At 45.6% G+C, this 57,671-nt stretch carries 42 protein-coding genes, 22 tRNA genes, 3 rRNA genes and 3 riboswitches (2 of these 70 only partly in view); of the genes, 14 read left to right on the top strand and 53 right to left on the bottom strand.

Annotated features, from left to right (window positions below; translation table 11 throughout):
- The 30 genes from MHB63_13300 to MHB63_13155 form a co-directional block, all read right to left on the bottom strand.
- A protein-coding gene (locus MHB63_13300) for a glucose-1-phosphate adenylyltransferase (GenBank protein MEK3807490.1) crosses the window boundary here: on the bottom strand, window positions 1–1,086 show its 5' portion. The gene continues 60 nt to the left of window position 1, outside the view; 1,086 of the gene's 1,146 nt are visible here — the first part of the coding sequence; its start codon is at window positions 1,084–1,086; its stop codon lies beyond the left edge, outside the window.
- A complete protein-coding gene (gene glgB, locus MHB63_13295) occupies window positions 1,040–2,971 on the bottom strand; it encodes a 1,4-alpha-glucan branching enzyme (GenBank protein MEK3807489.1) in 1,932 nt (643 codons plus the stop codon). The genes MHB63_13300 and glgB overlap by 47 nt, the downstream gene beginning before the upstream one ends.
- A 666-nt stretch (window positions 2,972–3,637) precedes the next feature.
- Window positions 3,638–3,709: transfer RNA gene (locus tag MHB63_13290), tRNA-Glu, on the bottom strand.
- A 13-nt stretch (window positions 3,710–3,722) separates the two neighbouring features.
- Window positions 3,723–3,813, bottom strand: a tRNA-Ser gene (locus tag MHB63_13285).
- An 8-nt stretch (window positions 3,814–3,821) separates the two neighbouring features.
- Window positions 3,822–3,896 (bottom strand) — tRNA-Asn (locus MHB63_13280).
- 27 nt (window positions 3,897–3,923) lie between these two features.
- A tRNA-Ile gene (locus MHB63_13275) sits at window positions 3,924–4,000 on the bottom strand.
- A 5-nt stretch (window positions 4,001–4,005) separates the two neighbouring features.
- Window positions 4,006–4,079, bottom strand: a tRNA-Gly gene (locus tag MHB63_13270).
- Between the two features lie 17 nt (window positions 4,080–4,096).
- A tRNA-His gene (locus MHB63_13265) sits at window positions 4,097–4,172 on the bottom strand.
- A 44-nt stretch (window positions 4,173–4,216) separates the two neighbouring features.
- Window positions 4,217–4,292 (bottom strand) — tRNA-Phe (locus MHB63_13260).
- A 10-nt stretch (window positions 4,293–4,302) separates the two neighbouring features.
- Window positions 4,303–4,378: transfer RNA gene (locus MHB63_13255), tRNA-Asp, on the bottom strand.
- Between the two features lie 3 nt (window positions 4,379–4,381).
- Window positions 4,382–4,458, bottom strand: a tRNA-Met gene (locus tag MHB63_13250).
- A gap of 45 nt (window positions 4,459–4,503) precedes the next feature.
- Window positions 4,504–4,596 (bottom strand) — tRNA-Ser (locus MHB63_13245).
- 14 nt (window positions 4,597–4,610) lie between these two features.
- A tRNA-Ile gene (locus tag MHB63_13240) sits at window positions 4,611–4,687 on the bottom strand.
- A gap of 5 nt (window positions 4,688–4,692) precedes the next feature.
- Window positions 4,693–4,769: transfer RNA gene (locus tag MHB63_13235), tRNA-Met, on the bottom strand.
- Between the two features lie 31 nt (window positions 4,770–4,800).
- Window positions 4,801–4,876, bottom strand: a tRNA-Ala gene (locus MHB63_13230).
- A gap of 11 nt (window positions 4,877–4,887) precedes the next feature.
- Window positions 4,888–4,964 (bottom strand) — tRNA-Pro (locus MHB63_13225).
- A gap of 5 nt (window positions 4,965–4,969) precedes the next feature.
- Window positions 4,970–5,046, bottom strand: a tRNA-Arg gene (locus MHB63_13220).
- A 15-nt stretch (window positions 5,047–5,061) separates the two neighbouring features.
- Window positions 5,062–5,150 (bottom strand) — tRNA-Leu (locus MHB63_13215).
- Between the two features lie 10 nt (window positions 5,151–5,160).
- Window positions 5,161–5,232: transfer RNA gene (locus MHB63_13210), tRNA-Gly, on the bottom strand.
- A gap of 7 nt (window positions 5,233–5,239) precedes the next feature.
- A tRNA-Leu gene (locus MHB63_13205) sits at window positions 5,240–5,320 on the bottom strand.
- 14 nt (window positions 5,321–5,334) lie between these two features.
- Window positions 5,335–5,410 (bottom strand) — tRNA-Lys (locus tag MHB63_13200).
- Window positions 5,411–5,427: 17 nt separating this feature from the next.
- Window positions 5,428–5,503, bottom strand: a tRNA-Thr gene (locus MHB63_13195).
- Window positions 5,504–5,532: 29 nt separating this feature from the next.
- Window positions 5,533–5,608: transfer RNA gene (locus tag MHB63_13190), tRNA-Val, on the bottom strand.
- A gap of 20 nt (window positions 5,609–5,628) precedes the next feature.
- Window positions 5,629–5,744: ribosomal RNA gene (gene rrf, locus MHB63_13185) — 5S ribosomal RNA — on the bottom strand.
- A 127-nt stretch (window positions 5,745–5,871) separates the two neighbouring features.
- Window positions 5,872–8,802 (bottom strand): 23S ribosomal RNA (locus MHB63_13180).
- A gap of 203 nt (window positions 8,803–9,005) precedes the next feature.
- Window positions 9,006–10,543, bottom strand: a 16S ribosomal RNA gene (locus MHB63_13175).
- The 16S, 23S and 5S rRNA genes sit together here with 21 tRNA genes alongside, the layout of an rRNA operon.
- 288 nt (window positions 10,544–10,831) lie before the next feature.
- The gene (locus MHB63_13170; protein MEK3807488.1) at window positions 10,832–11,590 is read right to left on the bottom strand and encodes an ABC transporter ATP-binding protein; all 759 of its coding nucleotides are present in this window, start codon (window positions 11,588–11,590) and stop codon (window positions 10,832–10,834) included.
- 1 nt (window position 11,591) lies between these two features.
- The gene (locus MHB63_13165) at window positions 11,592–12,593 is read right to left on the bottom strand and encodes an ABC transporter substrate-binding protein (protein MEK3807487.1); all 1,002 of its coding nucleotides are present in this window, start codon (window positions 12,591–12,593) and stop codon (window positions 11,592–11,594) included.
- 14 nt (window positions 12,594–12,607) lie between these two features.
- Entirely contained in the window at window positions 12,608–13,393 is a 786-nt protein-coding gene (locus MHB63_13160) for an ABC transporter permease (GenBank protein MEK3807486.1), read from the bottom strand.
- Window positions 13,368–13,661, bottom strand: coding sequence for a thiamine-binding protein (locus MHB63_13155; GenBank protein ID MEK3807485.1), 294 nt, complete (start codon window positions 13,659–13,661; stop codon window positions 13,368–13,370). Before MHB63_13155 ends, MHB63_13160 begins: the two co-directional genes overlap by 26 nt.
- Window positions 13,662–13,753: 92 nt before the next feature.
- A riboswitch (TPP riboswitch) is annotated at window positions 13,754–13,865 on the bottom strand.
- Between the two features lie 141 nt (window positions 13,866–14,006).
- Window positions 14,007–14,107, top strand: a riboswitch (TPP riboswitch).
- 105 nt (window positions 14,108–14,212) lie between these two features.
- Here MHB63_13155 and thiT point away from each other — a divergent pair.
- Window positions 14,213–14,785: an energy-coupled thiamine transporter ThiT gene (gene thiT, locus MHB63_13150; GenBank protein MEK3807484.1), complete on the top strand. Its 573-nt coding sequence runs from the start codon at window positions 14,213–14,215 to the stop codon at window positions 14,783–14,785.
- 92 nt (window positions 14,786–14,877) lie between these two features.
- Complete coding sequence (locus MHB63_13145; GenBank protein MEK3807483.1) at window positions 14,878–15,066, top strand: hypothetical protein; 189 nt, start codon at window positions 14,878–14,880, stop codon at window positions 15,064–15,066.
- Window positions 15,067–15,335: 269 nt separating this feature from the next.
- Here MHB63_13145 and MHB63_13140 read toward each other — a convergent pair whose 3' ends face one another.
- Window positions 15,336–16,214: an NAD-dependent epimerase/dehydratase family protein gene (locus MHB63_13140; GenBank protein ID MEK3807482.1), complete on the bottom strand. Its 879-nt coding sequence runs from the start codon at window positions 16,212–16,214 to the stop codon at window positions 15,336–15,338.
- Between the two features lie 17 nt (window positions 16,215–16,231).
- Window positions 16,232–16,753 carry a GNAT family N-acetyltransferase gene (locus tag MHB63_13135; protein MEK3807481.1) on the bottom strand — a complete coding sequence of 174 codons (522 nt, stop codon included), beginning with the start codon at window positions 16,751–16,753 and terminating at the stop codon, window positions 16,232–16,234.
- A 118-nt stretch (window positions 16,754–16,871) separates the two neighbouring features.
- Between MHB63_13135 and MHB63_13130 the strand changes: the two genes are divergently transcribed.
- Window positions 16,872–17,936, top strand: a complete 1,065-nt coding sequence (locus MHB63_13130; protein ID MEK3807480.1) for a hypothetical protein — start codon at window positions 16,872–16,874, stop codon at window positions 17,934–17,936.
- A gap of 45 nt (window positions 17,937–17,981) precedes the next feature.
- Here MHB63_13130 and MHB63_13125 read toward each other — a convergent pair whose 3' ends face one another.
- Window positions 17,982–18,884 carry a DMT family transporter gene (locus MHB63_13125; GenBank protein MEK3807479.1) on the bottom strand — a complete coding sequence of 301 codons (903 nt, stop codon included), beginning with the start codon at window positions 18,882–18,884 and terminating at the stop codon, window positions 17,982–17,984.
- A 136-nt stretch (window positions 18,885–19,020) separates the two neighbouring features.
- Here MHB63_13125 and MHB63_13120 point away from each other — a divergent pair, with 136 nt between their 5' ends.
- Together MHB63_13120 and MHB63_13115 are read left to right on the top strand one after the other, a co-directional pair.
- Entirely contained in the window at window positions 19,021–20,670 is a 1,650-nt protein-coding gene (locus MHB63_13120; protein ID MEK3807478.1) for an AMP-binding protein, read from the top strand.
- Window positions 20,671–20,725: 55 nt separating this feature from the next.
- A complete protein-coding gene (locus MHB63_13115; protein ID MEK3807477.1) occupies window positions 20,726–21,214 on the top strand; it encodes a DinB family protein in 489 nt (162 codons plus the stop codon).
- Between the two features lie 82 nt (window positions 21,215–21,296).
- Here MHB63_13115 and MHB63_13110 read toward each other — a convergent pair whose 3' ends face one another.
- On the bottom strand, window positions 21,297–21,650 hold the full coding sequence (locus MHB63_13110; GenBank protein MEK3807476.1) for a hypothetical protein: 354 nt from the start codon (window positions 21,648–21,650) through the stop codon (window positions 21,297–21,299).
- Window positions 21,651–21,843: 193 nt separating this feature from the next.
- Here MHB63_13110 and MHB63_13105 point away from each other — a divergent pair, with 193 nt between their 5' ends.
- From MHB63_13105 to MHB63_13090, 4 genes are all read left to right on the top strand, one after another.
- Window positions 21,844–22,344 carry a hypothetical protein gene (locus MHB63_13105; protein ID MEK3807475.1) on the top strand — a complete coding sequence of 167 codons (501 nt, stop codon included), beginning with the start codon at window positions 21,844–21,846 and terminating at the stop codon, window positions 22,342–22,344.
- Between the two features lie 108 nt (window positions 22,345–22,452).
- Window positions 22,453–22,525 (top strand) — tRNA-Ala (locus MHB63_13100).
- 174 nt (window positions 22,526–22,699) lie between these two features.
- Window positions 22,700–23,905 carry an MFS transporter gene (locus tag MHB63_13095; GenBank protein ID MEK3807474.1) on the top strand — a complete coding sequence of 402 codons (1,206 nt, stop codon included), beginning with the start codon at window positions 22,700–22,702 and terminating at the stop codon, window positions 23,903–23,905.
- A 19-nt stretch (window positions 23,906–23,924) separates the two neighbouring features.
- The gene (locus MHB63_13090) at window positions 23,925–24,359 is read left to right on the top strand and encodes a MarR family transcriptional regulator (protein MEK3807473.1); all 435 of its coding nucleotides are present in this window, start codon (window positions 23,925–23,927) and stop codon (window positions 24,357–24,359) included.
- An 89-nt stretch (window positions 24,360–24,448) separates the two neighbouring features.
- On the opposite strand, the gene MHB63_13085 is transcribed toward MHB63_13090, so the two are convergent.
- From MHB63_13085 to MHB63_13030, 12 genes are all read right to left on the bottom strand, one after another.
- Window positions 24,449–26,152, bottom strand: a complete 1,704-nt coding sequence (locus MHB63_13085) for a methyl-accepting chemotaxis protein (protein ID MEK3807472.1) — start codon at window positions 26,150–26,152, stop codon at window positions 24,449–24,451.
- A 63-nt stretch (window positions 26,153–26,215) separates the two neighbouring features.
- Window positions 26,216–26,300, bottom strand: a riboswitch (cyclic di-GMP riboswitch).
- A gap of 95 nt (window positions 26,301–26,395) precedes the next feature.
- Window positions 26,396–27,469, bottom strand: coding sequence for a peptidyl-alpha-hydroxyglycine alpha-amidating lyase family protein (locus MHB63_13080; protein ID MEK3807471.1), 1,074 nt, complete (start codon window positions 27,467–27,469; stop codon window positions 26,396–26,398).
- A 150-nt stretch (window positions 27,470–27,619) separates the two neighbouring features.
- Complete coding sequence (locus MHB63_13075; GenBank protein ID MEK3807470.1) at window positions 27,620–31,294, bottom strand: GH32 C-terminal domain-containing protein; 3,675 nt, start codon at window positions 31,292–31,294, stop codon at window positions 27,620–27,622.
- 64 nt (window positions 31,295–31,358) lie between these two features.
- Complete coding sequence (locus tag MHB63_13070) at window positions 31,359–32,342, bottom strand: carbohydrate kinase (GenBank protein MEK3807469.1); 984 nt, start codon at window positions 32,340–32,342, stop codon at window positions 31,359–31,361.
- On the bottom strand, window positions 32,342–33,805 hold the full coding sequence (locus MHB63_13065) for a glycoside hydrolase family 32 protein (protein ID MEK3807468.1): 1,464 nt from the start codon (window positions 33,803–33,805) through the stop codon (window positions 32,342–32,344). The genes MHB63_13070 and MHB63_13065 overlap by 1 nt, the downstream gene beginning before the upstream one ends.
- A 63-nt stretch (window positions 33,806–33,868) precedes the next feature.
- Window positions 33,869–35,473, bottom strand: a complete 1,605-nt coding sequence (locus tag MHB63_13060; protein MEK3807467.1) for an ABC transporter substrate-binding protein — start codon at window positions 35,471–35,473, stop codon at window positions 33,869–33,871.
- Between the two features lie 21 nt (window positions 35,474–35,494).
- Window positions 35,495–36,373, bottom strand: coding sequence for a carbohydrate ABC transporter permease (locus MHB63_13055; protein ID MEK3807466.1), 879 nt, complete (start codon window positions 36,371–36,373; stop codon window positions 35,495–35,497).
- Between the two features lie 18 nt (window positions 36,374–36,391).
- On the bottom strand, window positions 36,392–37,357 hold the full coding sequence (locus MHB63_13050; protein MEK3807465.1) for an ABC transporter permease subunit: 966 nt from the start codon (window positions 37,355–37,357) through the stop codon (window positions 36,392–36,394).
- Between the two features lie 309 nt (window positions 37,358–37,666).
- Window positions 37,667–39,010, bottom strand: a complete 1,344-nt coding sequence (locus tag MHB63_13045; GenBank protein MEK3807464.1) for a sugar ABC transporter substrate-binding protein — start codon at window positions 39,008–39,010, stop codon at window positions 37,667–37,669.
- Entirely contained in the window at window positions 39,007–40,602 is a 1,596-nt protein-coding gene (locus MHB63_13040) for a response regulator (protein ID MEK3807463.1), read from the bottom strand. The genes MHB63_13045 and MHB63_13040 overlap by 4 nt, the downstream gene beginning before the upstream one ends.
- Window positions 40,574–42,376 carry a histidine kinase gene (locus MHB63_13035; GenBank protein MEK3807462.1) on the bottom strand — a complete coding sequence of 601 codons (1,803 nt, stop codon included), beginning with the start codon at window positions 42,374–42,376 and terminating at the stop codon, window positions 40,574–40,576. Before MHB63_13035 ends, MHB63_13040 begins: the two co-directional genes overlap by 29 nt.
- A 235-nt stretch (window positions 42,377–42,611) precedes the next feature.
- Window positions 42,612–45,035, bottom strand: coding sequence for an immune inhibitor A domain-containing protein (locus MHB63_13030; GenBank protein MEK3807461.1), 2,424 nt, complete (start codon window positions 45,033–45,035; stop codon window positions 42,612–42,614).
- 253 nt (window positions 45,036–45,288) lie between these two features.
- Here MHB63_13030 and MHB63_13025 point away from each other — a divergent pair, with 253 nt between their 5' ends.
- Window positions 45,289–45,606: a hypothetical protein gene (locus MHB63_13025; protein MEK3807460.1), complete on the top strand. Its 318-nt coding sequence runs from the start codon at window positions 45,289–45,291 to the stop codon at window positions 45,604–45,606.
- Window positions 45,607–45,667: 61 nt separating this feature from the next.
- Here the strand turns inward: MHB63_13025 and MHB63_13020 are convergent, their stop codons facing one another.
- Complete coding sequence (locus MHB63_13020) at window positions 45,668–46,507, bottom strand: MBL fold metallo-hydrolase (protein ID MEK3807459.1); 840 nt, start codon at window positions 46,505–46,507, stop codon at window positions 45,668–45,670.
- A gap of 56 nt (window positions 46,508–46,563) precedes the next feature.
- Window positions 46,564–47,517, bottom strand: a complete 954-nt coding sequence (locus tag MHB63_13015) for an RNA methyltransferase (protein MEK3807458.1) — start codon at window positions 47,515–47,517, stop codon at window positions 46,564–46,566.
- A gap of 135 nt (window positions 47,518–47,652) precedes the next feature.
- Between MHB63_13015 and MHB63_13010 the strand changes: the two genes are divergently transcribed.
- Window positions 47,653–47,850 (top strand): hypothetical protein, encoded by a 198-nt coding sequence (locus MHB63_13010; GenBank protein MEK3807457.1) that lies wholly within the window; start codon window positions 47,653–47,655, stop codon window positions 47,848–47,850.
- A 168-nt stretch (window positions 47,851–48,018) separates the two neighbouring features.
- Here the strand turns inward: MHB63_13010 and MHB63_13005 are convergent, their stop codons facing one another.
- The 3 genes from MHB63_13005 to MHB63_12995 all read right to left on the bottom strand — a co-directional run bounded on the left by MHB63_13005 (window position 48,019) and on the right by MHB63_12995 (window position 51,744).
- Window positions 48,019–49,461, bottom strand: a complete 1,443-nt coding sequence (locus MHB63_13005; protein MEK3807456.1) for a DEAD/DEAH box helicase — start codon at window positions 49,459–49,461, stop codon at window positions 48,019–48,021.
- A 144-nt stretch (window positions 49,462–49,605) separates the two neighbouring features.
- Window positions 49,606–50,376 (bottom strand): LysM peptidoglycan-binding domain-containing protein, encoded by a 771-nt coding sequence (locus MHB63_13000; protein MEK3807455.1) that lies wholly within the window; start codon window positions 50,374–50,376, stop codon window positions 49,606–49,608.
- Between the two features lie 486 nt (window positions 50,377–50,862).
- Window positions 50,863–51,744: a sulfite exporter TauE/SafE family protein gene (locus MHB63_12995; protein ID MEK3807454.1), complete on the bottom strand. Its 882-nt coding sequence runs from the start codon at window positions 51,742–51,744 to the stop codon at window positions 50,863–50,865.
- Between the two features lie 239 nt (window positions 51,745–51,983).
- Here MHB63_12995 and MHB63_12990 point away from each other — a divergent pair, with 239 nt between their 5' ends.
- A complete protein-coding gene (locus MHB63_12990; GenBank protein ID MEK3807453.1) occupies window positions 51,984–53,015 on the top strand; it encodes an aromatic acid exporter family protein in 1,032 nt (343 codons plus the stop codon).
- Between the two features lie 203 nt (window positions 53,016–53,218).
- On the opposite strand, the gene MHB63_12985 is transcribed toward MHB63_12990, so the two are convergent.
- The gene (locus MHB63_12985) at window positions 53,219–54,337 is read right to left on the bottom strand and encodes an acyltransferase (GenBank protein ID MEK3807452.1); all 1,119 of its coding nucleotides are present in this window, start codon (window positions 54,335–54,337) and stop codon (window positions 53,219–53,221) included.
- Window positions 54,338–54,679: 342 nt separating this feature from the next.
- Here MHB63_12985 and MHB63_12980 point away from each other — a divergent pair, with 342 nt between their 5' ends.
- Both MHB63_12980 and MHB63_12975 read left to right on the top strand, forming a co-directional pair.
- On the top strand, window positions 54,680–55,588 hold the full coding sequence (locus MHB63_12980; GenBank protein MEK3807451.1) for an NAD(P)/FAD-dependent oxidoreductase: 909 nt from the start codon (window positions 54,680–54,682) through the stop codon (window positions 55,586–55,588).
- A 178-nt stretch (window positions 55,589–55,766) separates the two neighbouring features.
- Entirely contained in the window at window positions 55,767–57,179 is a 1,413-nt protein-coding gene (locus tag MHB63_12975; GenBank protein MEK3807450.1) for a TerD family protein, read from the top strand.
- 307 nt (window positions 57,180–57,486) lie between these two features.
- On the opposite strand, the gene MHB63_12970 is transcribed toward MHB63_12975, so the two are convergent.
- Window positions 57,487–57,671: the 3' portion of a hypothetical protein gene (locus MHB63_12970; GenBank protein ID MEK3807449.1), read on the bottom strand. Its footprint extends 34 nt past the window's final position; the window shows 185 of its 219 coding nt (coding positions 35–219); its start codon lies beyond the right edge, outside the window; its stop codon occupies window positions 57,487–57,489.

Here is a 57,671-nt window from a genome sequence, read left to right as displayed (position 1 = left end):
TTTATCCGAACGAATGACCATGCCATCCGGCACAACAAGTCCCGACGGAACAATCGCATTCTCAATATAAACATTATTGCCAATGACAGCATCCGGCATGACGACCGTATTTTTAAGGAAGGAGTGCTGTCCTACTGTTACACCCTGGAAAAGGACGGATTTATGAATGGTGCCGTATACGACACAGCCTTCGTTTACTAAAGATTCCGTCACTTCTGCGCCTTCTGACAGATACTGCGGCGGCTGATTCGGGTTGACAGAATAAATTCTCCAGTTATTGTCGAAAAGATCAAGCTCAGGATCGGCTTTTAGAAGATCCATATTTGCTTCCCACAGACTTTTCACTGTGCCGACATCCTTCCAGTAGCCTTTAAATGGATACGCAACAAGCTTTTTCTTTTCGTCAAGAAGCAGCGGAAGAACATCTTTTCCAAAGTCGTGGCTTGAATATGGATTGCGCTCATCCATTTCCAAAAATTCCTTAAGAATGGACCATTTGAAAATATAGATCCCCATGGAAGCAAGATTGTTTTTCGGGTTTTGCGGTTTTTCATCAAACTCTATAACTTCAAGATTAGCGTCAGTATTTAAGATACCGAACCGGCTCGCTTCATCCCACGGGACTTCTTTTACCGAAATAGAGACGTCGGCGTCTTTTTCGATATGATAGTCAAGCATGTCGGAATAATCCATTTTGTAAATATGATCACCTGACAAAATGAGTACATATTCAGGATCATACTGTTTTAAATAATTCATATTCTGATAGATGGCACTCGCTGTTCCTTTGTACCATTTCACTTCTGAAGATTCAGCATATGGAGGAAGAACCGTTACTCCTCCGTTTTTACGGTCAAGATCCCATGCACTGCCGATTCCGATGTAGGAATTCAGGACTAGCGGCTGATACTGCGTCAGCACACCAACAGTATCAATACCGGAGTTGCAGCAGTTGCTCAGTGTAAAATCAATGATTCTGTATTTTCCTCCAAATGGAACAGCCGGTTTCGCCAGATTTTGTGTCAGTGAACTTAATCTGCTACCCTTTCCTCCTGCCAATAACATTGCGACGCACTTTTTTTTCACCATGGTTGATTGTCTCCTCTCGTTTTTTAACTGCGCGTAATATGGATATTCCATATGGCGGAATGGTCATTGATATATGGTAAGGCTGATTATGCATCTTGCCTTCCTGTGCTTTCAGTTCTTTCCTGTTGATCTGGCCCGAGCCTCCAAATACGGCATCATCGCTGTTCAGCGTTTCAACATATCTGGTGTCAATCGGCACTCCGACTTTATAGTCATGGTACGTTTCAGGAGTGAAGTTACAAACGACAACAAGCTGTTCGTTCGGCTTAATCCCTTTACGGATAAAAGAAAAAATACTCTGGTCCGAATTATTGACGTCAATCCATTCAAAGCCTTCCTGCGAATGGTCAAGCTCATAAAGCGGACGCTGCCGTTTATACAGGGCAAGCAGTTCTTTCACATATACTCTGGATTTTTGATGCATCTCAAAGTCATCAAGCACCCAGTCAAGCTCCTCAAGGTCTTTCCATTCGTCAAACTGGGCAAATTCTCCGCCCATAAAAAGCAGCTTTTTGCCTGGATGTGCAAGCATATAGCCGAGCAAAAGTCTGTACTGTGCAAACTTCTGCCAGTAGTCACCCGGCATTTTATTCAGCAGTGAACGTTTTCCATGGACCACTTCATCATGTGAAAGCGGAAGGATAAAATTCTCTGTGAAAGCGTAAATCAGGGAAAAAGAAACTTTGTGATGAAGATCTTTCCGCTGTTCAGGAGGGGCTTCCATGTATTTGAGGATATCGTTCATCCAGCCCATATTCCATTTATAATTAAATCCCAGTCCTCCATCAGAGACAGGAGATGTAACAAGAGGAAAATCCGTAGAATCTTCGGCAATCATCAGTACGGAAGGATCGTACTCAAATACTTTCTCATTCAGTTTTCTTAAAAACTGAACAGCGAACGCATTCTCGTGAGGTTCATCCGTATTCTGCCAGTAAATCATATTTGCAACAGCATCAACCCTGAAACCGTCGATGTGGAACATTTCAAGCCAGAAGAGAGCATTTGAAATCAGAAAACTCTGCACTTCCGGTTTTCCAAGATCAAAGTTCGCCGTACCCCAGACAATATTCTCCCTGTCTTCAAATTTCTCATATTCAAAAACCGGTTCCCCGTCAAAGAAATAAAGTCCGTGTGCATCTTTGCAGAAATGGCCTGGAACCCAGTCCATAATGACTCCCAGGTTATTCTGGTGGCAAAGATCTATAAATGTCATCAAGTCGTGCGGGGTGCCGTAACGGCTTGTAGCCGAATAATAGCCTGTGCCCTGATATCCCCATGAACGGTCATATGGGTGCTCAATGATCGGCAAAAGTTCGATATGTGTAAACCCATGCTCAAGAACATACGGAATCAAGACATCCGCAAGCTCTAAATATGTATAAAGGCTGCCGTCTTCTTTCTTTTTCCAAGAGCAGATATTCAGTTCATAAATGTACATAGGGCGCTGATAAATTTCCTTCTGGCGCTTTTTTCTCTGCCAGTTTTTATCATTCCAATTATACCCTCCAAGATTGTAAACAACAGAAGCTGTATTTGGCTTCAGCTCAGAATAAAAGGCAAATGGATCAGCCTTCAGGATCTTTTCCTGCTTTTTTGTGATAATCTCATATTTATAGAGATCACCCTCTTCGATGCCGGCAATAAAAGCAGACCAGATTCCCTGTTCATTCAGCTTCTCAAGCTTGTGTCCTGTGCCGTCCCAGTGATTAAAATCACCTGCAACCCGCACCTCAAGCGCATGAGGAGCCCAAACTGTGAATACTGTTCCGCTTACACCGTTTCGCACGCTGCTGCGGGCACCAAACAATTCATGAGCTCTGAACAAATTTCCTTCATGGAAAAGATGCACCTCAAAATCAGTTGGCGTAGCAAGATTCATTCCCATCACCCTTTCTATAAAGTAATCTTAATTCTTATTTCAATCAGAAGGAAGAATTACCTTTTTTGTAAGCGCTTCTACTTATTGACACGATATGTCATGAACAGTCATTCATTTTTCAAAACATTATTCTTTTAAAATGATGTCGAATAAAGAAAGGAAGGAAGGATAGAGTGTTGGTGAAATGAACATCAGTCTTATTTACTAAATAGAAACATATTCGATGAGAAAATCCGGGCATATTAACCAAAAAATACAATTTCAGCAAATTCCGTATGCTATATCACGAAAACAGTTATTTCGACAAATCCTCTTATATTTGTCGAAATTTTCACGACCTTTTAATCACGGTTTCTTTATTACCATTACATATACCTCTAATGGAAAACATTCAAACCTTTTTGAATAACAGAAATATATATTATTTGTTGAAAACATATTTTAAGGAAAAAAAAGATTTTTTGAAGTCTTATTTTAACGGGGAGAAGGTTTCATTCGTTCCTTGGAGACGGTCTAAGCTGCTTTGCGGGAGTTAATTTCGAGATCATGATTCACGGACGCATGATTTAGGATAAATACGTTCTATGCCGTTTTTCATACCTGCTTTTTATTTTCTTTTTTAACGACAAAAAAAGCGCTGCACATTGTGCAGCGCTTTTCAAATGATGACCCGTACGGGATTCGAACCCGTGTTACCGCCGTGAAAGGGCGGTGTCTTAACCGCTTGACCAACGGGCCGGAGCATGCCTTCTGGCGGAGAAGGAGGGATTTGAACCCTCGCGCCGCTTACGCGACCTACACCCTTAGCAGGGGCGCCTCTTCAGCCACTTGAGTACTTCCCCAGAATAAATGGCTCCGCAGGTAGGACTCGAACCTACGACCGATCGGTTAACAGCCGATAGCTCTACCACTGAGCTACTGCGGAAAATCATATATGCTCCTATAATAGGAATGGTGGGCCTAAATGGACTCGAACCATCGACCTCACGCTTATCAGGCGTGCGCTCTAACCAGCTGAGCTATAGGCCCATTATTGGAGCGGGTGATGGGAATCGAACCCACGACATCAGCTTGGAAGGCTGAGGTTTTACCATTAAACTACACCCGCAGTAAATAAAGATAAAATGGGGCGACTGATGGGAATCGAACCCACGAATGCCAGAGCCACAATCTGGTGCGTTAACCACTTCGCCACAACCGCCACTATCTGTAAAATTTTAAAGCTGCAAGATTTGCAAAAGCAAATGGTGGCTTGGGACGGAATCGAACCGCCGACACAAGGATTTTCAGTCCTTTGCTCTACCGACTGAGCTACCAAGCCTTTATAAAAATGGCGGTCCCGACCGGGATCGAACCGGCGATCTCCTGCGTGACAGGCAGGCATGTTAACCGCTACACCACGGGACCATTTGGTTGCGGGGACAGGATTTGAACCTGCGACCTTCGGGTTATGAGCCCGACGAGCTACCAGACTGCTCCACCCCGCGATAGTAATAAATAATGCTAATTTGTTTTGCTGAAGATAAAAGAAATGGAGGAGGTAGAGGGATTCGAACCCCCGCGGGGTTTGACCCCCCTGTCGGTTTTCAAGACCGATCCCTTCAGCCGGACTTGGGTATACCTCCGTATGAAAATAGAATGGTGGACCTTGTAGGACTCGAACCTACGACCGGACGGTTATGAGCCGTCTGCTCTAACCAACTGAGCTAAAGGTCCTTTTTTGGTAGCGGCGGAGGGAGTCGAACCCACGACCTCACGGGTATGAACCGTACGCTCTAGCCAGCTGAGCTACACCGCCCCAGGAACAAAGTCAATTACTTCTATTAAAATGGTGGAGCCTAGCGGGATCGAACCGCTGACCTCCTGCGTGCAAGGCAGGCGCTCTCCCAGCTGAGCTAAGGCCCCTAAAAATCCAATGGTCGGGAAGACAGGATTCGAACCTGCGACCCCTTGGTCCCAAACCAAGTGCTCTACCAAGCTGAGCTACTTCCCGTAATATGGCGCGCCCGATAGGAGTCGAACCCATAACCTTTTGATCCGTAGTCAAACGCTCTATCCAATTGAGCTACGGGCGCGTATAAAAATGTGTGTGGTGCCGAGGACCGGAATCGAACCGGTACGGTAGTCACCTACCGCAGGATTTTAAGTCCTGTGCGTCTGCCAGTTCCGCCACCCCGGCTTATTCAAAGAGCGGAAGACGGGATTCGAACCCGCGACCCCCACCTTGGCAAGGTGGTGTTCTACCACTGAACTACTTCCGCAATATCATGCGGGTGAAGGGACTCGAACCCCCACGTCAAAGACACTAGATCCTAAGTCTAGCGCGTCTGCCAATTCCGCCACACCCGCATATTAAGGAAAAATGGTGTGCCATGAAGGACTCGAACCTTCGACCCTCTGATTAAAAGTCAGATGCTCTACCGACTGAGCTAATGGCACATATATAAGAAACCTAGTGGTGCCGGCGAGAGGACTTGAACCCCCAACCTACTGATTACAAGTCAGTTGCTCTACCAATTGAGCTACACCGGCATTTATAAAAAGCATGTCCAGAAATCATATGGTGGAGGATGACGGGCTCGAACCGCCGACCCTCTGCTTGTAAGGCAGATGCTCTCCCAGCTGAGCTAATCCTCCGGGTTTAATTTTTGTCAGCAGCCTGGCAACGTCCTACTCTCACAGGGGGAAACCCCCAACTACCATCGGCGCTAAAGAGCTTAACTTCCGTGTTCGGCATGGGAACGGGTGTGACCTCTTTGCCATCATCACCAGACATAGTGACAAAAATTATTATACTATGAAATCCGAAGATTTCAAGCTTTTTTTGAAAGAAGTTATTCTTTCAAAACTGAATAACGTTTGATAACAAGATTCACGTGCAATTTACGCTTAGTTAGACTGTGGTTAAGTCCTCGAACGATTAGTATCTGTCAGCTCCACACGTCACCGCGCTTCCACCTCAGACCTATCAACCTGATCATCTTTCAGGGTTCTTACTCACAAATGTGATGGGAAATCTCATCTTGAGGGGGGCTTCATGCTTAGATGCTTTCAGCACTTATCCCTTCCGCACATAGCTACCCAGCGATGCCTTTGGCAAGACAACTGGTACACCAGCGGTGCGTCCATCCCGGTCCTCTCGTACTAAGGACAGCTCCTCTCAAATTTCCTGCGCCCACGACGGATAGGGACCGAACTGTCTCACGACGTTCTGAACCCAGCTCGCGTACCGCTTTAATGGGCGAACAGCCCAACCCTTGGGACCGACTACAGCCCCAGGATGCGATGAGCCGACATCGAGGTGCCAAACCTCCCCGTCGATGTGGACTCTTGGGGGAGATAAGCCTGTTATCCCCGGGGTAGCTTTTATCCGTTGAGCGATGGCCCTTCCATGCGGAACCACCGGATCACTAAGCCCGACTTTCGTCCCTGCTCGACTTGTAGGTCTCGCAGTCAAGCTCCCTTGTGCCTTTACACTCTGCGAATGATTTCCAACCATTCTGAGGGAACCTTTGGGCGCCTCCGTTACATTTTAGGAGGCGACCGCCCCAGTCAAACTGCCCGCCTGACACTGTCTCCCAGCCCGGTAAGGGCTGCGGGTTAGAATTTCAATACAGCAAGGGTAGTATCCCACCAATGCCTCCACCGAAGCTGGCGCTCCGGTTTCCAAGGCTCCTACCTATCCTGTACAAGCTGTACCAAAATTCAATATCAGGCTGCAGTAAAGCTCCACGGGGTCTTTCCGTCCTGTCGCGGGTAACCTGCATCTTCACAGGTACTATAATTTCACCGAGTCTCTCGTTGAGACAGTGCCCAGATCGTTACGCCTTTCGTGCGGGTCGGAACTTACCCGACAAGGAATTTCGCTACCTTAGGACCGTTATAGTTACGGCCGCCGTTTACTGGGGCTTCGGTTCAAAGCTTCGCTTGCGCTAACCTCTCCCCTTAACCTTCCAGCACCGGGCAGGCGTCAGCCCCTATACTTCGCCTTGCGGCTTCGCAGAGACCTGTGTTTTTGCTAAACAGTCGCCTGGGCCTATTCACTGCGGCTTTTCAGGGCTATTCACCCTAAAAAGCACCCCTTCTCCCGAAGTTACGGGGTCATTTTGCCGAGTTCCTTAACGAGAGTTCTCTCGCTCACCTTAGGATTCTCTCCTCGCCTACCTGTGTCGGTTTGCGGTACGGGCACCTCTCACCTCGCTAGAGGCTTTTCTTGGCAGTGTGGAATCAGGAACTTCGGTACTAAATTTCCCTCGCCATCACAGCTCAGCCTTATATGGGAAGCGGATTTGCCTACTTCCCGGCCTAACTGCTTGGACGCGCATATCCAACAGCGCGCTTGCCCTATCCTCCTGCGTCCCCCCATTGCTCAAATGGTGAGGAGGTGGTACAGGAATATCAACCTGTTGTCCATCGCCTACGCCTTTCGGCCTCGGCTTAGGTCCCGACTAACCCTGAGCGGACGAGCCTTCCTCAGGAAACCTTAGGCATTCGGTGGAGGGGATTCTCACCCCTCTTTCGCTACTCATACCGGCATTCTCACTTCTAAGCGCTCCACCAGTCCTTCCGGTCTGGCTTCGACGCCCTTAGAACGCTCTCCTACCACTGTTCGTAAGAACAGTCCGCAGCTTCGGTGATACGTTTAGCCCCGGTACATTTTCGGCGCAGAGTCACTCGACCAGTGAGCTATTACGCACTCTTTAAATGGTGGCTGCTTCTAAGCCAACATCCTGGTTGTCTAAGCAACTCCACATCCTTTTCCACTTAACGTATACTTTGGGACCTTAGCTGGCGGTCTGGGCTGTTTCCCTCTTGACTACGGATCTTATCACTCGCAGTCTGACTCCCGAGGAGCAAGTCTTTGGCATTCGGAGTTTGACTGAATTCGGTAACCCGATGAGGGCCCCTAGTCCAATCAGTGCTCTACCTCCAAGACTCTCATACTCGAGGCTAGCCCTAAAGCTATTTCGGAGAGAACCAGCTATCTCCAAGTTCGATTGGAATTTCTCCGCTACCCACACCTCATCCCCGCACTTTTCAACGTGCGTGGGTTCGGGCCTCCATTCAGTGTTACCTGAACTTCACCCTGGACATGGGTAGATCACCTGGTTTCGGGTCTACGACCACGTACTAATTCGCCCTATTCAGACTCGCTTTCGCTGCGGCTCCGTCTCATCAACTTAACCTTGCACGGGATCGTAACTCGCCGGTTCATTCTACAAAAGGCACGCCATCACCCGTTAACGGGCTCTGACTACTTGTAAGCACACGGTTTCAGGATCTTTTCACTCCCCTTCCGGGGTGCTTTTCACCTTTCCCTCACGGTACTGGTTCACTATCGGTCACTAGGTAGTATTTAGCCTTGGGAGATGGTCCTCCCGGATTCCGACGGGATTTCACGTGTCCCGCCGTACTCAGGATCCACTCTGGAGGGAACGAAGTTTCGACTACAGGGTTTTTACCTTCTATGACAGGCCTTTCCAGGCCGCTTCATCTACCCCGTTCCTTTGTAACTCCGTATAGAGTGTCCTACAACCCCAAGAGGCAAGCCTCTTGGTTTGGGCTGATTCCGTTTCGCTCGCCGCTACTTGGGAAATCGCATTTGCTTTCTCTTCCTCCGGGTACTTAGATGTTTCAGTTCCCCGGGTCTGCCTTCAGTACCCTATGTATTCAGGTAAAGATACTGTTCCATTACGAACAGTGGGTTTCCCCATTCGGAAATCTCTGGATCAAAGCTTACTTACAGCTCCCCAAAGCATATCGGTGTTAGTCCCGTCCTTCATCGGCTCCTAGTGCCAAGGCATCCACCGTGCGCCCTTCATAACTTAACCAAAATTGGTCAATCGTTTGTTTAGACTGTAAAGTCTAAGAAAATCACTATGGTAAGCGTAAATCTCAGTGAATTACTTGTTATCAATTACGTTATCCAGTTTTCAAAGAACAACCGGCAAATCAAGAATGATTGCCTTCTTTCATATAGAGAGAATGATCTCTCAAAACTAAACAAAAACCAAAAGCGACCTCATATCCTTAGAAAGGAGGTGATCCAGCCGCACCTTCCGATACGGCTACCTTGTTACGACTTCACCCCAATCATCTACCCCACCTTAGGCGGCTGGCTCCTTGCGGTTACCCCACCGACTTCGGGTGTTGCAAACTCTCGTGGTGTGACGGGCGGTGTGTACAAGGCCCGGGAACGTATTCACCGCGGCATGCTGATCCGCGATTACTAGCGATTCCAGCTTCATGCAGGCGAGTTGCAGCCTGCAATCCGAACTGAGAATGGTTTTATGGGATTGGCTAAACCTCGCGGTCTCGCAGCCCTTTGTACCATCCATTGTAGCACGTGTGTAGCCCAGGTCATAAGGGGCATGATGATTTGACGTCATCCCCACCTTCCTCCGGTTTGTCACCGGCAGTCACCTTAGAGTGCCCAACTGAATGCTGGCAACTAAGATCAAGGGTTGCGCTCGTTGCGGGACTTAACCCAACATCTCACGACACGAGCTGACGACAACCATGCACCACCTGTCACTTTGTCCCCCGAAGGGGAACCTTCTATCTCTAGAAGTGGCAAAGGATGTCAAGACCTGGTAAGGTTCTTCGCGTTGCTTCGAATTAAACCACATGCTCCACCGCTTGTGCGGGCCCCCGTCAATTCCTTTGAGTTTCAGTCTTGCGACCGTACTCCCCAGGCGGAGTGCTTAATGCGTTAGCTGCAGCACTAAAGGGCGGAAACCCTCTAACACTTAGCACTCATCGTTTACGGCGTGGACTACCAGGGTATCTAATCCTGTTCGCTCCCCACGCTTTCGCGCCTCAGCGTCAGTTACAGACCAGAGAGTCGCCTTCGCCACTGGTGTTCCTCCACATCTCTACGCATTTCACCGCTACACGTGGAATTCCACTCTCCTCTTCTGCACTCAAGTTTCCCAGTTTCCAATGACCCTCCCCGGTTGAGCCGGGGGCTTTCACATCAGACTTAAGAAACCGCCTGCGCGCGCTTTACGCCCAATAATTCCGGACAACGCTTGCCACCTACGTATTACCGCGGCTGCTGGCACGTAGTTAGCCGTGGCTTTCTGGTCAGGTACCGTCAAGGCACCGGCAGTTACTCCGGCACTTGTTCTTCCCTGACAACAGAGTTTTACGATCCGAAAACCTTCATCACTCACGCGGCGTTGCTCCGTCAGACTTTCGTCCATTGCGGAAGATTCCCTACTGCTGCCTCCCGTAGGAGTCTGGGCCGTGTCTCAGTCCCAGTGTGGCCGATCACCCTCTCAGGTCGGCTACGCATCGTCGCCTTGGTGAGCCGTTACCTCACCAACTAGCTAATGCGCCGCGGGCCCATCTGTAAGTGACAGCCGAAACCGTCTTTGAATGTCAAACCATGCGGTTTGACATAGTATCCGGTATTAGCTCCGGTTTCCCGGAGTTATCCCAGTCTTACAGGCAGGTTGCCCACGTGTTACTCACCCGTCCGCCGCTGACCTCCGAAGAGGTCCGCTCGACTTGCATGTATTAGGCACGCCGCCAGCGTTCGTCCTGAGCCAGGATCAAACTCTCCGAAGAAAATTTGTGACTCATAAATGTTGCTGACTTAAAAAATTTAAAACGTTTGGTACGCTTTTGGTTTTGTTTAGTTTTCAAAGATCATTTCCGCTTCCTGCGAAGCTTTATTAGAATAACAAATCGCCTTTACAAAGTCAAGCGTTTTTTTCACTTTTCTTTTTCTCAGGCACCGTTGCTCTCACGCGTTTTTCGCGGCAACGAATAATAATATACCACGCTGATTTCCCCATTGCAATAGCATTTTTATCTTTTTGCAAAAAAAATGTTATAAAAGAAAACGCACTGAAATCAGCGCGTTTCAGACTCATTTTCTGAATGAAGGAGATTCAGAAGTTTTTGTTTCATTGAAAGAAATTCAGGCGATGTAAGAATATGCTCCGTTCTGGGCCGGCCTAAGGGAACGGGTATTTGTTCAATGATCCTGCCCGGCCTCGGAGAAAATACGGCAATCCTGTCAGAAAGATAGATTGCCTCATCCATATCGTGTGTGATAAAGAGAGCTGTTTTTCCAGAGGTTTCACATATTCTGATAAACCATTTTTGAAGATCAAGCCTTGTCATCGCATCAAGCTTTCCAAAAGGTTCATCCAATAATAGAAGGTCTCTGCCGCTCAGAAAGGCCCTGAGAAAGTTAGCCCTCTGTCTCATTCCTCCGGACAGCATAGAAGGATAATGATGTTCAAATCCCTCAAGACCGAACTGCGGAAATAATGAGAGTGCTTCTGCACGAGCTTTGTCTTTTCCTGTTCCCTGAAGCTCCAAAGGCAAAATAACATTTTCAAGAATCGTTCTCCACGGAAACAGGACATCGCTTTGAGGCATATACCCGGCATGACCTGTTTGATTCGTTATATCTTTCCCTCTGTAGTGAACAGATCCGACGCTTGGGCTGTTTACCCCGGCGATGATATCCAGAAGCGTGCTTTTTCCGCATCCGCTTGGACCAATGATGCTGACAAATTCCCCTTTTTCTACTATAAGATCAGATGGAAGCAGGACGGTTTGATTTCCAGGATAAGTTTTGCCTGCTCCTTTAAGCGTCAGCATGCTACTTTTCATCCTTCGGCAAAAATTCGTTTGTGTAGGCTTCACTCGGTTCGATGTTTTCTTCAATCAGTTTCTTATCATACATCCAGTCCGCATACCGGTCCCAAACCTCTTCTTTTTGAATGCCCCATTTTTCTGCATCGCCCTTATAATGCTTACTTAGCCACTTCTGGCTCTCCTTTACAAGTTCTTTATTTATTTCAGGCACATGTTTAATGAGAATATCCGCTGCCTCGTCCGGACTCTCAATGGCAAACTCATATCCTTGTGCTGTGGCCTCCATGAAAGCCCCGACCACGTCCTTCTCTTTCTTTATTTTCGACTCGCTTGCAGCAAGGACTGGTGTGTAGTAGTTAAGCGCAGGGTCAAGATCCTTAAGATAGATATAATTCAGTTCGACTCCCTGTCTTTTAGCTTCAATTCCATCCCATCCTTCAAAAATCCATTGAAAGTCTGTATCCCTGCCTATCGATTTAAAGAAATCAGTCGCACCGAGGGTGACGTAATCCACTTTATCAAAGTCTGCTTCATCCTGGTTCATAACAGCACGGATGACTGCTTCTTCAGTTGGAGACCCCCAGCCGCCGTATCGTTTCCCTTCAAAATCTTCAGGCGATACAATTCCTTCTTCTTTCAAAGAGGCAAACGCGGATGTGTTTTCCTGAATAATAGCTGCAATTGAAACGACCGGCAGGCCGGCAGATCGTGCATGCGTGATATTTTCCTGGTGGCTGACTGCAAAATCAATCTCGCCCGATGCAAGAATTTGGTCTGCGCTTACTCCCTCACCCGGTTCTACAATTTCAACGTCCAGTCCCGCTTCCTTATAGAAGCCTTTCTCTTTAGCAGCATAAATACCTGTATGATTTGTGTTTGGAAACCAATCCAGCATGACCTTTACTTTTTTTGATTCTTCAGTTGAGGCGTTCTCAGCTGAACCGCATCCTGTCATCAAAATGGATGCACTGAATACTGTGACGAGAATTTTCCGCAGATTTTTCATTGATTTCCTCCATATCAGTTTTGCTTGTGCGCTTTGTACTTCCAGGGCATTGCCAATCTTGCCAGCAGTTCAATGGCAGCAAAGATTAAGAGACTTAGTGCAACAATAACAATGATCACTGCAAATACCTTTTCTGTTAGAAAAGACTGCGAGGATCTGGTGAGTATAACCCCAAGACCTTTGCTTGCCCCCAGCCATTCACCGATTACCGCCCCCATCACACTGTATGTTCCCGCAATTTTCAGACCCGAAAAAAAATACGGCATAGAAGCGGGCAGCTTTAATTTAAGAAAGAGCTGGCGCTTACCGGCTCCCATTGTTTTCATCAGCTTGACCATATCCCTGTCAGCCTGGCTGAATCCGTCCGCCAGATTAATAGCAATCGGGAAAAAACAGACTAGCGCTGTTACAATAACCTTCGGCAGCATTCCAAAGCCAAACCAGATAATCAAAAGCGGCGCCAGAGCAATAATCGGAATTGTCTGCGAGAGAACGAGCAGCGGTTCCACAGCACTTCTAATCCATTTGGACTGGTCGATTAAAACAGCAATGGCCACACCTGCAGCTGCCGCAATTAAAAGTCCAAGCAATGCCTCAGAAAGCGTCTGAAGGATATGAACGCCGAGCGTTCCTCTCATTTCAAACAATGTAAGGAAAATGTCTGTTGGCTTCGGCAGGATCCACTTCTCAATTTCAAAAAGCGCAACAGCCATTTCCCACATAAAAAGTAAAACAGTCAGAACTCCTGCCGGCAGCGCCATTCCCGATAAAGATTCAGCGATATTTCTGGAGTTTTTCATCCATAGTTACTCCTTCAGCAGGGCGATAATGAATCTTCATATGCGTCATCACTTCGCTTGCACCTGCAGCGATACAGGCATCCTGAGCCTGTTTGACAATTTCAAGCAGATGATTGAGCTCACCCTCCATAACGGTCTCCATCGCGCCGACTTCATATTTGACACCCGACTGCTGCACCACTTCGATGGCTTTGTCGACAATCTCGTATGTATTCCCGTCTGCTGATTTCGGAAGTACCTGAAATGCTAGATTTACACTGGACATGATTAATTCCTCCTTTTCTTTCTGTGAATCTCTTAGAAAACGCAAAAAAGGCTGCCGGTTAGGGCAGCCTTAAGCATTCGCAAAGTTCATGGAAAAAAGACTCTTTTCCTGTATCCCTCCGCTGGCATTACCCAGATCAGGTTAAAGGGTCGATACAAGAATCAGTATCCTCTCAGCCGAGTTCACTCAGCTCCCCTGCTTCTATAAGATTCATGGAAACTATAGCAAGTTTTACAGGACTTGTAAAGAAAGGAAAAACACTTTCCGCTATTTTCTGAAAAAAAATAGAATTTAAGCTTGTCGAATTTTGCAGTTTCCTGTATAGTAGTGTCTAAATCATATATCGCATTTGACCACTTGGGGAGCCGCCGGCTGAGAGTGAACGTTATGTTCTGACCCGTTGAACCTGTTAAGTTAAAGCTTACGTAGGGATGTGGCGATGGATTCAAGTGATAACCCAACCAAAGCAGTGCGTGGAAACCATCCGACATTCCCCGCATTGCTTTTTTTCATGGAGAAAAGGCCCCGGTCGAATGCCGAAAAGGGGTAAAATCATGCAAACAAATAAGCGCCTGGTTTTTTTATTAGAAGCAGCGATTCTTGCTGCCATTGCCTTTCTTTTAGATCTAGCGACAAGCTTTATCGGCAAAATGCCGCAGGGAGGCTCCATTTCACTTGCGATGGTACCGGTATTGATCATGGGATTCCGACACGGTCTGAAGGGCGGACTGCTGACTGGCTTTCTCCTCGGACTGCTGCAGACGGTCATGGGCTATACGACCATTGTCCATCCTGTTCAGGGTTTTCTGGACTACTTTGCCGCCTTTACAGTAGTTGGTGCCGGAGGTATTTTTTATAAACATATTCAGAACTCACTTAATCCTTTAAACAAAGGGCGCCTGATTCTTTATGTCACACTTGCCGCTTTCCTTGGAAGCTTCCTGAGATTTGCAGCCCATACACTCGCAGGTGCTGTCTTTTTCGCCGAGTTTGCAGGAGATCAGCCGGTGCTATTATATTCAGCAGGGTACAATGCATCCTACATGATTCCGACATTTATCATCTGTACGATCATTCTTGTGCTGATGCTGATGACTTCAAAAGCGCTGATTGTAAATAGAAAATAGAGAAAAGCACCGGAAATCCGGTGCTTTTTATCATAATCTCTTCTTTTTCAGCATGTATTAATAGTAATAGATTTCCTAATGGAGGCCATGAAATGAATCTCACATACTCCCTCATGCTGATTGCTTTTTTGCTATCCGTCTGTCATTTTTTGTATGGCTACTTTGAAGCGCTGCGAATCAGCGGCGAAGATGGCCCTGTCAGAGGATGGTCGGTTGTTTTTTCATTTCCCCTCGGATTTGTTTTTGCCTATTTTGCAGCGGTTTTTAACCAGCAAATCTAAGTTAGAACCCGGCAGATGTCTGCCGGGTCTTTTTGATGCCTCCGGCGGGATTCGAACCCGCACTCCTTTCGTAAGCATAGGCTAAGGGGAACACGCTTCCCTACGGATTTTCACCGGCAGGAATTTCACCTGCCTCAGCATAGTTGCTTTTCGGTGCTTCTGAAACCTTCGCCTTGCGACCCGGTTCTACTGTTTTCCGGCGCTCTTCCCTTCTAGAGCTACGGAGGCTTATTAAGAGTCTCTGCTTTCACAGAGACTCCCGCGGGAGTTTACAGCAGCTTTTCTATTAAACTCTCAACATACTCGTTCATGTTTCCAAAAGAATATCCTGTCATTTGTGCTTTTGTCACATCCAGCGTCCAGTCACCCGGAAGACCGTACGGAGACGCGTTTTCTTTTGTCACTTCTCCTGTAATGACTGCGGGTTTGTCTGCAGCACTCTCAATCCTGCCGATCAGTTCTCTCAGAGAGAAATTGTCTTCAAACGCTATATTATACGCTCCTGTCAGCCTTTCTTTTCCTGCATGAAAAAGAAAACCTGCAGCATCTTCAGATGAAGTGAAGCTGAAAGAAACATCATCATTTTTCGCGCCAATGGGCTCTTCTTTTTTCACTTTGTCTACATGAAATAAGAAGCGCTCGGTGTAATCATCTGTTCCGATGACCAGAGCAGGCCTGACAACAGCAACTGGCACTTTCGCATTCTGGAACAAATACGCTTCGGCACCGCGCTTTGCCTCCTGATAACCGGTCATTCCCCCATATTCTTTACGGTGTTTAAAGGTCGGGTCGAACAAGAGCGGGTCAAAATCCGTTTCCTTTCGCTCTTTGCCAAATTCATAGACAGCCATTGTTGATGTAAAGATATAATGGCCTATTTTACCCTCAAGCGCTTCATAAGCCGTTTTGGCTTCAAGCGGCGAGAAACAGGATTGATCATAGACAGTGTCCCATTGCCTTCCTTCAAAAGCCCGGGTCATTGATTCTTTCTTTTCCCGGTCAATGACAAGACGCTCGACTCCGTCTCCAAAATCATCCCGGGTTCTTCCTCTTGTTGCGACCGTCACAATTACTCCGTCCTCGAGAAGCTTATGAACAAGTCTCTTCCCAAAAAACTGTGTGCCTCCAAGTATTAACGCGGTTTTCAATGCAGTTTCATCTCCTTTTATGTATTCAGCTGCGCTGACAATTCCTTCAGATTCCAGCCGAATGCTGTCTCCGGATGATCGGTGCCTTCAATTGCATACGTATCCTCTCCCACTTTTTCAGGGCTGTAGCGCTCATAGAACCCCTTTGACGGGTTGTCATTCATTACCCACAGCATCATCGATTGATAGTTCAGGTTCATCAGCTCCTCTGCTGCCGCACGAACCAGACTCTTACCAACACCTGCGCCTTGTGCTTCTTTCAGAAGATAGATGGCGTATAATTCGCCGTCATAGCCGTATTCCTGAGACCTGGACGGACCAAATCCCGCAAACCCGACAATTTTGCCCTCTTCATCTTCTGCAACGAACACAGTATCCGGATTTATACTGTGCCAGATTTTCTCTTTGCTTTCGTAAGTCAGACTTTTTAAAAATGAATCTGCTACGATTCCCTTATACGTTGTCCGCCAGCTGTCGACGTGTACAATTGCAATTTGCTTTGCATCTTCTCTGGCAGCTTTTCTGATCAGTACCTTCATTTTTCAACACTCCTTGCTGACTAAAATTCGACAACTTTCAATAAAAACCCTGTTTCAAAAGGAGTTTCTTTTTTTGCAGAGAATAAGTTTATTAGACTTATTCAATTGGAGGCTTACCGTGAAAATCGTACTTCATGCCGCCCTGTCCATTTTTTATATCGTTTACTTTACCGCCGTTTTTTACGTTTTATTTCTGTTTTTAAATATCCCGGGGTCTGTGATTTCCGGCACAATCATATGCCTGCTTCTCCTTGGCCTCTTTATCTATTCCGTTTATGAAATGATTCACAGCAAAGAACGGAACCTTCTTTTTTTCAGAGGGCTGTCAGGAACGATCGCCCTTTCGGCAACAAGTATCGGCCTGATCATTACGCTGTTTTTCGTTGTGCTGATGAACATCATGACCACTCATGTGAATTACCAGAGCATCAGCCCGCGCGAAAAATTCGAATTCCAGGTCAATGCCTTTCTTCCGGTTGATCCTTACGAAGATTACAAAGACCAGGCAATGACGAAAACAATCTCACATATGACCGTTTTTTATCCGTCACTTAAGAAAAAGGATCTTGAACTGGCAGAAAACGAGTTTAAACAGGCAAGAGAAATAAGCAGGCGTCTGCTCGGCGAGATCGAGGATCAGCCTATAGATCTTCTTCTTTTAGACGAATCGCCTGATTCTCTGCACGAGCTTGATTATCTGGATTATATGGGATTTTACGACCACAACAAAAAAACGATGGCAGTTGTCATTCCGGATGAATACAATGCCTCATCTCCTGTTGTGATTGAAACGTTTTACCACGAATATTCTCATTATTATTTAGAAAAGACACTTGAGAAGCTCGGCATTGAGCCTTACAAAATCCCGATCTGGTTTAATGAAGGACTGGCTGAATATGCGGGGTATAACGGGAAAGAGGTGCTTATCCCCCTTCAGACTACCGTTTCTTTTTACGATCTCATCAATCCGGGAGACTGGGCAAATGCCCTTGAGAAAAGTACGGACGCTGACATTTATACTCAAAGCTATTATGCTGTAAAGATGCTTGCTGATGAATTTGGAGAAGAGATGATCCTCCAGCTGCTGAAGGAAACAAAAGCTGCCGGAAGTTTTGAAGAAGCCCTTAAAAATAAAACCGGATATACGTATGAAGAGTTAGAGAGAAAATTAAAAGAGCAGTAAAGATGAAAAGAGCACCAGGGAACAGCCCGGGTGCTCTTTTCCGTTTTACACGGCTTGTTTTTCAGGAATTTCTGCTCCGGTTTTTTTCTCAGTCATAAAAAGAAGCACACCGGCAACAATGATTCCGCCGCCAATCACCTGCGTAAGGAGAACCGTTTCCGCCAAAAAGAAATAGGCCAGGATAATCGAGCCCACCGGTTCAAACAGAATGGCGACCGAGATGACATTTGTCGAAATCCACTTCAGCGACCAGTTAAACAGCGAATGCCCAAGCAGGGTCGGGACGGCCGCAAGCAGAAGAAAATACATCCAGTCCTGCTGCGGATAGCCGCTGAGCGGATACTTCAGAGCCAGACAGTAGATTAGAAGTGTCACAGAGCTTACGGCATAGACGATGAACGTATAAAGCGTCAGAGAGTGCCTTTTCCTCACTCCCTGGCCAAAAAGAAGGTATGCCGTGACCATCGCACAGGCTGCCAGAGCAAGAAAATCTCCGAACAGAGCGAGGCCGCTGATCCTGAAATCCCCCCAGCTGATAACAGCACTGCCGGCAATCGCCAGCAGGGCACTGATTACTGCTCTGATCGAAACCCTTTCTTTAAAAAAGAAATACGTTCCGATAAAAGCAAACAGCGGCTGCAGCGTCACGAGAACAACCGAGCTTGCCACAGACGTGTAGTTCAGGGATTCAAACCAGAGGATAAAATGAAAGGCAAGCAGCACCCCGGCCAGAGCGGAATAGCTCCAGTCTTTCCGTGACATCGTCTTTAGCTGCGGCAGACATTTTGCCAGAAAAAGAGGCAGAACAAGCAGCGTGGAAAAAAACAGCCTGTAAAACGCAATAACCGGCGCAGGAGCAGATGTCAGTTTGACAAAAATAGCGGATGTTGAAACAGCCGCAACTCCCACAGCCAGTGCGATATATGGATACAAAGTGGTTTTGTTCATGTTTTTTCTCCTTCACCATTCACTCATTTCCATTATACTGCATGACGGACCCGGCAATTTGCAGAATATTATTTTCAAAACTTTCAAAAAATAGTTATAATGAAAGCGTAACCATTTAAATGTTCCGGGAGGTCCTATGCATTCACTCAAAAACAAAACCATCGGCCAATTACTGAAAGATACCGTTTCTGCATACGGAAATAGAGATGCGGTCGTCTATTCAAAAGAAAACATCCGCTATACCTATGATGAGTTTTACCGCGAGACAACAAAACTTGCAAAAGCATTAATCGGACTTGGCGTAAAAAAAGGCGAAAACATTGCCATATGGGCCACGAATGTTCCTGAATGGCTGCTCCTTCAGTTTGCATCAGCCCGCATCGGGGCCGTGCTTGTCACTGTCAACACCAGCTATCAAAGCAGTGAACTTAAGTATCTGCTGCAGCAGTCCGACTCTGCCGCTCTCTTTTTAATCGACGGCTTTAAGGGAACATCTTACGTTGATCTGGTCCGCTCCATCACGACTGAAACCTCTTCAGAAAACAGCTCACAGCCTGCACTCCCTTACTTGAAGAATCTCATTTACATAGGCCAAAACGAAGCACCGGAGGGAATGCTCAGCTGGAACGATCTTCTCGTCCGCGGCATGAAAGTGACGGATGAAGAACTTGCAGAACGCGAGAGTCTGCTCACACCTGAAGGCGTTATCAATATGCAGTATACGTCAGGTACAACCGGTTTTCCGAAAGGCGTTATGCTGACGCATCATAATATCGTCAACAACGGGTTTTTGGTGGCAAGTGCGATGAATTTGACTCATGAAGACCGCCTGTGTATTCCCGTCCCGTTTTTCCACTGCTTCGGCTGCGTTCTCGGCGTGCTTGCCTGCGTTTCAGTCGGCGCAGCAATGGTTCCGATTGTGGAATTCGATCCCGACCTTGTTCTTCAGACGGTTGAAATAGAAAAATGCACCGGGCTGCATGGCGTGCCAACGATGTTTATTGCAGAGCTGAACTCTCCTAATTTCAAAAAATACGACCTCTCCACTTTAAGAACAGGCATTATGGCTGGCTCCACCTGTCCGATTGAAGTGATGAAAAAAGTAATGAACGACATGGGCATGTCTGAAATCACAATCGCCTACGGACAAACAGAATCCTCGCCTGTTATTACGCAGACGACTGTAACAGATTCCATCGAACGCAAAGTGGAAACAGTGGGCAAGGCACATCCGCATGTGGAAGTGAAAATTATCGATCCCGTTACAGGAGAAGAAGTGCCAAGAGGCGTGCAGGGCGAGCTGTGCACAAGAGGGTATCTTGTCATGAAAGGGTATTACAAAATGCCGGAGGCTACTGAGGAAGCTATTGATAAACAGGGCTGGCTTCACACCGGCGACCTGGCCACGATGGATGAGCACGGCTATGTTGTCATCACCGGACGCCTCAAGGATATGATTATTCGCGGCGGCGAGAATGTCTATCCGCGTGAAATTGAAGAGTTCCTTTACCGTCATGAAGACATAGTGGACGTTCAGGTGATTGGCATTCCGGATGAAAAATACGGAGAAAGAGTCGCAGCCTGCATCGTTTTAAAAGAAGGCGCAGCACTTACTGCTGATGACGTAAAAGCCTTCTGCAGAGGACAGCTGTCCCACTATAAAATCCCTGAATACTACACCTTTGTCAAAGACTATCCGATGACCGCTTCAGGAAAAATCCAGAAATACAAACTCAGAGAACAGGTAAAACAGGAACTGGCCAGAGAACTGTCTGAAAAAAGCTGAGAAGAGATTCCTTAAGACAGGTTTGATAGAATAATAGCAGAAGGGAGAGATTAACATGCTTACTTATACACTGAACGTACGGGAAGAACTGATGAAAGAAACAGAGCACATGACAGATGAACAGCTGAACCTGAAACCTTCACAGGATGTCTGGAGTCCCGGACAGATTCTCGACCATCTCTATCTGATGGAAACCGTCATAACAGGCGGCCTCAAGCACGTATTGATGAACGGTGAGAAAAAGGATGCCTCAGAAAAACCGCTCCAACTCGTTATTGACCGCTCGCACAAAGTGCCGGCACCTGATAACCTGAAGCCGGCAGATGGCCCCTTTTCAAAGGATGAGCTGTATGCGAAGCTTGACCGGTCACGCCGGGAGCTCATTAACTTTGCAGAAACAGCACCTGAACACGACCTGGAAGCAAAGGCGATGAAGCATCCGCATCTCGGAGACCTTTCTCTTAAACAGTGGATTGAATTTATCGGATATCATGAAAAAAGACATCTCCTTCAGCTGCTCGAAGTGCGAAGTGCGGTTTCCTGAAGAGAGGCTCTCACAGAAGCCATATAAAAAAGCGCAGACACCGTCTGCGCTTTTTTTGTTCCTGATTATGTATTCAGGAGCCTCACCAGCAATACCACTTCTTCCAGATTTCCCATGACTCCTTAGGAACTTGCGGGAAACAATCTTCCCATTCTTTCTTCGTATACTTTTTCCAGCCCCATCCCCACCAGAACTTGGTCCAGCAATAATAATACTTGCCGTCGTATTTCACCGTATTTGCTTCATACTTGTTTTTCTGGCTGCTTCCATAATCATATTTCGTATTCTTGTCCCCAAAGAAATAAGAGAAGACCGAATCAAGAAACGAGTCGAACGAATTTTGCTGCGGCTGCGAATAATTGTATCCGGAAGCAAGAGCAGATGTCGGAGCAAAAAGAGCAGAAATAAGGACGAAAGCAATAACTGCATGTTTCAACTTTTTCAGAATGTTCACCTCCTTTACAAAGATTTCCTGACATTAGTATTTTACACGATAAGTTCTCAATAGAGAACAAAATAGTGTAATAAGCCTATGTAAATTTTGATTCTTTTTATTCATATAACGCCCAACCACAACCAGTAATGGTATTATTTAATAGGTACTACTTACATAAAAGGAGCTTGAAACTGTGAAAAAAGGACTTAAAATTGCAGCTGCAGCTGTCTTGGTGCTGCTCTCGGCCGGGGTGATCGGCGTCTGGACAATGGTTTACCTGAAGAACACGGGTGCTGAAGAACATCCAACCGCCGCTGAAACCAACCGGCCCCCTCAGCAAGTGCAGGATTATGGGGACACAGAAAATCCTGAATACGCTGATGCAGGTGAATTCATCAAAAAATTTCATGAGTTCTATAATCAAACAACCGGCTGGGAAAGAATCAATGATCTGAACATGCCTGACCAAATTGCCCGGGCTGAAGCAGCCAAGGCCTATGCCGGCCATTTCATTCCCCTGACAGAAGATTCCGCTTTAAAAGCAGATCTTGAAGCCATCACCATGCATGCCGACAGTGTCATCGCAGGAAACGCTGAAACCGTCCTGACTCTCCACCGTTATTTTCATGATTTAGATATTGCCGTAAACGGATATGTCCATGAGCAAATTTTCGGAGTAACCGAAAGCAAATAAAAAACAGTCAAAACTTTTTTCGTTTTGACTGTTTTTTCTATTGCAACATAGTGAATGTCGGAGTATAATTTAGTATATCGCCAAAAGCAACTGGCACTAATTCTATACGGGGCATTAGCTCAGCTGGGAGAGCGCTACGCTGGCAGCGTAGAGGTCATCGGTTCGATCCCGTTATGCTCCATATCCGGAAACCCTTGTGCAGCAAGGGTTTTTTTGTTTTATAAAATAATTGTCAAACCGCTGCTTTCTTTTATCCTTCCATCTGAAAACTGGCACCCTTCCCCATTTGACTTTCTGTCGCTCTTTCTTATATAGTTTAGTTAACTAAACTTTACTAAAACAACGAGGTCATATGATGAATGTTCTATCAAACCGTCGATTTTTATTCACCTGGCTGTCCGGTGTGTTTGTGACACTCGGATTTTCCATATTCTTTTTGAGTGTATCCTGGCTTACCATTGATGTGCTTGAACAGCCCGGTCTTCTTGGGCTGATTATGACAGCCGTTTCTCTTCCAAGAGTGCTGATGATGGTCTTTGGCGGCGTATTTGCAGACCGCTATCAGAAAAGCAGGCTGCTGTTTCTGACAAACATTGTGCAGGCACTGCTCATGGCTGTGATGGTGCTGCTTCACGTGACAGAATCTTATTCGGTTACAGCTCTGCTTGTGATCGCTGTTTCCTTCGGGATTCTTGACGGTATTTCTTATCCTGCTCTTTCATCGCTCCTGCCGACTCTTGTTAAAAAGAAGGAGCTTCACCGCGCCAATTCGCTTTTTCAGGGATCACTTGAACTGATGTTTGTGATTGGCCCGTTTCTGGCCGGGCTGCTTTTGACGCTTGGAGGATATTCTCTGAGCTTTGGAACCTCGAGTGCACTGATTTTCCTTGCGGCCGCATTGATTCTTCCGAAATGGATCGGCGACTCGGTGCCGGATGCAAGGAAGCTGTCGATGCGCTATGTTATAGACGATTTAAAGGAAGGGATTTCGTATGTGTCCAAAACGCCTGTGCTGCGGTCCGGAACGCTTGCCATCGCCTCTGTTAACCTGTTTGTGATGGGTCCTGTCATTATGAGCATACCCATTCTTGTGGGCGAGCGCGGAGGCACGCCATTTGATCTGAGTCTGATTGAAGGCGGCCTTGCAGTCGGAACGTTTGCCGCAAGCTTCCTTATGCTGATGCTCAGGTCGGTGCACCGCGGTCGTTTTGTTTACAGGGCTCTCTTTTTAACTGCAATCGCGTTTTTCTTTTATACCCAGGCCGAGTCCATCTCGCTTCTCGCTCTTTCAGCCGGACTGAGCGGATTTATGCTGATGCTGGTTTATCTGCCTGCCGTGACGGTTATGCAGGAACACAGTGATCAGGATAAGCTCGGCAGGGTCATGAGCATCATGGCGCTCGCCGCCTCCGGGCTTGAACCTGTTGCCTTTTCGGTTCTGTCCGTTCTCGTCGCATTGTCCGTGCCTATTCAGACGCTCCTGCTTGTTTTTGCAGGATTGATGCTTGCAGCGGCCATCTTCTTATACATCAAGGGCGGCACTCTGCGAAAAACACCTTAACCCGAAAGGAATGAAGCCTGTGGATTCGCTGAAAAAACAGCAAATTGTTCAAATGTACCGGCAGATTGATGAGCTTGACCTCCTGCTGACACAATACTTTACCGATCTGAATGATTTTAATCTGACCTATCAGCAGGAACAAATCCTGTTGCTGTTTAAAAGACAAAAGACCTGGACAACAACGGAAATTGCCATGCGCATGAATATTTCGAAGAGCGCAGTCAGCCAGGTGTTAAAAGTACTTCAGCAGGAGACATTCATCCGCAAGGAAAAAAATCCGGAAAACCTTCGCGAAAGCTTTATTCATCTTGATGTGCAGGGAGTGGCTTATTCTAATAAAATTGACGAGATTGAAGATCGTCTGACTGAGGAATTATTTTCTCTCTTTGCTGAGGATGATTTGAATACGGTAACGAAAGCATTCAATTTGATGATTAATTATCTTAAAAAGTAACGCCCGTTCCGCCGGTTATACAAGTAGAATCAGCCAAAAAGCCATAGAAAAAAGAGCTGCATCCTAAAACCTGCAGCTCTTTCCTTTACCTAAAACTTAAACTTTTTCAGTTCTTCCTGAAGCTCGCCGGCAATCTGGCTCAGTGAAGCAGCCGAAGCGGAAACCTCCTGCATGGCCGAGAGCTGTTCCTTTGAAGAAACGGCAGCACTTTTTGAATTCAGGGATGTATCAGTCGCTGCGTTTGCAAGCGAATGGATTCGTTCGTTTACGTGCTTGGATGCCCCTGCCATTTCTTTTGCATACCTGGACACGTCTTCAATTTTTTCAGAGACTAAATGGATGGAAGAAATGATGTTCTGGAAGGCATGACCGGCTTCGTTCATGGCCTCAGTTCCTTTTTTAACTTCGCCTTCCCCCTGTGCCATGGAAGAAATCGCAGTGCTTGCATCATTCTGAATATGGCCGATCAGTTCGTCAATTTGATCAGCTGATTCTTTGGACTGCTCTGCAAGCTTTCTGACTTCATCGGCTACTATGGCAAAGCCCCGTCCGTGCTCGCCCGCCCGAGCAGCTTCAATGGCGGCGTTCAATGACAGAAGATTTGTCTGATCTGCAATTCCTGTAATCATTTCCGCAATTTTCCCGATTTCTTTTGACCTGTTCCCCAAGTTGGCAAGCAGGTTTGAAGTGACGGCAACAGAAGTTTGTATAGCGCCCATTTGCACGACCGCTTTTTTAACAAGAATATTCCCTTCTGATGCCTGCTTTGCAGCTGTCTGTGATTCTTTTGAAACCTCAGCTGAGGATTCAGCAATCTGAAGGACTCCGCCTGCCATCTCTTCCATGGAGTGAACTGAGCGATTGGCACTTTCAGATGAGGTGGTGGCATCTTCTGCTATCCCCTGAATGGTCGCTGTCACCTGCAGGGCAGAGGCAGAAGACTGTTCTGCCGAAGCATCAAGCTGCTGGGAAGCTGCAGCAACCTGGCTTGAGGTTTCTGAAACCCGCTGCATAAACGCCTTTAAATTCACTGTCATCGCATTGGAAGCAAGAATCAGGCGGCCAATCTCATCCTGTGATTTCGTCTGGATCAGGTCGCCGTTAAGGTCTCCTTCTGAAATCGTCTCAAGCCTGTTCACAATAAGTGCGGCAGCTCTTGAAATTCCGCCGGCACTGAATAGGCCGACAATGAGCGCTGCAGCAAATGCGAGCACGGATGCAACGATAATAATAAGTTCTGATTGGAAGCCTGTTTGAAGCGCCTCAGATGTTTGGTCATTTGTAATACTGTTTTGTATTTCTACAACATCAGACCAGGCATCAATGGCCTCCTGGCTGTATGGGAGGCATTTTTCCTCCATCAGCTGAATGGCCTCATCCTTTTGTCCGCTGTCGTACAATGGGATGATTTCTTCCACAACAAGCTTTCTCCACTTGATGGTTTTTTCATCGGCCTCTGTCAGAGCGGATTCTACATCTTTGGAAATCTCCCCGTTTTTAATCGCATCGTGGAGGACTTTTTCCGTTTCTATTGCCCGTTCTGTTTCTTCTAAAAATTGCTCTTTAAACTCATCCCTGTCAAACAAGATATAATCCCGGGCAATCTTTGCACGGTTTGCCACGCTGAATGTCATCGAATTTGCAGATTCCAAAAACACAAGGTCGTTCTCTGTCATTTCCTCAACGTCTTCTGAAATCCGGTTGATTGTCACATAGCTGAACACGGCAATAATAACCAGCAGCATTAAGACAATGGCATAGCTCATTAAGATTTTCCATTTAATGCTTTTCATCTTTTCCTCCCCATGCGGAATCTCTTTCTGGTCATACGGCACAGCGCCGTCATGATCAGTCCTGTTCTTAATGGCCGGTTGCGCTACTTGCTCCTGATTGTCCAAGCGCCCATATATAGACAATCCATCACTGCATTCCAGTTTTTCTTATCATCTTTATTATCGGACTGATCAATCTTCCCTTTAAGAGCTGATTCTTCATGGGAGAAAAAATTTTGACGGGAAAGAGGGAAACGAATGAGGCTATTGTTTAATAAAAGCCTGAATCCTCCTGTTTTTCAGTTCAGCCACATAAATTGTTCCATTCGCATCCACTGCAAGATCATGCGGAATTTTCATCTGGCCTTCTTTGCTGCCCCAGGTGCCGAATCGCTCAAGTATTGTTCCTTGTTTGTCTAAGACAATGATCTGACTTGTAAAGTTTCCTTCTGCACCGTTCAGGGAATCGCCGCCGTCAACAACGTAAATGTTCCCGTCACTTGCCGCTTCTACACCAAACGGCCTGCCGATCTCCGGCATGTCCCAGCGGTCAAGATACTGTCCATTTTTATCAAAAACCTGTATGCGTGCATTGCTGCGGTCTGCAACATAGATCCTGCCTTCGCTGTCGCTGCTGATTCCGTGAGGCAAGTTGAATTCTCCCGGTTGGCTGCCAGGCTTATCAATCTGCCATTCCAGTTTTCCTTCTCTGTCAAACTTCACAATCCTCCGGTTTCGGTAGCCATCTGCAACAGCAAAAGATCCATCATCCATGACCGTTACATCTGTAGGGCGCGCAAATGTGTATTCATCCATGAAAACAGGAAAGTTTGGAAGCAGATTTCGAATGCGGAGACTCCATTCCAAACCCGTTTGGTAATCCTCCCCGAATGATTGCATCAGCTTCCCTTCTGGACTCAATTTAAAGACCTTGTTCAAAGAAACGTCGGTCACCCAGATGTTATCCTCGCTGTCGATTTCAAGGCCATGCGGAGATTTGAACATGCCTTCTCCCATAATTCGTTTAACTTTTTTTGTTTTTCCGTCCAAAACGACAATCGTTGGTTCTTTAATAAAATTTTTTCCGCTGTACTCTCCGCTTGCTCTGTGAAAATAGTAAATATCTCCTTCAGAGTTAACTGCCACACCGCTTCCTTCGCCTGCTGCGCTTTTCTCCTCAGGCGTTTTCGGCCAGAGAACTACAGGCGAATAAGTTTTTGTTACCGGTATTACAACCTGCTTTTCTTTAAAAATAACGTCTGATCCTCCCTGGCTGAACCATACGATTAATCCTGTGATGCTGAGTGCCTCCAAAAGAAGAGTGTTTACTTTATTCATGTTTTGTTCCTCCGATTAATCTAGTTGATGATGACTCTGCCTATCGTACAGGAATCTTCTTCATCTAAAAACGGACGGCAGGATGGGATTGAATAGGACCTGAGGCGCAGAAAAAAAACACTCAGAATTTCTGAGTGTCTGAAACAGCGTCTATTTTTTTGAAACGGAAGCATCGATCAGCTCCCAATCCTGAAACTCCTCTTCGCCTGCATTCTGTATCTCAGCGGCCGTTCCATTCTCAGGGGTGCCGTTTTCAACCCCCAGTACTTTGCCGCTGTTTACAGCACTGAAGCGGTAGGTTCCATCCCAATGATCTGTAATTTTCCATTGTTGGTTGCCGTAGCCGAAATACTCCCATATTTGCACAGCATCTCCGGCAGTGACTCCTGATGCATCCAGCACAAATTTGCTGTCGCCTGCGTGAATTTTATAAGATCCGGGTGCAGCGTTTTCTATCTTCCATACATGTTCCCCGCCCGGCTGAAGTCTTGTTTTAGAGCCATTGTCCTTTCCTTCAGGTACAAGGAATTTCCCGCTTGTCTTCTCGGCAATTTTAAAGGAAGCGGTGCTCTCGATAATGGTTCTGCCGGCAATTTTCCCATTTGCAGCCGATGCAGTAATGATGCTTCGTCCGTGGCCTGTCATATGGATTTCTGCGCTGTCATCATCTGTTTTTTTGATTTCTGCTGCATCAGGATTACTTGAGTGCCATTTTAGTTTTTGATGCTTGCCTGTTACGGATGCAGAAAGCTTATGCACACCTCCAAGCGGAAGGGTCACTTTTTTATGATCCATGACGACTGCGGCAGAATCCTCGCCTTCTTTCCAAACCCCTTTTAACGGGTACACATCAAGGGACACAATTTTCACGCTTCCTCCTTTCGTGTAAAAGCTCATCCCGTCACTTGCTCCGTCCGGAAAGATCACATTGGAGAAAACGGCCGCGCCGTCGTTTCCGAACACCTCTACAGAAGATTCATCCACAAAGATACTGAATTTCACCCGCCTGTTCTTAGGTTCAGCGCCGGTTTCATGATAAGTCGAGAACTTGTCGGAGAAACTGACGTCTCCAGATTGAGACCGGTCAAAGAACATGATGCCTTCTGAAGCCTTGTAGCCCGCAATCGTTTTTTGAGAATCGGATTCTCTCAGCCCGAATCCGAATTCTGCCTTGCTGTTTTCAGGCAGTTCTATTTCAGCTTCAATTTCATACGATGTAGCTTTTATATCCGCAAGCAGGTTTGCATCGTCAGGCTTCACAGTTTTGTTGCTCCACGAGAAACCGGCGCCTCTTAACTGCTCAAGCTCTTCAAGAGGATTCTGGAACAATCGTACGCCTTCTCCAGGAACGGTTTTGAGCGTCAGTTCACGAGGAACCGACATTTGGCCTTTCCACGGGGATGTCGGGAAAGCGAAGGGATAATCCCAGTTGCTCATCCAGCCCAGTGAGATTCTGCGCCCGTCTTCTTCCGGAATTTCGGCAAACGACATCGCCGCATACATTTCCTTGCCGAACTCATTTTTCAGCACTTTTCCAGCGGGATTATCACTCTCGAAACGTTTTCCGTCAAAGGTTCCCGTAAAATATTCCGAATCCGATCCGCCTGTTTTCGGATTTGCACCGGTACTGATGGACAGCACCCATTTCTTTTTGGACGGATCTCCGTCTACCGGCAGCTGAAAGAAATCCGGGCATTCCCATACTCCCCCTCTGACGTAGTCCCCGTAGCCAAATGATTCAATCATTTCCCAGTCCAGAAGATTTTGAGATGTAAAGAAACGGATATGATCTCCTCCGGAAATGACCATCACCCACTGATTATGCTCCCCGTCCCAGACGACTTTTGGATCTCTGAAATCCCAGCCTTCTCCGCCGTAGAATTCCCCGATATTCGGGATAATGGGATTGCCGTCATAAAAATTCCACGTTCGGCCTTTATCTTTGCTGTAGGCAACGCCGACCTTCTGATCGCCATTGTGTTTTTCAGGATTAAAGGAAGTATAGAAGGCAATCAGTCCGGAACCTTCCTTATCAAATAATCCGGACGCATTCGTTTTATCAACTACGGCAGACCCTGACCAGGCGTGCCCCATTTCATTCCAGGGAATGGCAATCGGAAGCCTTTTCCAGTGAACAAGGTCCGTGCTGACCGCATGTGCCCACTTTCCGCCGTCCTGATGGAAAAGATGATACTCTCCCTCGTAGTAAACGAGGCCATTAGGATCACTTGCATACCCCCTTGCCTGTGTAAAGTGATACTGCGGGCGGTAAAGCTCGGAATAATACGAGTCATGCTGTTCTCCGTATACATGCTGGAAAAAGGCTGTGCCGTTGTATACATTTAATCCGTATTTTCCGCTTGAATAGGCTGAGTCTTTTGCAGAAATGGCCGGATCAGCATAGCCGTCAAAATAAACCTTTATATCTTTTCCGACCGCATGAATCTCAACATGATAGAGTTTGCCGGGCTCTAATTCCCTGTCCGCCATGCCAAGGGTACGGTCTCCTTTCAAATCAAGCAGACGGATTCGGTTTGGATTCGGATCCAGTGTTAGCATATAGCCTTCACTGGCATCTGCTTTTCCTCTGAAAACAAGACCAGCCGTACCGAATGGAGTTTGGGAATCTATTTTCAAATCGGCTTCAAGGACAAAATCATCCCCTGCTGTTTCAGCCATCCGAAAGGTATTTTCTTCAGACGGACTCGTTCCTCCAATACCTTCAAGATGAGGCGCCCATTCTCCATTAACCGGCTGCCAGCCCTCCAGGTTGGACTGAAGATCACTCAGCTGAATGTTTTGAAAAGCGGCATGTCCGTCAGCATGAAAGCCCAAAAATCCTTTTGAATTTGAACGGTCTTCAGCCTCTAAAACCGGCTTACCTCTGTTTTGCCAAAATACCTGCAGGGAAGATCCCTCTGCTTTGACCTTTACGTGATAAAGCGTTCCATGGTCAATCGTCATCTGTTTTTCCGCAAGAACCTTTTTCTTCTGAACGTCTATAAGCTGCAACATATTTTTTCCGGCATCCGCCTTTACCTGATATGCTTTTGTGCCGGTTTTGTCTGATCTGAAAAGCAGGGAGGCGGAGGCGTCATTTTCTTTTATTAGGAGGTCTGATTCAAAAATGAAATCTTTCGAAGAAACCGTTGAAACGGAATAGTGTTCCCCACCCTCTCCCGGCAATGCTTCCAGCCCGTCAGGTCCAGCCTGCCAGTTTCCTTTTTTCATAGAGAGGCCCGTCAGGTTTGTCCGTATTTCGTGCAGCTTCACTTTGCTGAAATGAAGAGTTCCGTTCTCGGCCTGAAATCCTGTATATCCCTTTGAAAAGCTGTGGTCCGTAGCCTCCATAACGGTTTTCCCGTTTACAGAAACCGTTATCGAAGGGCCATCTGCCACTGTTTTAACCTTTACGCCGTCTAAATCCTTCAGCTTCACCGGCACAGTTTTTAATGAGCGGCCTTGATTCAGCGTTCCAAGTGATACCGTGCTTTTTTTTGCATCAAGCCTCACTTTATACCCTTCTGTCCCTGTTTCATTTGCCCGAAAAACAAGGGATGCTGCACTTTTTCTCTCCAGTTTCATTGTTGCTTCATACTCAAGATAACCGGACGTTTCTGAATTCGATAGGATGAGAGCCGGCTGTTTTCCCGCTTTTCCCCTTAACGATCCGTCTGAATCCTTTGTCCAGCTGCCTGACAAAGCTGAATATCCGAAAATGGCAGTATTCCGCTCGTTCGCTGCCCCTTTGAACTCAGTTAAGGTAAAAACAGAAAAAAGCAAAGCTGCCGCAGCTGCCAGTTTAAGAAGCGTTCTTTTTTTCATTTCATCCATCCCCTCGCAATAATTAAGCGCTTACATTATTTCTTTTTTAAAAAACGGGACGTATTTAATCAATCCCGTTATCTGCTGATAATCTTTTGACCGTTTCAAGTGAAGGCATTGCAGCAATGGCTCCAATCTTTGTACAGACTGCGGCTCCCGCCACGTTGCTGAAGGCCGTCATTTTTTCTACCGCTGCCATGTCAGAAGCGGCTTCCCTCGGATTCTCCCCGTCTGCAAGCTGATAAAGAAACGCGCCGACAAAGGCGTCTCCGGCACCCGTGGAATCGATGGACTTTACCTTTATACTTGAAACAGCGGCTCTTTCTTTCCGGTTTGAAACCACGGTTCCTGCACTTCCTAATGTAACGGCAATCAGCCCGCTGCAGAACTTGTTCAATGCATCAAGGCCTGCCTGGATACTTTCTTCTCCTGAAATCAGCGCCAATTCCTCCCCGCTCATTTTGATAAAATCAGCGAGTTTCATGGCCTCTTGAGTAAGACTAATAAACAGGCTTTCTCTGCCTTTCCACAAATCCTGTCTGTAGTTTGGATCGAACGAAATGAATTTTCCCATGCGCTTTGCTTTTCCCATTAAATCCAAATACATGGAACGCAGCGGTTTTTCCAGCAGGGCTGTCGCCGAACCAAAATGAAGGATGGACGCCTGATTCCACTTTTCTTCATCTATATCCCGCTCCGTTAAAAAACCGTCTGCTCCTCTATTGAAAAGAAAGTCCCGTTCACCGTTTTTTTGAAGAGATACAAACGCAAGCGTCGTTTTATAATCAGGATCAAAAACAAGCATGGATGTATCTGCGCCCGCATCATCCAGCGTTTTCTTCAGAAACTGCCCGAACGGATCATTCCCGGCTTTGCCGCAAAAAGAAGCCCTGCCGCCAAGCTTGGCAATTGCCGCACAAACATTCGCGGGTGCTCCTCCTGCCTGCTTTTCAAACTTCCTTCCTTCTGCAAGATGGACATCCGGTTCTGTGCAGTAAAAATCAATCAGCCCTTCTCCGATGCAAATAACAGACCTTTCCACATCCATCACTCCTTCCGCTTCCAGATGGAGGAGAGTTCATGCAGCTCGAGTGATTTGACATGTACCGTTCCGCCATTTGATGCCACCTGCAAAACACTCTCCTCCGGCTGAGGAAAAATCAGGCCAGTGATGGCGCATTCTCCGTCATTTCCAAAAATCTCGATGGATGATGAATCAAGCAGCAGCTGCAGGCGGATACAGTGATTCTTCATCTTTAACGGCGCCTCCTGAACGGCAGGAAAGGACGCTGAAAAGTCGGACTCCCCGGAGTGCGTTCTGTCTGCTGAGAGGATTTCAGACTGCGGATCATAAGAAATAATAGTTCTGTCTGCCTCTGAATGAAGGATCATCAGCTCCAGCCCGGCATCCCCCTCAAACTCAGCCTCCAGGTTCAGTTCCATCAAAGTACCTTTCAATGGAATCACTGCGTGTTTTTCTGCGGACACAAAAAGATGGTGACAGGTTTCTCCCGCTTTTCTAAGGTCCTGTATTTCCGGGACCGGTTTTTGGATAAGATGAAGGCCGTCTCTACCTGCAGAAAGTGACAGCTCCCTCGGGAACGTCATAGCGCCGCGCCATTCCCCTGTCGGCACTTGATTGGCATATCGCCAGTTGCTCATCCACCCCATGTATATGCGGCGGTCAGGAAGGTCTGAGAAGCTTACGCCTGCATAGTTGTCTCTGCCGTGATCAAGCCACAGCACCCCATCTTTTTCCCGGTCATTCACAAAGGTTTCTCCGTCAAATTCACCGATAAAATACTGAGTTCTCGACCCCTCTGAGTAATCACCTGTATCACCCAGACTGACGAGCATGACCCATTTTTCCTTTCCTTCACCTGAAGGAAGCGGAAACAGATCCGGGCACTCCCAGAATCCCGCGTGTGATCCCTCTGCAAACTCACTCGCAAACTGCCAGTCTATCAAGTTTTCCGACTTGTAAATAGTCGCACTTTGCCCTGTGGCAAGAATCATGATCCAGCGCTGCGTATCCATGTGCCAGAACACCTTCGGATCCCGGTAATCGGTCTTCGATTCATCCGCAAGAACGGGATTGCCGCTGTATTTTGTCCAGGACCGTCCGTTATCGCTGCTGTAGGCAAGGCATTGACGCTGACGGGCTCTGTCTGTGCCCGGATAGGTGTCATGACTCGTATAAACGGCGACCAGTCCCGGTTCGTCATCGAAAAAACCGGTTGAGTTGTCCCAGTCAACAACCGCGCTTCCAGAGAAGATGGCTCCGTGTTCACCAGGATACAGGGCAATCGGAAGATGCTCCCAGTGAATCAGATCCCTGCTCACCGCATGCCCCCAGTGCATGGGACCCCAAACTGTGCTGTAAGGGTGATACTGATAAAACAAATGATATTCGCCTTTAAAATACACCATTCCGTTAGGATCATTCATCCACTTCTCCTTCGGTGAAAAGTGAAACTGCGGGCGGTATTTTTCTGATAGAATCGGCTTCACTTAAAAAACTCCTTTTTCATAAAATAAGAGGCTGCTGATGATTAAGCAGCCCCTGCATTCCGGTTATTGCTGGGTGCGGTCATACCCTTTCTGCTTAATCTCAAGCCACTCCTGCAGCCCCAGACGGTCAAGCTCGGCAAGGTATTCTTTCCATTCTGACTCTGCTTTTCCAGTTGTCATCCATTCTGCACGCTTTCGATTAATATAAGCAAACAGATCGGCTTCAATCGATGAAAGTTTATCAAGCTCTTCAAGCGAGAAGAAAACCTTCGGATACGTGTTTTCAGCTTTCATGTGCGGGACCATGACTTCTTTCATTAAATCCAGTCTCCATGCTGCATCATCCGGTTTAGTAGTGACAGAGCCGTAGTACTCATCCAAAATGGCAAGCGGCCCGTTTATGCTTGTTTTCTGGCGGACTTCAACCGGGGCAGCCCCCTCAAGAGGCAGATGCTTCAGCATATTTGAAGCTTCATCATACTCAAAAATGTTTTGCTGCTTATCATCCCCGTAAGTTCCCCAGTTGTTCTGAACGGACTGCAGCGGGTCGTACAGCTCATCAATCCACTTCGCAGTCAGTTCAAGGTTTTTGTTTGAACTTGTGATGACCATTCTTCCTCTGTCAAAGCCCATGCCGTTCGTTCTCGCAACGTTTACATTTCCATCCGGCCCTGCCACTGGAGGCATAAGATCATATTTCTCGTTCATGCCGGTGATATTTGCTTTATCCCATGTAAAATACATGCCGTAACGTTCATCTTTTCCTTTCGCCAGATACGTATTCCAGTCATGTTCAAACGCTTCAACATCAATCAGTCCTTCTTTGTAGAGATCACTGAAGTACATAATGGCCTCTTTATATCCGTCCTCTGCAGCTGTCAGGATCACTTTGCCTTCGTTGCTTACAACCGTGTGATCCCAGTTGTCTCCAAGTCCGAATGCGCCGAACAAGAAGGCCGGATCCTCCCCTCCGTGATTGATGATAAAGGACATAGGAATTTCATCCGCTTTGCCGTTGCCGTTTGGATCCTGCGTTTTAAAGGCGATCAATACCTGTTTCAGCTCTTCTGTCGTCTTTGGCATCTCCAGTCCAAGCTTGTTCAGCCATTCCTTATTGATCCACGGGAAATCATCGACTGAGTGAATGTTTTCTTTCCCCGTGCCAAGCTCTTCAATCCACGGGAATGCATAAATGTGGCCGTCTGGAGCGGTCATCATCGCTTTGTATTCAGGTGATGAATCAAGCACTTTTTTCAGATTCGGCATATGCTTTTCAATTAACTCTTCAACAGGAATAATGGCCCCGTCTTTGGCAAGCTTCAGCAGGTCATAATCGCCGTAGCCCGCATCCATGATCGCATCCGGCAAATCGCCGCTTGCCATGGCAAGGTTTCTCTTTTCTGCAAACACATCGTTCGTATAGTTCTTCCACTGAATCTGAACACCCGTTTTTTCTTCCAGTCGCTTATAGAGCAGCTTTTCATTTGGATCCTTCGGCGCAAGCGGCGAGCTTTGCGTGATAAACTTCAGCGTCACCTCTTCCTTCAGCGGAAAAGAGATATCCTTTAATTCATAATCCTCAGAGGATGCGACATTTTTGCTTGTGCACCCGGATAGTAATACAGCTGCAATTGCGGCTGCCCCTACAGCTTTTTTCACGTGTTTCATGACCATTTCCCCCTGTGTTTGTTATTTTAATGAACCAACCATAACCCCTTTTTCAAAATACTTCTGGAAAAACGGATACATAATAATCAGCGGAAGGCTTGAAATGACAATCGCTGAATATTTGATCATCTCAGAAACCTTGGCAAGCTCGGCCATTGCCAGCTGATCGCTGATCATGCCGGGTTCAGCCTGGTTCTGAATTAAAATAGATCTTAAGACAAGCTGCAAAGGATGCATGTTCGGATCTTCCAGGTAGATCATTGCGTCAAAGTATGAGTTCCACTGTCCCACAAAGGCATACAGAGCAAGAACAAAGATGATTGGTTTTGAAAGCGGTATGACAATTTTGAAGAAAATCAGCAGATCTGACGCCCCGTCTACTTTTGCCGCTTCATGCAGTTCATGGGGAATTCCCTTAAAGTACGTTCTTGCAAGTATGATATTCCACACATTTACAGCCCCCGGGAGCAAAATTGCCCAGACTGTATTCAGCATGCCAAGGTCCTTCACAACCAGATACGTTGGAATTAGACCGCCGCTGAAAAACATCGTAACCAGGAAAAACGTCATAAACGCGTTTTTCCCGACAAACCCTTTTGTCGCAAGAGGAAACGCAGCAAATATGGAAACGACGACAGTTATAAAGGCAAATCCGGCGGAGTAAAGCATCGCATTCACAAATCCCCGCACCATGGAATCATCCGACAGAATCCGTTTGTAGCCTTCAAGGCTCCAGTCAGAGACGTTAAAGGAAAGTCCCTGATTCAAAAGAACCGTCGGATCCATGAAGGAAGCGATGACGACATAAACCAGCGGCACAAGAACTACAAGCACTGCCAGGCAGAGAAAAACGGCATTCAGAGACAGGATGATCCGGTCAACGCGTGTATGTTTAATCATGAAAATCCTCCTCTCGGATTAATAGAGTCCTTCTCCCTCGTTCAGTTTTTTGACCACAAAATTCACAACCACAAGTAAGATGACATTGATAACGGAGTTAAAAAGGCCGACTGCAGTAGAATAGGCGTAATCTCCAGCCTGAAGTCCGATTTTGTACACGTAGGTCGGAAGGATTTCCGACGTTGGAAGGTTCATGGCTGTCTGCATCAGAAATGCTTTTTCAAAGCCGATTGCCATGATGCCACCTGCACCTAAAATAAAGATAATAGCCATAAGCGGTTTTAAAGCTGGCAGATCAATATGAATCATCCGCTGCAGAATATTGGCTCCGTCTATCGTTGCGGCCTGATGCAGCTCCGGGTCCACATTCGCAAGTGCCGCCACATAGACGATGGACGACCATCCCGCAGCCTGCCAGATGCCTGAAAGAATATAAATCGATCTGAAGTATTCCGGATCGGACATAAACATGACCGGCTTTCCTGTAAGAAACGTAATGAAGTGATTAATCGGACCTGTCGGTGCTAAAAAGATAAACAGCATCCCTACAATAACAACAACCGAAATGAAATTTGGCGCATATAAGAACAGCTGAATATTTTTCTTAATAGCTGCTCTTCTGACTTGATTCAGCATCAGAGCAAGGACAATCGGAATCGGAAATCCAAGCAAAAGCCCGTACAGGCTGAGCTTAAGCGTGCTCATAAAAATCGTTTCAAAATTGGGCGAGGTCAAAAACTCCTGGAAATGCTTAAGCCCAACCCACTCGCTTCCCCAGATTCCCTTTATCGTGCTGAAATCTTTAAAGGCAATGATTGCCCCGTACATTGGAACATACTTAAATACAATTGTGAGAATAACAGCAGGCGCAATCAGCAAATACAGAAAGTAATTCTTTTTCACATACTCCCATTTGTATTTGGGTTTTGCCTCCGGCTTTACGATGACAGCGCTCTCATCTTTTGCCTTCACTGCCTCCTGCATACAGCTCCCCCCTTTACAGAAAACGCATATAAGCGCTTTCATAATGTTGCAGAGATCTTTATCTGTTGTCCCTGTACATTCACTTTATCAAATGCTCCATTCAAAAAAGTTTGATTTCTTTGGAAGAAGAAGTTTAATATTTTTGGTTCATTTATGGTACAGGGTGATGCAGACAGAGGATACCTGCAGCAAATCGTGTTTCAGAAAAAAATAAGCCGATCCTCAGCGGAATCGGCTCTGCATTTTGACGTTTTATTTGGGCTTTAAATGCTAACAAATGTTTCAGCTTTCCACAACCAAAATTTCCCGTCATTCCTTCTTATCGATATCATCGAGACTTCCATTTATTTTTGCGACAGCTTTATCGGCGGATTTTTTTACGTCCTTTCTGCCTATTCCGATGTCTTCAAATAATTCTTTCAAAGAATCGCTTATGACTGGATAAGCCGGTGAAACAGGACGGTTTTTTGAGTAGTTTAGGGCCTGATGAACAAAAATATTTTTAGGATAGGATGAGAGTTCCGGAAATGATTTGGATACTGAAAATCGGGCAGGCATGTCGCCTGTTATGTCAACGTATTTTCTGGAACCTTCATAGCTTGTCAAATACTTTATAAACGCCCATGCCTCTTTCGGATGCCTGGATTCAGCTGATATGCCGAGCGCCCAGCCTCCATTTGGGGTCACCTGGCGCGTCCCTTTCGGCAAAGGTGCCACTCCGTAATCCTCTCCAAGCTTAAAATCAGGGAAATTCTTTTCAATTTCTTCAAGCATCCATGAACCCATGACAGACATTCCAAGGTGACCTGTTACAAACGGATCGGGAGGCATTTCAACAGAAGCAACTCCGTGGCGGTGATAAAGATCCTGATAGAATTGCAGGGCTTTTATGGCGTTGTTTGAATCCAGATAACCGGATGCCGTTTTCCCGTCAGGACTTAGAACATCCGCGCCGAATTGCCACAGCAGCGGCGTTTTAAAGTAGGCTGGAGATTCCCCGCCGCTGAACCCCTGTGCAGGATCAATTCCATAAACCCCTTTTGCGGGATCATTGATTTCTTTCGCAAGCTTCACTGCCTCGTCCCATGACATTGGGTCGGCAGGATCCTGTGATGGAAGCGGCAGTCCCGCCTTTTTAAAAAGGTGAATGTTATAAAACAAGGCCACACCGGATTCCGCGATGGGAGACAGATAGATGTCTCCTTTATATTTCATCCCTTCAAGTGTTGAATGAGGGATATCGTCGATCTGTCCTTCTGCTTTCATTTCTTTATCAATGGAAAGCAGCGCACCCGAATTTGCATAAAGCCCAAGGTTGGGACTGTCGATCGACATAATGTCAGGAGGGCTTCCTGCGGCAATTTCCGTCCTCAGCCTTAATTCATAATCCCCATACGGAATAGCGTTCATGTTAATCTTTATGCCGGGATGAGCTGATTCAAAAGCTGAAATCAGCTCAATATAGGCTTCATTTTCAAGCTTTGTCCCATAATTCCGCCAGAAAGTCAGTTCAATAGCTTCGGATTTTCCGGATGACCGTTCCTCATCGTTCCTTTCATCAGTTGAAAACAGGTTGAAGGATGAATAGGCATAATACACGCCTGCAAGGATCAGCAGAAGGATGGGGATAAGTATAACCGCACCTTTTTTCATCTGCTTTTTCCTCCTCCCATGCTCAAAGCAGACTTCCTGTATTCAGCCGGTGTCTGTCCGATGTGTTTTTTAAAGACAGTACTGAAATAATTGGAATTAGAGTAGCCTGTTAAGTAGGCAATATCAATCACTTTCAGCTGTCTGTCTTTTAACAATCTGCATGCATGCTTCATCCGTACCTCCACCAAATAATCACTGAAAGTATGTCCGACATGCAGCTTAAAAAGTTCGGACAAATAAGCACTGTTAATATGAAATTGATCAGCCAGCACACTAAGTGATATTTCATTTGCAAAATTCAGGTCGAGGTATCGGCGCACGTTTTCCACAATGGATAAGCCGTTTGGCGAAGAGCGGAACGTGTTTACCTTCTGGATAATACTGTGAGCAAAATCCGTCAGCTGCTCAATGACTTTTTCATGGGAGGTTAATTCTCCAATACTCTGCTGGCATGTCCACATCGTCTGGTTCATTTGTTCTCTGTCCAAATCATATTTCACAGCAAGCGATTCAAGCAGCAAAAGGATCCTGCCGGCTGCAAAAGAAAAGGACAGCATTGACTTAGTCTTTGCTTCATTTAAAAGCTCTAGAATCAGTATGCTACAGTCTCGCATTCGGCCATTTTCAATCAGATTGACTGCTTTTTTCTCGAGATCAGGAGAGAGCTCATATACCTCTTTATGAAATGTTCCGTCGATCACTTGTGATTTTTCATCAGGATCACTCTGGCTCCAGGCAAGCAGGGCAGAAATGTAGCCTGTTTTTAGCTCTGATGCTGATACCTGCTTGCCTATTCCGATGACGGTTTCTGCTCCAAGATATTTTTTTACATACGTTTGAACCTTTTTGATCATGGTGGATGTTTCAAAAGCGTTCCTGTCTGATGAACACTGAAGAAAATGGATCATGCCTGCATACCCGGCATCATGAAAAGCGTACGCCCTTTCATACGTTCCCGCTATTTCTTTGCAGAGCATTTTGAAGGGAAGCCATAGCTCCTTTACTGAATATCTGTCTGACCTGAGTTCCACGGTAAAAAATTGAACCGAATTTTCTTTATTGGCGAGAAAGTCCATCTCAAAGTGATGCAGTCTTTCGGCAGCTGACTCAGTCCAGTCCTGTTTTACGAGCTGAAGGATATATTGTTCCTTCATTTCTTCCAGCTGCGTGTGAACAAGCCTTGTCATTTTATCTGCTTCAATCTGCTTCATTTTTTCAGCTGCTATTTCTTCCTTCACCCTTCTTAAAGCTCCTGCTAGCTCGTCTGGAGCAACAGGCTTGAGCAAATAATCCTTTACTCCTTCAACCAGGGACGACCTTACATAGTCAAAATCGGAATACCCCGATAACACAATAACTTTTACACCGGGAAACTCACGGTGACATCTTCCAGCGAATTCAATCCCGTCCATCACAGGCATCCGGACGTCCGTAATGACGACATCTGCCTTCATTTCTTTCACAAGCTGAAGCGCTTCCTTTCCATTTGATGCTTCTCCGGCAATCAGGAATCCTTCTTCTTCCCAGTTTGCTTTCATTTTCAGCCCTCTGCGCACTTGAATTTCATCGTCCGCCAGTATGACCTTCATCATGTATATCCCCCTCATTTCCCTTTATACATAATGCAATGCTTGTCCCTGCTCCTTCTTCTGACTGAATGCTGATTGAAAACCGGCTCCCGCAGAACAGCTTCAGCCTCCCAATGACATTTCTCAGCCCAATGCTGCTTCCTCCACTGTCCAGAACGGTTTCGTATCCTTTCTCTTCGGCTAAGATCTTCGATGCCATCTCCTTTGACATGCCTATGCCATCGTCATCTATCAAAATAGTTAACTTATTATCTTTCCATTCGGTCCTAATCAGAATTTCCGCCTCTGTTTTTTGTATTAGACTATATTTAACCGCATTTTCTACAAGCGGCTGAATGATAAATTTGCAGATGGGAAAGGATGCTGCTGCCGGATCTTCTTCTATAATAAAGCTGACTGCCCCATCATATCTGAGCTTTACAATTTCGATGAAGTCACGGATATAGGCAAGCTCTTCTCCTAATTTGACAATATCCGTTTTTGTATTTAATGAATATCTCATCATTCTTCCGAGAAAGATGCTTACATCCAGTACTTCCTTCTGTTTATTCTGCAGGGCGAGACTCCCAATGACTTCTAGCGTATTGTTTAAAAAATGCGGATTAATCTGCAAAAGCAGAGCTTTATACTCAGCATCCTTTCTTCGGAGATTTGCCTCATATTCTGTTTTGATGAGGTCATTCAGCTTTTCCACGGTATGATCAAACACCTTAATGGCGTATCCCACCTCATGATTATAGGATTTAATGGTCGGCATAAACGACCTAGCTCCTTCAAGATCTCCATTTTCTACAAATTTCATGGCATTAGTAAGCTTACCGAGAGGACGGACAATGTTGGAAGAAAGGACATACGAAGCAAGGATTGTCAGCAGAAAGATCACTCCGCTAAAAAAGAATAATTTTTTCTGCAGCCTGTCAATTTCTGCGAAAAGCTCAGAAGTTGTGATTTCACTGAAAAGCGTCCAATTGCCTATCTTTAATTTTTGAAAAAAAACAAGATAATCTTTACCCCCGTATTCCGTTTCAATAAGCCCATTTGACTGATTCATCCGTTCAATGTTTCCAAGACTGTCCTTTAATACGGATACAGGTGTTTCCACCTTGCCGGACAACACGTTCTTTCCGTTTTCATCCAGAAGATAAACGCGTCCGTTATCCCCTAGTTTAATTTTTCCAAGCGCAGTCTCAAGAAGCGAAGCTGGAAAACTGACTTTAATGATTCCCGATAAATCAAGCATCTGCATATCAAAAAGAGGAATTAAATAGCTGTTAACCTCCATTTCTCTCTTAGCCTGATGAAGCTGGTACGGGTCCTGGTGATGACTTATCCATCGCTTTTCATCTTTTGAAAATGCCTTGTACCAGTCCGTTTCAGAAAGGTTCGGGTTATCTCCCCATGTCCCTGTTCCATCGTTTAGAAAAACAGAAATGTCCATGTCATTTGAATTATTGATCATCATCGAAGAAAGCTGCATTTTCAGCTGGTTTTTGATCAGCATCCTCTCATCGGACGAAACAGCAGAATCACTTTCTGCATGCAGCCAGTCCTGAGTTGCCTGATTAACAAGTACCTGTTTCCCCAAATCTTCTGCCTGTGAGGTGACGGAGTTAATATAGATTGAAAACTGCTCCATCATTTCAACAGTTGAATCCTTTGTCTGATCTTCAATAACAGAAGTAAACCATGCCGGGATAAGAAGGGACAAAACAAGAAACGGAACGGTCAGAAGAATCGTAAAAATGATAAACAGCCGATTTCTAAGTGAATAAAACATGGAGACCCCCGATAACTTTTCAAAAATTTCTGTTTGTTTTATTTTCTTAAAGTATAATACAAACCTGCCTTTGCCGGGGTGGAATTTTATAGATGGGGGAAGAAAGTAAATATTGAGGAATGTTCAATTGTCTGCTGTAAATTGACCCTTAGGGACAGTGAAGAAACCCTTACTTTATCATGTTAAATAAAAAAGAGCACCGCTCAAAAGAACGATGCTCCTTCATTAATATTAGTTATTTACGAATCCAAACCGCACCGGCGGAATTGTCTTTCGCTTCTCCTACTACCTGGAATTTCAGGCCGTAGTTTGGAACTTTTCGTCCTGCATCCGGAATGACATCATTGATGTAAAGTCTTGAATCATCAAAGAATGTTACACCCTTCAGTCCGTTGTAGCTGTATTCGCCGCGTGTCGGGCTGTCTACGTACCAGGAAGGCGACTTGTCATATGAGAATGCTGCATCTGCAATCTGGTAGCGTGTTGATTGAGTAGTAGTCAGTTTGCCGTCAAGCAGACCGTACAGCGGCTGCGGATGAGAATCCACGACTCCAAGGAAGCCTTCACCAGGATGTTCGCCTACCCAGTTGTCTGTGAAGCTGTCATCTGCATACCACACAACCATGCCTGTGTTGTATTTAGGTCCGCGTGAGAACGCAAGAGCTTTATCAGAACCTGCATAGTTTCTCCACTCAAGATAGTAGTGATGTTTAGCAAGATACGTTCCGTCGAACGATTTAAAACCGTCCAGTGTAAACTTCGCTGCACCTTCTGCGTCATCGCTGAAAAGCTGTTCGCCGTCAGCTGTTAAAACCGCGTTGTCCAGCGCAAACCCTTCAGGCGCAAGTCCGCCGTCTGTCGAATAATCAAAGACAAGCTTCACTTTTTTGCCTGCAAATTCGCTCAAGTCGTATGACTTGTCGATCCATTTTCCGCCAGTTGTTCCCTTAGTTGCATCTCCGTCAGTTACATCTCCGCCGAGGATCTCAAGAACTTTGCTTCCGTCAGCTGTTTCTGCTTTTACAGTTAAAGCATCACATGCACAGCCGTATTCAATCTCATAATTTGCTTTGAAAGTGAATTCTGCACTTGTTTTGCCTGTAAGATCAAATTGGGGTGTTTCCATTACAGTGTGTACGTTATCACCTTTCGTACTGTGATAATATTTTTCGCCAAATTCGGGCTGAATTGTACTTTTCACTTCTTTTTCAGGAAGGTTTACTTTTACAATTCCAGGATTGTTTGACTTTGTTACACTTTGGTCGATAAAAGCTGCCGTGCCTTCAGCCGTTACGTCCTTGTAATTGATTTCGTGAATGTTTGCCCAGTTTCCGCCCATCATCGTCTGGAAGAATTCTTTATTCTGCGGAGAAAAACTTGTCGGTTCTGTTCCGGCAATCTCTCCGTTCCAGCTTCCGCCGCTCATAATGGACCATGAAGCAACCGGTTCACCCTGGCCTGAATACTGCGTATCATACTCATCAGGAAGGCCTAAATCATGTCCGAATTCATGGGCAAAAACGCCGACTGCCCCGTCTTCAGGCTGGATTGTGTAATCAAATGCAGCCATATTTCCGCCCCAGTAATCCACCTCAGCCTCTGTGCCAGGTACAGGGAATACACCGTCAAGTGTCCAGCGGTGTGACCAGATTGCGTTGCTCTCAAGCTTTCCGCCGCCTGCTTCCTGGCCTGTTCCCGCATGAACAATCATCAAGTGGTCTACAAGACCGTCCGGCTCATTTTGATTGCCGTCACCATCAAGGTCATACAAATCAAATTCATCATAGTCTGCGAGATTCATACCTGATGAGGCAGCAGCTTTAAGAGATTCTTTTACAAGATCACGGGGTCCAAGCGGGGCAAGGTTATCGTGTCCCCCTGCCGGATTATCGTCTCCGTAGTCAGCAGCTTTTCCCGGAACCGTCAGCCACTCAGAAACTGTACCGTCTACTGTATAGCTTCCACCGGACTGCTCTTCATAGAACTGCTTAAAGGTAGGAACTTTTTTTCCGTCCAGAAGCTGAAACGGCTTGTCCCCGAACAGCATGTTTTCATAATGCTCTTTGCTGAAATCATTTGAATACATGTAGCCTTCTTCTTTAATGATATTGTTGTGTTTAAAATCTTCAAATTCAACAAGCAAAATCAGAACCTTATCTTCTCTTACTGCTCCTTCATAATTTGCTTGTCTAGCAGGTTTCACGTTAACAAAGCCGTCTTTTTTACCTTTTTTCAGCTTATCATGACCTTTAGTGAGCTGCTTTGTGAGCTGCTCTTTTTGTTTCGTTAAAAAGTCTTTTGACTTTTCATCAAGATCATATTCTGCATGTGAATGACCATCTTCTGTATGCAGATCGGCAGCAGGCTTTTCACCTTGCTTTTTTTCAATATAGTTTTTCACAGCTGCGGCAGCCTCTTTGTCGCTTGCCTTTTTCGGGATGATTCCCTGTTTCTTCAAAGCGTTAGCCAGGCGCTCTTCATTAATGATATTCATATCAATCGGCGCAGACAAAGCCGTTTGTGTATTTTCCTGTACTGGCTGCTTGGCGAAAGCTGCCGGTGCAAACAGGCCTGCCGTCAAGCTTGCAGCCAGAATCGACGTTCCAAGTTTCTTGCTCCAGTTATTCAAGTGCGGTCCCCTCCTAATTTGTAAGAACATGTAGAATTTTCTGTTTTTTCTACACGTATAAAGATACCATACTATGAAAAACTTGGAATTGGTCTATAATCCTATAATCGGAAATATTTTACTAGTATAATGGTTCATCCGGACGGAAAAAGAACTGAAGCGATGGTCCTATCTTAAACTTAAGGCATGAGGGAAGAAGGAAGCATAATCCATCTGCCACCCCCAGAAAATCCGCCTTTTCATTCAATAGTGTATTGAAATAGACGATCCTTGGAGGGAAACGATGGAGTCCTACGTAAAAGATTCTCTGCAAAAATGGAAAGAAGATATGCTGCAGCAAAAGAATGAGATTGATGCTGAATACGAAAAAATAAAAAGCGAACTTCAGCTGTATTCCTATAAGTTCGGTATTACGAAACAAGTGATTCAATCCACGATTAATGACGAAATCATCAGCACGATCAAAACCACTTACCAAAAGCCGTTTGAAGAAAAGTTCAATGAACTGAAACTGTACATAAAAGAATTGGATGAAAAGCGAAGAGTCTATCAGATGTTTGTTGAGAAGATTGAAAAGGTAAGTGAGACAGACGAAAATTAAGCAGAAATCCCTGTGGCGGATTTCTGCTTTTTATTAACGAAAAAAAGCCGGTTTCCCGGCTTTAATGAAAATATTTTCCATGTTCGGGAATAGCCAGTTTTTCAAAGTCCCTGCTCAAAAGGGCAAGACCTTCACGCAGTTCTTCTCCTGATACAGGCACACCATGTCCTGTAATTGCTGTGGAAGGCTTTAAGGATTCGAGTGTTCTGACAGACTCCCATGCTGCCTGCCAGTCCGTCGTGAAATATCTGGGCGGACCTGAGATTTCCTGTTTTTGTGTAAACACTTTATAGAGGGAGTCCTGCCTCACGGTTACAAACGCATCCCCTGCGATCAGCGTTCTGTCGGATTCCCTGAAAAATGAGACATGTCCTGGTGTATGGCCGGGAGTATGAACCCATTTCCAATCAGGAAGGCCCGGAATCATCCCGTCTGGTTCAAGCGGCTTGACCCGGTCTTTAAGATCAATGGATTCGTTCGGAAACATTTTTGACAGTTTCGCGACCATTCCTCCTTCTGCACTTGGGTCCGGTTCAGGATAATCTTTTTGGCCAGTTAAAAATGGAATTTCAAGTTCGTGGGCATACACCGGCACCTGCCACTGTTCAACAAGTTCCACAATCCCTCCCACATGGTCAAAATGCCCATGTGTAAGCAGAATCGCTTTTGGAGCAGCATCCATTCCACCATGTGCTTCAAATGCTTTTTTAATAGCGTCTGCAGAGTGGGGCATCCCTGCATCAATGACATACCAGTCGTCCCCGCTTCTCATAAATACTACGTTTACCACTTGATTTGTATAGCAGTAAACCCCGGGAAGCACATCGATTTCAAGTCCGCTCATCACAGATGTTACCGGGATGAACTTATGCTCAAAGGGGCTCTCCATGTTATCGTCCATCGCTGATACCTCCTGATTTTCATTCAAGAAGTTAGTATCCTCACGATCCTGACAATCTATTCACATACAAGAACCTGTCTAGAGAACATTTGCTTTCTGACCGTGCATCTGTCGATGATGGCAAAGCCGGCTTCGATAATCATGTGATCCATCGTTTCACTCGTGACAATGACTGCACGATCTGCAATGCGTCTTGCATGCCTGATGATATCAAGCTGCTCTTCAGGGGTAGCATGTGTATAAAGGTTGTAAGGCATATCGATGATGGCCGCGTCATACTCTCCATTTACCTCTGCAATCGGAGATACTTTCACATCACACTCATAGCCAAAATGGGCAATATTTTCTCTGGAGCCATCCACGACAAGAGGGTTGATATCACGGCCGACAATGTCAATCCCCATTGAAAGAGCTTCAACGAGCACTGTTCCTATTCCGCAGCAGGGGTCGATTGCCTTTACTCCGGCAGGATGCGGGACTGCAATGTTAGCCGCTGCTCTTGCAACCCTTGTACTGAGAGCGGTTGAATACTCCCGAGGCTTTTTCACATGGTGCAGATATACAGGTTCGGCTTTTGTATAGTTTCCAAAATACCAGCGTCCTTCGTGTACTGTAATCCCAAATATCTGATCAGGATTCCGGACATCCGCTTCTGCTTTAAACGGCCAGCCTACTCTGCGTTCAATCTTCCGCCGTTCATCATAGCTGATTTGTTCTGACTCATCCAGGTCATTGATTTTCAGAAAAATGATCTTAAAAGTGTTCGTACCGATATCAATCTTGCCAACCTGCTGAACGATATCCTCTACTTCATTTCCTTCATATAAGATCTCTATGCGCTCTTTCATAAAAGGGCTTCTGCTTGGATCAATGCATATGCTGCTTTTCAGGCAGTATCCATCCGGCTGAACGCCAAAAAAAGACCGCATTTCAAGCTTGCATAGTTCAAGCTCTTCATTTGTGCTTGCAAACGTATAAATATAGGCCGGTTTCCGGCTTTGATTCTGCAATCATTTCCCATCCTTTAGCGTTAAAAATATGCGTCTATAAAACCATAGCTGTATTCTAAAAGAAAAGCAATTCTTCCGGCGCGTAAAAATGACTTTCCAGGAGAATCCTACCGATAAAAGGAGAGTGATTGATCAATGAAAGATAAACACACTCAAGATCAAACGTCCGAAGGATTAAATCAAATGGTTGAAATCATAAATGCAAAAGGGGATACAGGAGAACTGACAGACATTGTGAATCAGGCTGACGAGCATCTCCTCTGCAGCGACGACCTATTCGACCGGCAGCTTTTTGCGATCGTAGACGATACTGTCAGCGAAAAGGAAGAATAGTGAAGCATGGGCCATATAAAAGAACTAAAAAATCCGAACTGATTGATTGTTGAATAGTTCGGATTTTTTCTAATGGATCAGCTTTCTCGGTTCCTTATGACCCTTCAGCTACCACGCATCCGCACGAAGGGTTACTTCCCGGATTCTAATGATCTTCTCCCGGATCATTCACTTTCTTGCTTCATGTACCTTCAGAAGTTTTCCCTTAACAGTGGTCGTTTTCATGGCTTTTATAACGGCCGGTCCTTTCCCGTTAAGAATATCTACGTATGAGACATTTTCCTGTATGGAAATGATCCCAATATCATCCGCCGTGATGCCGGGAAGGTTTGAGATTGTCCCGACAAAATCAACGGCTCTGATTTTCTTTTTCTTCCCGCCGTTAAAATAAAGTTTCATGATGTCTTTATTCAACTGGGCACTTTTGTCTTTTTTCATAGCGGGCTTCGCTGAAAGTTTCTTATCAAAAGCCGGTTTGGCAGCTGCCGTTTCTTCATGAGTTGGGGCGTCTGTTTTGCGGATGGCAAATCCGATATAGTCCTCAATCTCCGCTGTCATTCTTTCTTCATTTGGCACCGCAAACGTTATTGCCTTTCCTTTTTTCCCTGCTCTTCCGGTTCTGCCTGTTCTGTGTACATAGCTTTCTTTTTCAAGCGGCAGATCGTAATTGATCACAAGGGATACGTTGTCAACGTCAATTCCCCTTGCCGCAACATCTGTTGCAATTAAGTAGCGGAACGCTCCTTTTTTGAAATCATCCATAACAGAAAAACGATCTTCCTGAACGAGTCCGCCATGAATTTTTCCGCAAGGATAGCCAGCACGGCTGAGCTTCCTCTCCAGTAAATCCACCCTCTCCTGCGTTCTGCAAAAAAGAATGCAGCTGTCAGGATTTTCGATCACCGTTACTGCTTTTGCAAGTGAAAATTTATCATCCTCTGAAACGGTGATGAGCGAATGGTCAATGTCAGACGTCGTTAATCCAGATGCCTTTATTTCAATTTGGACCGGATCGTTCATATATTTGTCGCACAGCTTTTCAACATCATCAGGAAGAGTAGCTGAAAAGAGCATCGATATCCGCTCTTTCGGCAGTTCTTCCATAATGGCCGCCACTTGATCGATAAACCCCATATTCAGCATCTCATCAGCTTCATCTATGATTAAAAAGCGCAATTTCTCGAGGGGAAATGTACCTTTTTCAATGTGATCAAGTACTCTTCCGGGTGTGCCCGCAACGATGTGCGTCTTTTGCTTCAATTCTATTTTCTGACGTTCAAATGGCTGTTTCCCATAAATAGCCGCTGCTTTAATTCGTTTGAATCTCCCAATGTTTGTGAGATCTTCTTTTATTTGTGCCGCAAGCTCCCTTGTCGGTGTCAAAACAAGCGCCTGCGGCTTATTCTCTTCCCATTCAACAAGCTCGCACAGAGGAATGCCGAAAGCTGCTGTTTTTCCGCTGCCTGTCTGGGATTTAACCACAAGATCTTTTTGCTGCAGGGCAGCCGGAATCACGAGCTTTTGTACTTCAGTCGGCTGGTTATAGCTTAATTTATCTAAAGCTTTAAGTAGATCAGAGCTTAACTTGTAATCTGAAAATCCGTTTTTCATTTGTCCTGAACCTCAATTTCATTTGTTTTATCACATGTGCTTCGGGTAAATATCCATTATACCCTTTATTAGAAGGAATTAGATTTATGACCGCAAAAAAATACCGTAAATCTCCTGGGAGATTCACGGTATTCTATCAATCTATCAGTTTAAAACTTTTACATTTACTTCGCGCTTGCCAAATGCCACTGCTGCATCTTGTGTAGGAATGAACACATCAATGCGGTCGCCTTTAATCGCTCCGCCTGTGTCCTCTGCTGTTGCATAGCCGTAGCCTTCAACATATACTTTTGATCCAAGCGGAATTACATTAGGATCAACTGCAATCACTTTTTTGTCAGGATTTGCTCTTAAATCAACGCCGGTTGCCGTTGTTCCTGAGCAGCCGTCACAAAAAGCGGTATAAGCTGTTGCTGTAACTGTCATTTCTTTTGCAACGCTCTCTTCTTTCACATCATTTTCTGAAACCGCGCTTGCAGAAGCCTCATTTACAGACGGATTTGTGTCCTTAGGCTTTTCGCTAGGTTTTGCAGGGGCAGGTGCAGGCTTGCCATTATCTGCATCACTGTAAACCACTAATTCCTGTCCAGGTTGGATCAGGTCGCTTTGAAGATCGTTTTTACCTTTAATATGATCAACACTAGCTCCGAATTTTTCTCCGATGCTCCATAAAGTGTCTCCGGCAACGACAGTGTAAACTTCCTCATCTGATACTTTTAATGTATTGTCTGCCATGATTATGTCTGATGATAAGCCGTTCCAGCTCTTAATATCTTCCACTGAAACGTTATGTTCTTTGGATAGGCTGTAAAGAGTGTCACCCTTCTCCACTACGACCTCTTCTGCCTGTGCGCTAAATCCTGCTGTCGTTGTTAGTGCAGCAGCTGCTGCTAATGAAAAGATTGTTTTTTTCATTATTTTTCCTCCTCCTTCAGCAATCGATGTTTCCCATCTTAGCATAAAAAAGAGGCTTGTAAAAAACAGCGAGATAATAAATCCATTACAAATGTAACAGCACGATAACAATTACCTTACCAAATAACTGAAAATTCCCACTATATTCCTTAGTTTCCTGCAAAAAATAAGTGAAATTAGTTCGTTTTTCACCATATCCGAATACTAAATTTCTTTTTATCAGGACATATGGTATGGCCCTTTATAAGGGATGAGCGCTAAAATTTCTTCTCTCTATTTGAAACAAACCGCCACGTTAATCCGTCTTATATGTAAGAAGAAAAACCAAAGGGGAAATGAAAATGGGGAAATTACTGAATAAGCTGGATATGACAAAACAAGATCTGCTGTTTGGCATTTCAGGGTCATTGCTAATTGCTTCAATCTTGCAGTTTATCGCTTACTAACGTGAAAAACCCCTCGGCCAAAAGGGGTTTTTTCTTTTTATCAGACGACTGCCGCTTCCTCGGATCTTCCTCTGTTGCGTTTCACGGCATATGCAACCGCAGCAGCCCAGCCGATAATGATAAATCCATAAACAAATGGTGTAATCGATGCATCCGTATTCCAAGTTGTCAGCAGCGTTCTCGCGTTAGTCAGCACGATGAATCCTCCTACAAGGACGCCAAGAAGGTGGCCGGGAAGCTTCCTTACAAGCCAGGCGGCAATCGGTGCAGCGATGATCCCTCCAATCATTAATGCCCCAACCCACAGCCAGTTGACCTGCTCCCATCCAAGAGAAAGCAAAAATCCAAGTGTTGCTGATACGGCAATGGCAAATTCACTCGTATCAACCGTCCCTACCACTTTGCGTGCTGAGGCTCCTTTTTGCGAAAGCAGCACTGGCGTTGCAATCGGTCCCCATCCGCCTCCGCCGGTTGCATCAGCGAACCCTGCAATCAGCCCAAGAGGAATTGATTTTTTTCTTGTTAATGCAAGGGATTGATTTTGTTCCCTTGCTTCAAAGTGAAATAAGAAACGGACTAGGACATACAGCCCTAAAGCAAGCAGGAAAACAGCAATAAACGGTTTTGCCAGATCTCCGGGCAAATTACTTAGAAAGCACGCTCCCGCAAATGCTCCGATTGAGCCCGGAATAATCAGCTTATAGACGGCCTGCTTATCCACGTTTCCAAACTTAATGTGGGAAGCTCCAGATGCTGCTGTTGTGACTACTTCTGCCAAATGCACAGATGCCGAGGCAACAGCAGGAGCAATCCCGAAAGTCAAAAGCAGTGTAGTAGATGTGACCCCGTACGCCATCCCCAGTGAACCATCAATTAACTGTGCCAAAAAACCAATAAATGCAAAAATAATAAGCTTTCTCATCGCTTTCTCCCCTTTCTGAACAAAAAAAGGTCCTTAACATGGTGTTAAGGACCTTTGGTTATCCAATCAGTCTGATTTTTTTAAATTTTCAATTTGTATTTTTATTATACATAATTCCTATGAGTTTACAAGGGATTGTATGAAAATTTTTTCAGATCAATTTTTTTCATTTTTACTGCTCAGCCTTTCTGATAAACTAAAGCTACTTTATCCTGAGAATAGAGGAGTGAAAGAAGCAAGTGATTTTTGGACCCCGCGTTTTGAAAACAGGAATATCTGTCACGCTGGCGCTTTTTATCTGCTCCCTTGCAAATCTTGAGTATTCCGTATTTGCCGGGGTAGCCGCCATCTTTACAATTCAGCCTTCCATCTACAGGACATGGAAACAGGTTCGTGAACAAATTCAGGCCAATACACTCGGTGCGCTGCTCGCCCTGTTTGCTCTTTACTTTTTCGGCAGCAGTCCTCTCGTCATTGGAGTCGTTGTCATCTCTGTGATTGTAATTTGTCTGAAGCTGAAAATGGAAGCGTCCATCTCATTGACGCTTGTAACCGTTTTGGCCATTATGAGTGCACCGGGGCAAGAGGATTTTCTTTATGTGCTGAACCGGTTTGCCGTCATTCTGATCGGAATTGCTTCAGCGTTTATTGTCAATCTCCTGATTCTTCCGCCAAAATATAAAGAGAACTTTTTTTCAAAAGTGCAGACCGTTTTTGAAACGATGTCTCTTTTATTGAGAACTGCTGTATCGGATGAGCTGACTGAATCGTACTATCAGGAAAAAAGGAAAGAGTTCAGAACTGACCTGCAGCAGCTTGAAGACTTATATGAACTTTTTGATGAAGAACGGGAAAAGATGGCAAAGATCAATCCGCTGAATGTAAGAGAAATTGTCGTGTTTAAACAGATGCTCAAAACCATTCAGCAGGCTGCCGATGTACTGAAAGTCATCGAAGAGCATTACTTTCAGAGCAGAACCACACTGGCAGAGGATCAGTTGTTTGATGATCAAATTGAGCAGCTGACGAAATGGCATGAGTATTTGCTGCTCAAATATGAAGGGAAAATTAAACTCAAGGACCGCTTTGAAGATGACCGGGTGACAAGAGGAACAAGGGTTTTTCTCATTCAAATGATGGAAAGAGACTCTGGAAAAATTGAAAATCAGAGACTGAATGTCGTAGCATCCGCTGTCTATGAATATGCCTTCCAATTGCAGCGGCTGGATCAGCTGGTTGGAAGTTACGCAAAAAAAGCAGAAGGTGCATGAACAAAAGCGCAAGCGCCAAGGCCCGCTCCGATAGGCAGATAAGAATCCGTCAAAAAAGTCCGGGTCCCGCCTTTTTTGACGGATTTGTTCTGACAGAGGATTTAGGCGCTTACGCTTGCCGAGGATAACTTTGTTATGTTATCCACAGCCTTTTACTCTTATAATTTCCTAAACAAAAAAAGTCCAGCCAAACGGCTGGACTTTTATGCTGAGCGCAGCTGCCTTTCTGCAGATGCATCTTGAGCAGGTCTTGCTTTTTTGATTTTCGGTACGGGAATAACATAGCCGCTTAATGGAATAAACTGCAGCAGCCTGATAAATGCCACTCCAATGACCATGACACCAAGGAACAGCAGCGGAATGTTGCCGACTGTCCAAACGCTGTTTGGCAGGTATTCAACCATAAGATATAACGTCATCGGATGAATGAGATAAATGCCCATTGAATACTGGCCGATAACCATCAGCGGTTTTCTAATAATAGCCAGTTTAGTCAAAAGCGGGTACATTCCAATGGTAGCAATACATATCAGCGGAATGTTGATCAGGTTTGTAAGTCTTCTGTTGGAAACCTGTCCAGTGATACGATACTCCACAACTGCTCCGGCAGAAACAACAAGCGCGAGTGCAAACATCTGCCATGGACGCTTCGTCACAAAACCTGTAATCTCGTCCCAGAAATAGGCAAGGACTCCTCCAAAAGCAAAGTAAAAAATCCAGATCGGCATAAAGGTCTTGCTGGCAAGAAACGCACCGAGAGCTCCCTCAACGCCTGGATTAAAACCGAATAAATTATAGCTGATCACCAAAGTTAAAAGTGCAAAAACAATCATAGCTATTTTAGATCTGACAATTTTTTGAAGGAACGGAAAGATAAAATAAAATTGAACAACGATGGCGATAAAATACAAATGATAAAACGAATTTCCAAGCAGGAATTTCTGAAGTTCTGCTTCAAACCCCTGAAATTCAAGCCCGTCATAATGATAGACCAGATAACGGTAAACCAAGCTCCAGATGATAAACGGAATCAGGATTTTTGAAAAGCGCGAAGTAATGAATTTCTTTGTATCAAATCCCCTTTTTCTCACTTGGTAAAAAAGGAGAAAGCCGCTGAGCACAGCGAAAATGGTTGTTCCAAATCTTCCAACCTGATTAATAAAATACGTAAACCAATGCCATGTTTGAGCATTTGCGTAATAATGAGTGGCCGTAACGTGAACGCCAACAACAGCCATACAGGCAAAAGCTCTTAAAAATGAAATTTCAAATAGGTAATTTCTGTTTTTTTGCTTACTAGCATTAGATGACTGAACAGACATAACCTGACCTCCTTGTCCTTAAAGTATAAGTTTAGTGTAGATGGTATGAACAAACAAGTGTCGATTTATGTCAAAATAAGTACTTTTGTATGAAATTGAAAAACGTGACATTTCCTGCATGAATTTTGTAAATCCTTGCAAAGCCAATATGACGGGGACTGAGCGTATTTCCCTGTAAATGGTGAATTTTGAAAAAATGAATAGCATGACACTCTTTTTTGGTAAAAGTTTCTTCCCTTCTTCCGCCAATGTTATTCCCGCTAAGTGAAAAGGCTTACGTGTGAATGAGGTTTTCTGATTGAAGCATCCTATAGACTATACATAACCGAAGGCGTGTTGCTGATGAACGATATATACGAATGTGTGATTATTGGAGCAGGAATTGCTGGACTTCAGGCAGCCATTCAGCTTGGCCGCTACAGAAGAAATGTAATTGTCATTGATTCCGGTGAAGGCCGTTCTTCCCTTTGCAGAAGCTACCGCAATATTCTGGGCTGGCCAGACGGAATCAGCGGCGAAGAACTGAGAGCGCTTGGAAAAGCACAAGCTGAAGAAACAGGCGTGCACTTCTTTAGCGGCCGCGTAGTCAGGCTTAAAAAAGCAGGAAATGCTTTTGAAGCTGAAACGGCATCAGGAGCCGTTTATTATGCAAAGAGAGTGCTGCTTTCGACTGGACTATCTGACAGAATGCCGGAGCTTCCTGGCCTAAAAGCCTGCCTTGGCCTCAGTGTCTATGTGTGTCCCGATTGTGACGGCTATGAGGTCAGGGATAAAAAAACCATTGTGCTCGGCGCGGGAGCTGCGGGTGCAAACATGGCGCTTACCCTTTCTTATTGGACCGATTCTATTGTGTATGTCAATCATGAACAGCAATCAATTCCTGAAGACCTGATTTTGAAGCTTAAACACAAAGGAATTATAAGCGTGGATAAGAAAGCTGATGAAGTTTTAACAGAAAACGGATCTGTGTTTAAAGGAATTCGTTTTGCAGACGGGACGCTGCTTGAGGGTGACCGCGGCTTTCTTGCTTTCGGAGGGAACACTGTCCATACCGGGCTTGCAGCAATGCTTGGTGCTGAACGGCTTGAAAACAAGCATGTCCTGACAAATCCCCGGACAAAGGAAACAAGTGTAAAACATGTATGGGCTGCAGGAGATGCAGGCGTGCATTCTGAGCAGGTGACCATTGCAATGGGAGAAGGATGTCAGGCTGCTGTCTGGATTCATAAGAGCCTGATGGACGGAGAATAGCAGCGGGCTGCTGTTCTCTTTTGTTTTGCCCGTGTTATTATGGGGTCTTGAAATCGCACCTTATCATTGAAAAAATAGTTTAAAAGACTTAGTATTTAAAGAGAGTGATTTTTTACTAATTTTACATAATTTAAGCAACTTTACAAAAAGCTATTTAACTTAAGGAGTGGATGGACGTATGGGTGTGACGCTCAGTAAAGGTCAAAAAGTGGATTTAACGAAATCAAATCCCGGCCTTCAGAACGTAATTGTCGGACTTGGATGGGATGTAAGCAGGCACGGGGCTTCCTACGACCTTGATGCATCAGCATTCCTGGTCGGTCAATCCGGCAAGGTAGGCAGCGATCAGGATTTTGTTTTTTACAACAATCCGTCAGGCGGAAACGGTTCGATTCTGTACACCGGAGATAACAGGACAGGTGCAGGGCATCAGGATGATGAGCAGATTCAGATTAATTTAAGCGCTGTCCCTCAGCATATTCACCGGATTGCGTTTACAATTACGATTCATGATGCACAGGCAAAGCAGCAGAACTTCGGACAGGTTGAAAATGCCTATGTCCGCATTTTCAATCCGCATAACAATGATGAGCTGATCAGGTTTAATCTTGGAAGAGATTTTACTGTCGAAACCGCGATTGTTGCAGCTGAGCTCTACCGCCACAACGGCGAGTGGAAATTTAATGCAATTGCAAGCGGATTTCAGGGCGGCCTTGCAGCCTTGTGCCGCAACTTCGGAGTAACGGTGGATGACGAACCGGCACCGGCAGCGGGAATTCATTCAAGCGGATTTCAGCCGCAGCAGCCAAGCTATTCCCAGCAGAATACGCATCAGCCTCAGCAGACTGCCTATTCTCAGCAGTCCGCGCCATCGTACACTCAGTCTCCTCCGGCCTATTCACAGCAAAGCTACAGCCAGCCGCAGCAGACATATAGTCAAGGATCTCAGACATACGGCGGGGAAACGATCAGCTGTACACGCTGCAGCTCAACGAACGTACGCACAGGCGAAAAGGGCTTCGGTCTTGGAAAAGCTGCTGTAGGCGGTTTGATTCTTGGACCTGTAGGGCTGCTTGGAGGATTTATCGGAAAAAACAAGTTAAAGTTCACGTGCAACAGCTGCGGCAATTCCTGGTCTCCAAATCAGACGGATTACGCCGAATGGGCTAATCAGCAAAAGAACAAGGCTATGGAGCTTTTCCAGAAATATAAGAGTCAGGACGTCCTTGAAGCCGTTGTTGCCGCCTGTGCACTTGTAGGCACGGCAGATGGCCGCCTTGATCAGGCTGAGCGCCAAAAAATGATTGAGTTTGTGAATCAAAGTGAAGAGCTTCGTGTTTTTGACACAAATAAAGTCATTCAGCAATTTAACCTATATGTTCAAAAAATGGAAAGAGATCCGATCATCGGGCGTGCTGAAGCCTTTAAAGCACTTGGAAGAGTGCGCACGAAACCGGAAATTGCGAGGCTTGTTGCCCGCTATTGCATCGCCATCGGTTATGCGGACGGCCATTTCGATCAGAATGAACAAAAAGCTGTTGCAGATATCTGCTATGAGCTTGGACTGAATCCGAACGAGTTTTTGGCTTAGGAACAAAAGCGTAAGCTCCTTGTTCAGATCCGATAGGCAGATAAGAATCCGGCGGAAAAGTCCGGGTGCCGCCTTTTTTGTCGGATTTGTTCTGACAGAGGATCTAGGCGCTGGAGCTGGACGCGGATAACTTTGTTAAGCTATTCAATCCCTGAATATCATTATTAATATCCTTAACAATTAAAAAATGCCTGCGGGAATCTGTCCCGCGGGCATTTTTTTACGCTGAAAACTTCGTCACATAATCTCACAAACTAGAAGTCTTTCTGATTTTTCTATTGTAAAATAAAAGAAAAAGAAAAAAATTTTATCCTTCCCTTACCATATATACTCCCCTTCTCGGTTTTACGACTGAAGGATACCGTTCAATTACCTTTACCATGAATGCGGATGGAGACGATACCCGTTTCCCGGTCTGCGCTTCCAGATCGTCTGCAATTTGTTTGGGAGTGGCCACTTTCCTGGCCCTGAGCAGATGAAAAGCAGCCGCAA

The organism is Bacillus sp. FSL H8-0547 (genome assembly GCA_038002745.1).
Taxonomy (GTDB): domain Bacteria; phylum Bacillota; class Bacilli; order Bacillales; family Bacillaceae; genus Bacillus_P.
The sequence above is the reverse complement of the archived record's forward strand: the minus strand, read 5'-3'. Positions and strand labels throughout refer to the sequence as shown.

Excerpts from the sequence above, each read along its gene's own strand:
- glgB (MEK3807489.1), bottom strand. The coding sequence starts at position 2,971 with ATGAATCTTGCTACGCCAACTGATTTTGAGGTGCATCTTTTCCATGAA.
- MHB63_13170 (MEK3807488.1), bottom strand. The coding sequence starts at position 11,590 with ATGCTGACGCTTAAAGGAGCAGGCAAAACTTATCCTGGAAATCAAACC.
- MHB63_13165 (MEK3807487.1), bottom strand. The coding sequence starts at position 12,593 with ATGAAAAATCTGCGGAAAATTCTCGTCACAGTATTCAGTGCATCCATT.
- MHB63_13160 (MEK3807486.1), bottom strand. The coding sequence starts at position 13,393 with ATGAAAAACTCCAGAAATATCGCTGAATCTTTATCGGGAATGGCGCTG.
- thiT (MEK3807484.1), top strand. The coding sequence starts at position 14,213 with ATGCAAACAAATAAGCGCCTGGTTTTTTTATTAGAAGCAGCGATTCTT.
- MHB63_13145 (MEK3807483.1), top strand. The coding sequence starts at position 14,878 with ATGAATCTCACATACTCCCTCATGCTGATTGCTTTTTTGCTATCCGTC.
- MHB63_13135 (MEK3807481.1), bottom strand. The coding sequence starts at position 16,753 with ATGAAGGTACTGATCAGAAAAGCTGCCAGAGAAGATGCAAAGCAAATT.
- MHB63_13125 (MEK3807479.1), bottom strand. The coding sequence starts at position 18,884 with ATGAACAAAACCACTTTGTATCCATATATCGCACTGGCTGTGGGAGTT.
- MHB63_13120 (MEK3807478.1), top strand. The coding sequence starts at position 19,021 with ATGCATTCACTCAAAAACAAAACCATCGGCCAATTACTGAAAGATACC.
- MHB63_13115 (MEK3807477.1), top strand. The coding sequence starts at position 20,726 with ATGCTTACTTATACACTGAACGTACGGGAAGAACTGATGAAAGAAACA.
- MHB63_13095 (MEK3807474.1), top strand. The coding sequence starts at position 22,700 with ATGAATGTTCTATCAAACCGTCGATTTTTATTCACCTGGCTGTCCGGT.
- MHB63_13085 (MEK3807472.1), bottom strand. The coding sequence starts at position 26,152 with ATGAAAAGCATTAAATGGAAAATCTTAATGAGCTATGCCATTGTCTTA.
- MHB63_13080 (MEK3807471.1), bottom strand. The coding sequence starts at position 27,469 with ATGAATAAAGTAAACACTCTTCTTTTGGAGGCACTCAGCATCACAGGA.
- MHB63_13075 (MEK3807470.1), bottom strand. The coding sequence starts at position 31,294 with ATGAAAAAAAGAACGCTTCTTAAACTGGCAGCTGCGGCAGCTTTGCTT.
- MHB63_13070 (MEK3807469.1), bottom strand. The coding sequence starts at position 32,342 with ATGGATGTGGAAAGGTCTGTTATTTGCATCGGAGAAGGGCTGATTGAT.
- MHB63_13060 (MEK3807467.1), bottom strand. The coding sequence starts at position 35,473 with ATGAAACACGTGAAAAAAGCTGTAGGGGCAGCCGCAATTGCAGCTGTA.
- MHB63_13055 (MEK3807466.1), bottom strand. The coding sequence starts at position 36,373 with ATGATTAAACATACACGCGTTGACCGGATCATCCTGTCTCTGAATGCC.
- MHB63_13050 (MEK3807465.1), bottom strand. The coding sequence starts at position 37,357 with ATGCAGGAGGCAGTGAAGGCAAAAGATGAGAGCGCTGTCATCGTAAAG.
- MHB63_13045 (MEK3807464.1), bottom strand. The coding sequence starts at position 39,010 with ATGAAAAAAGGTGCGGTTATACTTATCCCCATCCTTCTGCTGATCCTT.
- MHB63_13040 (MEK3807463.1), bottom strand. The coding sequence starts at position 40,602 with ATGATGAAGGTCATACTGGCGGACGATGAAATTCAAGTGCGCAGAGGG.
- MHB63_13035 (MEK3807462.1), bottom strand. The coding sequence starts at position 42,376 with ATGTTTTATTCACTTAGAAATCGGCTGTTTATCATTTTTACGATTCTT.
- MHB63_13030 (MEK3807461.1), bottom strand. The coding sequence starts at position 45,035 with ATGTTCTTACAAATTAGGAGGGGACCGCACTTGAATAACTGGAGCAAG.
- MHB63_13025 (MEK3807460.1), top strand. The coding sequence starts at position 45,289 with ATGGAGTCCTACGTAAAAGATTCTCTGCAAAAATGGAAAGAAGATATG.
- MHB63_13020 (MEK3807459.1), bottom strand. The coding sequence starts at position 46,507 with ATGGACGATAACATGGAGAGCCCCTTTGAGCATAAGTTCATCCCGGTA.
- MHB63_13010 (MEK3807457.1), top strand. The coding sequence starts at position 47,653 with ATGAAAGATAAACACACTCAAGATCAAACGTCCGAAGGATTAAATCAA.
- MHB63_13005 (MEK3807456.1), bottom strand. The coding sequence starts at position 49,461 with ATGAAAAACGGATTTTCAGATTACAAGTTAAGCTCTGATCTACTTAAA.
- MHB63_13000 (MEK3807455.1), bottom strand. The coding sequence starts at position 50,376 with ATGAAAAAAACAATCTTTTCATTAGCAGCAGCTGCTGCACTAACAACG.
- MHB63_12995 (MEK3807454.1), bottom strand. The coding sequence starts at position 51,744 with ATGAGAAAGCTTATTATTTTTGCATTTATTGGTTTTTTGGCACAGTTA.
- MHB63_12985 (MEK3807452.1), bottom strand. The coding sequence starts at position 54,337 with ATGTCTGTTCAGTCATCTAATGCTAGTAAGCAAAAAAACAGAAATTAC.
- MHB63_12980 (MEK3807451.1), top strand. The coding sequence starts at position 54,680 with ATGAACGATATATACGAATGTGTGATTATTGGAGCAGGAATTGCTGGA.
- MHB63_12975 (MEK3807450.1), top strand. The coding sequence starts at position 55,767 with ATGGGTGTGACGCTCAGTAAAGGTCAAAAAGTGGATTTAACGAAATCA.